Here is a 54,773-nt window from a genome sequence, read left to right as displayed (position 1 = left end):
ATGTTCTTCTCAAGAATTTCGTGTTTCATCAGTGCGCTACTCCGGCAGGAATCTGTGCAGCGGCGTCGTATTCCGAAGCTTTAGCTGCACGCACGGTGCGGTAGGTGTTGTAAGCCATCAGCAGCATGCCGGTGACGAAGAACGCACCGCCGAGTGCACGGACCATAAAGCCCGGGTGGCTTGCTTCAAGGGCTTCCACGAAGGAGTAGGTGAGGGTGCCGTCTTCGTTGACTGCGCGCCACATCAAACCTTGGGTGATGCCGTTGACCCACATCGAAGCGATGTACAGAACGGTACCGATGGTAGCCAGCCAGAAGTGCGCGTTGATCAGGCCAATGCTGTGCATCTGTGGGCGACCGAAGACTTTCGGGATCAGGTGATACAGCGCACCGATGGAGATCATGGCTACCCAGCCAAGCGCACCAGCGTGTACGTGACCAATGGTCCAGTCGGTGTAGTGGGACAGGGCGTTAACGGTTTTGATCGCCATCATCGGACCTTCGAAGGTCGACATGCCGTAGAACGCCAGAGATACCACCAGGAAGCGCAGGATCGGGTCGGTGCGCAGTTTGTGCCAGGCACCCGACAGGCTCATCATACCGTTGATCATGCCGCCCCAGCTGGGTGCCAGGAGGATGATCGACATCGCCATGCCCAGGGACTGCGCCCAGTCAGGCAGTGCAGTGTAGTGCAGGTGGTGCGGACCGGCCCAGATGTACAGGGTGATCAGTGCCCAGAAGTGGACGATGGACAGGCGGTAGGAGTAGATCGGACGCTCAGCTTGCTTCGGCACGAAGTAGTACATCATGCCCAGGAAGCCGGTGGTCAGGAAGAAACCTACGGCGTTGTGACCGTACCACCACTGGATCATGGCGTCGGTAGCACCGGCGTACATGGAGTACGACTTGAACAGGCTAACAGGCATTTCGGCGCTGTTAACGATGTGCAGCATGGCGGTTACCAGAATGAACGCGCCATAGAACCAGTTACCCACATAAATGTGCTTGGTTTTACGCTTCAGTACAGTGCCGAAGAACACCACCGCGTAGGTTACCCAGACGATGCCCAGCAGGATGTCGATTGGCCATTCGAGCTCGGCATATTCTTTCGAGCTGGTGTAGCCCATCGGCAGAGTGATGACTGCCAGGATGATGACGACTTGCCAACCCCAGAAGGTGAAGGCAGCGAGGCCATCGGAAATCAGGCGAGTTTGGCACGTGCGCTGAACCACGTAGTACGACGTGGCGAACAGGGCGCAACCACCAAACGCGAAGATTACCGCGTTAGTGTGCAGAGGGCGGAGACGACCGAAAGTCGTCCATTCAAGGCCAAGGTTGAGTTCAGGCCACACAAGTTGTGCAGCGATGAACACGCCTAGACCCATGCCAATGACTCCCCAAATCACCGTCATTACGGCGAATTGGCGAACCACCTTGTAGTTATAAGCAGTCTGACTGATTGCTGTGCTCATTTATGGGGTTCCACGGTTATATGGATTTTTCAGGGGCAAAAATCGGCGGCAAGTATGTAGAAGACCAGTGCCCAATGCAACGTCGAAAGCAAGCAGCATAAGGCTTTCAGGGCGTTTTACAGGCGCAAAAATTGCCTTCCAAGGAGCTGCTCATGCCGCAGCCGGCGGGAAAAAGTTCCCACGCAAAGAGGGGAATCGCCTTGAAGTTGTTACAAATGGCGACTGCCAGCAAGATTAGCGCAAGTTGCCGGGCGCGTCAGTAGATAGCTGAACGAGGTGCGACATTGGGCCGCATCGCTGTCTGGCATGAGTGACGGAAGGTCGTGGGGAGGGCAGCGGTTGGTGCTTGGTGATCACCAACCGCTGCGGTGCGAGGGTTACTGCGGGGTGGCTGGGGTTGCCGGTTTGCTCAGGCTCAGCACGTAGGCGGCCAAAAGGTGCACTTTATCGTTACCCAAGTACTGCGCTTGCGCTGGCATCTGGCCGTTGCGGCCATGGCGTACGGTTTGCTGAATCTGGGTGAAACTGCTGCCGTACAGCCAAGCGCTGGGCTTGGTCAGATCTGGCGCACCAAGCGCGGCCATACCGGTACCCGCAGGGGTGTGGCAGGCCGAACAGATGGTGGCGAAGGTCTGCTGCCCGGCTGCAACATCGGCGCCGCTGTTCTCGGGCAAGGTACGGCCGGCCAGTTTGGTCAGTACATAGGCGGCAACGTTGCGCACACCTGCTTCGCCAATGATCGGCTCGTGCGCTGGCATCACGCCATGGCGGCCATTCAGGATGCTGGTCTTGATCTCGTCCGGCGAACCGCCCCAACGCCAGGCGTCGTCGGTCAGGTTAGGGAAGCCGAAGCTGCCCTTGGCATCGGAGCCGTGGCACACCGAGCAATAGGTGGCGAACATGCGCCCACCCATCTTCAGGGCGCGTTCATCTTTAGCCACTTCTTCCAAGGGCATGGCGGCGTATTTGGCGAAGATCGGCCCGTACAGCTGATTCGCCTGATCCATTTCGCGTTGCCATTGTTTGGTCTGTGTCCAGCCGTCGGAGTAGCCCGGCAACACGCCTTTCCAGCTACCCAGGCCGGGGTAGAGCACTAAGTAGCCGATGGAAAAAAACAGGGTGCCGATAAACAGCATGAACCACCACTTGGGCAGGGGGTTGTCGTACTCCTCGATGCCATCGAAGGCATGGCCCATGGTTTGCTCGGTGGGGCTCTTATGCACCTCACTTTTGCGGGTGGCAAAAATCAGCCAGAACAGCGCAATCAGGGTGCCGACAGTCAGCGCCGTGATGTACCAGCTCCAGAACGTGGTCATGGGGTCTTGCTCCTTGCTACAGCAGGCTTAGGTTCATCGGCAAAGGGCAGTAGGGCGGCCTGGTCAAAGGCGCTGCGGCGTTTGCCGCTGTATGCCCAGAGGGTGACGCAGACAAAGGACAGCAATACCAGGGCTGTGCCGATGCCGCGCAGGGTGCCGATATCAAGAAGATCAATGCTCATGGGCCTTACCTCTTGTTTTTCAGGGCAGTGCCGAGCACTTGCAGGTAGGCGACCAGCGCGTCCATCTCGCTTTTGCCGGCTACCGCGTCTTTCGCCGCGCTGATGTCGTCATCGCTGTACGGCACGCCGACACTGCGCAGGGCTTTCATCTTGGCGCCGGTGTGCTGGCCATCGAGGTTGCTTTCAACCAGCCAGGGGTAGGCCGGCATCTTCGACTCAGGCACGACGTTGCGTGGGTTGTACAGGTGCGCACGGTGCCACTCATCCGAGTAACGACCGCCAACGCGGGCCAGGTCCGGGCCGGTACGTTTGGAACCCCACAGGAAGGGGTGGTCGTACACGCTTTCACCCGCGACCGAGTAGTGACCGTAACGCTCGGTCTCGGCGCGGAATGGGCGGATCATCTGCGAATGGCAGCCGACGCAGCCTTCGCGGATGTAAATGTCACGCCCTTCGAGTTGCAGTGCGGTGTAGGGCTTGAGGCCGTCCACCGGCTCGTTGGTGACATCCTGGAAGAACAGCGGAACGATCTGGGTGAGGCCGCCGATGCTGACGGCCAGCACCATCATCAGCGCCATCAGGCCAATGTTCTTTTCTAGTCTTTCGTGTTTCATCAGTGGGCTCCCTCAAGCGAAAACTCGGCTGCTGCCTGGCGATCGGCGGCCTTGCTCTGGCGCACGGTGAGCCAGACGTTCCAGGCCATCACCAGCATGCCGGTGAAGAAAATGCCGCCGCCGATAACCCGCACGATAAAGCCGGGGTGGCTGGCTTCCAGGGCTTCCACGAAGGAGTAGGTGAGCGTGCCGTCTTCGTTGACTGCGCGCCACATCAGGCCTTGGGCGATGCCGTTGACCCACATCGAGGCGATGTACAGCACGGTGCCGATGGTGGCGAGCCAGAAGTGCGTGTTGATCAGGCCGATGCTGTGCATCTCTTGACGGCCGAAAACTTTCGGCAGCAGGTGATACAGCGAGCCAATCGACACCATGGCGACCCAGCCGAGAGCGCCGGCGTGTACGTGGCCGATGGTCCAGTCGGTGTAATGGGAGAGGGCGTTGACGGTTTTGATCGCCATCATTGGCCCTTCGAAGGTGGACATGCCGTAGAAGGCCAGGGACACCACGAGGAAGCGCAGGATGGGATCGGTGCGCAGCTTATGCCAGGCGCCGGAGAGGGTCATCATGCCGTTGATCATGCCGCCCCAGCTCGGTGCCAGCAGAATCAGCGACATCACCATGCCCAGCGACTGAGCCCAGTCAGGCAGCGCGGTGTAGTGCAGGTGGTGCGGGCCGGCCCAGATGTACACGGCAATCAGTGCCCAGAAGTGCACGATCGACAGGCGATAGGAATACACCGGACGCTGCGCTTGCTTAGGCACGAAGTAATACATCATGCCGAGGAAGCCGGCCGTGAGGAAAAAGCCCACGGCGTTGTGCCCGTACCACCACTGAATCATGGCGTCGGTGGCGCCGGCATACAGCGAGTAAGATTTGGTCAGGGTGACCGGTACTTCCAGGTTGTTGACCACATGCAGCAGGGCCACGGTGATGATAAAACCACCGAAGAACCAGTTGCCGACATAGATGTGGCTGACGTTACGCTTGATCACGGTGCCGAAGAACACCACCGCATAACTGACCCAGACCACGGTGATCAGCAGGTCAATTGGCCATTCCAGCTCGGCGTATTCCTTGGAGCTGGTCCAGCCCAGCGGCAGGCTGATCGCCGCCAGCACAATCACCAGTTGCCAGCCCCAAAAGGTGAAGGCTGCCAGCTTGGGGGCGAACAGGGTGGCTTGGGAGGTGCGTTGCACCGCGTAGTAGCTGGTGGCAAACAGCGCGCAGCCGCCAAAGGCGAAAATCACCGCGTTGGTGTGCAACGGGCGCAAGCGGCCAAAGCTGGTCCACGGCAGGTTAAAGTTAAGCTCGGGCCAGGCCAGTTGCGCGGCGATAAATACGCCGAGCCCCATGCCGACAATGCCCCATACCACCGTCATGATGGCGAATTGACGCACCACCTTATAGTTGTAGGCGCAAGTGCTGGTTGTGTTCATGTCTGGGCTTCCATCCACGGTTATAGGCAGTACAGCGAAGTCAGCGGGTATAGAGCCTGTAACATTGGCCATATAGCCGACTGATCTAATTAAGCGAGGTAAGCATGGGCAAAGCGCAGGACAGGGGTATTGACTCGGATCAATACAGCCAAGGGCAGAGTGCTATCGACTTGCTTTGGGACAAACCAATCAGTGGCGCGCGGGCTACCTTGATCTTGGCCCATGGCGCGGGTGCGCCAATGGACAGTGAGTTCATCCAGCAGATGACGCAAAACCTTGTGCAGCAAGGCGTGGCAGTGGTGCGCTTTGAGTTCGCCTATATGGCTGCGCGGCGGGTTGACGGCAAGAAGCGCCCGCCCAATCCCCAGGCGCAACTGCTCCAGCACTGGCGTGCGGTGTATGCCCAAGTGCGCCAACAAGTCGCAGGGCCGCTGGCCATTGGCGGTAAGTCCATGGGCGGGCGTATGGCCAGCCTGCTGGCTGATGAATTAGGCGCGGCGCAGCTGGTGTGTTTGGGTTACCCGTTTTATGCCGTGGGCAAGCCGGAGAAGCCCCGGGTCGCCCATTTGGCGCAGCTGCAAACCCCAACATTGATTATTCAGGGGGAGCGTGATGCCTTAGGTAATCGCGCGGCGGTGGCGCACTATCAGTTGTCCAAGGCGATTCAACTGCACTGGCTGGCGGCGGCTGATCATGATCTAAAGCCGCTGAAAAGCTCAGGCTTCAGCCATGCGCAGCATCTGCACAGCGCCGCCGAGGCAATTGCCCGCTTTGTGGCGCCGCAGTGAATTTAGAGCAATCGTTCTTATTCCTACTAAAATACTAGGACTTTGCCGACGCAGGTGAGTGGCGTACACTGCACCCCATGTTTGCGAGGAGTTGCCATGAGCACTATTACCATCACTGACGCTGCCCACGATTATCTGGCTGACTTGCTCAGCAAGCAGAACACCCCGGGCATCGGTATTCGCGTATTTATCACCCAACCCGGCACCCAGTACGCCGAAACCTGCATCGCCTACTGCAAGCCGGGCGAAGAAAAACCCGACGATAAAGCCCTAGGCCTGGCCAGCTTCACTGCTTGGATCGATGCCGTCAGCGAGCCGTTTCTGGAAGACGCGCTGGTCGACTACGCCACCGACCGGATGGGCGGCCAACTGACCATCAAGGCGCCTAACGCCAAAGTACCGATGGTCAATGAAGACAGCCCGATCAACGAGCGCATCAGCTACTACCTGCAAACCGAGATCAACCCCGGTTTGGCCAGCCACGGTGGCGAAGTCAGCCTGATTGATGTGGTCGACGACGGCATCGCCGTACTCAAGTTCGGCGGCGGTTGCCAAGGTTGCGGCCAGGTCGATCTGACCCTCAAAGAGGGCATCGAGAAGACCCTGCTGGAGCGTATTCCTGAGCTTAAAGGCGTACGTGACGTGACCGACCACACCAACAAGGAAAACGCGTACTACTAAGTAGCCGCGTTGACCCTGTGATGGTGAAAAGTGCCCGCTAATGCGGGCATTTTTATGGGCGCGATTGCGCGCTGAGTGCTTTACGGAGCCGCCACTGTCTGTGTTAGGCGGGTTTGCTCATAGGGCAGCATGCGAGTCTGTGCAGAAGGTGCGACGGTTCACGCCAGGGGATTGGCTGGGCAGGCTATTGTCCGATTGCTTTATAAGTCGCGTGACTAGACTCAAGTTTTGGCGGGGCTGCTATCGCTGACTGGCAGCGCTGGGTCAGAACATAGCGTTTTATCCGCGCCCCATTGGGCGTCACTTAAGGACTCGTGCACATGAGCAAGTTGTTCCAAGCGTTGACGCTGCCTAATGGGGCGGTACTGGCGAACCGTTTGGCCAAGGCGGCCATGGAGGAAAACCTCGCCGATGCCGACCACGCCCCCGGGCAGGCTCTGCTGCGCCTGTATCAGGCATGGGCGCAGGGTGGTGCGGGATTGATCATCACCGGCAATGTCATGGTCGATCGGCATGCGCTGACCGGGCCCGGTGGCGTGGTGCTGGAAGACGAACAGCATCTGCAGCGCTTCACTCAGTGGGCCAAAGTGTGCCGCAGCCACGGCGCCCATGCCTGGATGCAGATTAATCATCCAGGCCGGCAAGCACTGGCCAGCCTAGGTCAGGTGGCGCTCGCGCCTTCCGCGCTGGCCGTGGATATTCCGGGCTTGGCTGGCATGTTTGCCCAGCCTAAGGCATTGACCGAGGACGAAATCGAGCAACTGATTCAGCGTTATGTGCGCACCGCCGTATTGGCTGAACGCGCAGGCTTTAGTGGGGTGCAGATCCACGCCGCGCACGGTTACCTGCTGAGCCAATTCCTTTCGCCCTTAACCAATAAGCGCAGCGATCAATGGGGCGGCAGCTTAGACAACCGTGCGCGCTTTTTGCTGCGTACGGTGGATGCGGTGCGTGCCGAAGTCGCGCCGCAGTTTTGTGTCGCGGTCAAACTCAACTCGGCGGACTTCCAACGGGGCGGCTTCGACAGCCATGAGGCCAGTGCCGTGGTGACGATGCTTAATGGCCGTGACGTGGACATGGTTGAGCTGTCCGGCGGCAGTTATGAAAGCCCGGCCATGCAAGGACAGACCCGCGATGGCCGGACGCTAGCCCGCGAGGCGTATTTTTTAGAGTTTGCCGAGCAAATCAGCGCCGTGGCGCAGATGCCGATTATGGTCACCGGCGGCGTGCGTCGTCAGGCCGTGGCCGAGCGAGTCGTTGAGGGCGCCGTAGCCATGGTCGGCATGGCCACGGCGTTGGCCGCTGAACCGCAGTTGCCGGCGCGTTGGCAGGCCGGAGAAGACATCGCCGTACACCCCCTGCAGGTGAGCTGGAAGAACAAAGGCCTGGCCGCCGCGGCGACCATGGCGGTGGTGAAAAAACAACTGGCGTTATTAGGCCAGGGCCGCAGCGGCAGCTTGCAGATGTCGCCGCTGTTGGCCCTATTGGGCGGCCAAGTTAAACAACACCTGCAGGCTCGCCGTTATCGCCGCTGGGTGGCGGGCGAGTAGAGCCGCGACTGAGTCAACGTCTTCTGTGCAGCCTGCGTTTGGAGCAGTCGCTGTCGCAACGCTGCGATTGCTCGGGCAGAGGGCTGTACTCGGGGTTGCGCAGTGAGCGCAGGCCCTGGGCGAAGTTGCCGAGGTTTTGACTTAAGGCATGCCAGGCACCGTGCTTTTCCGCTTTGTGCCCCCACAGGCTGATGCCTTGGTAGTGAGCAGGCCGCCAATTGCGCTCATCAACCTCCAGCGCGTTCCAGCCCACTTCCAGTTCAAAGCCGGATGGGCTCAGCACATAAAACGACTGCTCGCGGTCGTTGGGGTGCTCGCCTATTTCGTGAGCAATCGCGAAACCTAACTGCCGGCAGCGTAAGAAGCAGGCAGTCAGATCGGCCACTGAAGTGGTGAGTAAATTAAGGTGCTGCACCTGAGTGCGAATCGGGTCGATGGCCAGTCCGCGAACTTGCGCGATGGCGATCGAGTGGTGGCGTGGATTAACTCGGAAAAACTCGATGTCGAGGGTTACACCGGCCATTTTTTCGACAATGCTATCGCTGTGTCGGGCGTCGAAAATCTCCTCCCAAAAGCGCCGCATCGTTTTGCCGCGGCGGCTGGTGATGGCCACGTGGCCCATGCCGCAGGCGCCGGTGACAAAACCTGCGCAGAGCATGTTGAGGGGCTCGCGGCTGAGTAGCGGTTGGATAAATAACTCAATGGCCAGAGCCTTAGGGCCGAGCAGGCGCCAGAAGGCTTGCACCCCGCGCTCGGCAGCCTGCTCGGGTGTGCTGGTGGTGACCTTGATGCCACGGGCTGCTAAGCGCTGCAACACTGTATCCAGCGTGGCTTGATCACGCAGTTGCCAGCCTATGGCCGTGACATTTTCCGCCGGTCCGCGGCAAATGATGATGCGCCGCTGATGTTGATCCATACGAAAGGCCAAGCAGTCGGCATCGGCCTGTTGCTGATGCAGGCCAATACCTTGGGTTAGTAAGGCCTGCCAGCGCGACAACTGGGCTGATTCAATCACCACATATCCCATGCTGCTGGCGCCGAAGATATCCATTGGCATAGGCGCAATCTCCTTGCCTTAAGCAGGGGTGTACTGGAGCAAGAAGGCGGCGCTCAGCGCATTAAACTGCGCTGCACGTTCCCACTGCACCCAGTGCCCGGTTTTGCTGAACAGGTACAGGTCGCAGTTGGCTAGGGCTTTACGCAGGGTTTCGCCGCCGCTGGGGCGGTTGACCTTATCTTCGGCGCCCCACAGCACCAAGGTTGGCACCTGACATTGAGCCAGGCGCGGATCACGGCTGAAATCCATGCGCAGGGCTGCCTTCAAGCTATTGGGGCGGCGCAGCGGTGGTGCGGCGATCACTTGCGGATCAAGGCTGGCGCGGTAGCGCTCCTCAATCATGGCATCGCTGACTTGGCTGGCGTCATACACCAGATACTCGCGAATAAACTGGCTGAGCTTGCCCAGCGTCGGGCCGGCGCCGTTGTAGTAGTTGAGCAACAGCTTGAGTCCGGGGGTGGGTAGGCTGCGGGTGGTGTTAATACCGCCGGGGCCCATCAGCACCATGGCCGAAATGCGCTGTGGCGCCTCCAAGGCCATGCGCAGCGCGCAGGCTCCCCCCAAGGAGTTACCAATAACGTGGGTGGTTGGGATCGCGAGTGCATCGAGCAGCTCCAGCATGCTTTGCGCCAGATCACCAAACGGATCGCTGCGTTCGAGCCCTTTGCTCGACTGGCCGTAGCCGGGCATATCGACGATCAGCACACGAAAGTGCTGGGCCAAGGCTGTAACGTTGCGTGAATAGTTGCTCATGCCAGAAGCACCGGGGCCGCCGCCATGCAACATCAACAAGGGATGGCCCTGACCAGTTTCACTGACAAAGATGTGCCGGCTACCGGCCTGGACGGTGTATGAGTTGAGACCGGGAATAGCAGCGCTGCTGGGCATAGCGGCTCCAAAGGGCGTATTTATTATTGTGCGCCGTACGCTATCAATGTACATAAATGAACACAAGTGTTCACTTGTTAGACTGGAAGCTTTACTAGAGGCTGTACAACGTTGGCTCGCTGCTCAGGCTGGAAGGCTTCACTGGAGCGGCTTCGGCTGGCTTAACGGGGAGGCACTGCTCAATCTGCGTTAACAGATTGCAGAGGCGCAGAGATACAGTGGGTGCAGCCGCTTTAAATAAGCTCGGGCAGGGCTGGCAGCTCTAAGTTGGCCAGCACTTGGGCGTCGGCCTGAGGCACGCCGAGGGCGCGCAGGATGAGTTCAGCGGTGTCGGCGCCGGCATCGCGCCAGGTGCGCTGACCTTGCACAACTAGCGTAATCGCACCTAACACGGCGGCGCCGATCAAGCCGATTACCGCGAGCAGCTGCTCTTGCTTGAACTGGTAACGCTGGCTGAACAAACCAGCCGTCACATCCGCCACTAGAGGTCCGTCCCATAGCGCTTGCAAGGAGGCGAGGGACATCCCGTAGCGCTGCAGAAAGCGTCCCCAGTGGGGCTCTTCATGGGCACGGCGGACATAAAAACGGATGCCATTGGCCAGGCGCACGGCAGGGTCTGTAGCGGTCGCCGTGCTTTGGCTGACGCGCTGATTCATCTCGCTGGCCAAGTCAGTGGCCAGAGTGGCGAGCAGCTTGTCAATCGAGTCAAGGTGTTTGTAGACGGTATTACGCGCCAGGCCAGCGCTTTGCGCCAGTTCGCTGATATTGATCTCAGCCATCGGCTTCTGCGCGAACAGGCGCAGGGCGGCTTCATGGATGCGTTTTTGGATAGCGCTCACAGCTCAGACCTTCGGCTCAATACAGCGGTGGATTGAACAGTGGTGCGGCGCAGAGATCAAGAGACCGCCTGCGTCAGGCCGCAGCGCCTCAAGCTATCGGGCAGGGCGCAACTGGTGCTTTTTGCTCAGCTCAGCCGCCCGTGCGCGCAATTGGCCGCAGCCGCCGTCGATGTCTTGCCCGGCCGAGTTGCGCACCTTGGTCAGTACGCCACGGCTGTGCAGGTAGCGCACGATCTGGATGATGCGATCGCCATCGGGGCGGTCGAATTCGTCTTCTTCCAGGCTGTTATAGGGGATCAGGTTCATGATCGCGTACTTGCCCTTAAGCAGGCGCAAGATGCCGTCCATTTCTTCCTGGCTGTCGTTGATGCCCTTAAGCAGCGTCCATTGATACTGGATCGGGTAGTCGATCAGGCGTGCGTAGGCTTCGCCCATCTCCACCAGATCCTCAGGATCAATGCGTGGTGCGCGCGGCAGCAGTTGCTGGCGCAGTTCGGCGTTGGTGGTGTGCAGCGACAGGGCCAGGGCCGGCTTGATCTGCTGCTTGGGCAAACGCTCGAACACCCGCGGATCACCGACCGTGGAGAACACCAGGTTGCGTTGGCCAATGCCGCCTTCGGTGGCCAGCAGGTCGATGGCCGCCAACACGTTGTCGAGGTTATGGGCCGGCTCGCCCATGCCCATAAATACTACTTTTTTCACCGGCCGATAGCGTCGCGCCAGGGCCACTTGGGCGACGATTTCTGCCGTGCTGAGTTGGCGCAGCAGGCCGCTTTTACCGGTCATGCAGAACACGCAGCCGACCGCGCAGCCCACCTGGCTCGACACGCACAGGCCATCGCGCGGCAGCAGCACGCTTTCGACCATCTGCTTATCGGCCAGCTCCACCAACAAACGCGCCGAGCCGTCGGCGCCGGGGTGCTCGGAGGTGAGGCGGGCCAGGCCGTCGAGTTCGGCGCTCAGTTGGGGGATGGCTTCGCGCACCGGTAACGGCAGGAAGTTCTCGGTTTTTTGGTTGCGCGTACCCGTATCCAGCGGCACGCCGCGCAGCCAGCAACGGGTGATCCGCCCGATGTGCATGGGCTTGGCACCGAGGTCGCGCAGGCGTTGGTAAAAGTCGTCGATATGCATGGGGCGCGCATGCTACCACCAGCCTCGGTGAAACGCAGCCCAGCCTGCGCGGCAGTTGCGCCGCTGCTCGGTTTGGGCTGCTTGGCGGGGCACACAGCGTGCTATAGTGGCGGCCTTATCGCGTAAGCAGATGTTGAAGACTCCCCCATGAAATTTATCCACCAGCGTGAGCACCTCAACGAAGACGATATCGTCGTGATTGAGTGCTCGCAGACCTGCAATATCCGCCTGATGAACGATGCCAACTTCCGCAGCTTCAAGAACGGCGGGCGGCATACCTATCACGGCGGCGCGTTCGATAAGTTCCCGGCCAAGATCACCGTACCCAGCAGCGGTTTCTGGAATATCACCATCGACACGGTGTCGCGTAAGGCGATCAGCGTGACGCGCAAGCCCACGCTCAAGCACTCGATCAAAATCATCCGCCGCTCGCCCAGCTCACTGAGCTAAGGCCACACCTGAGCGAATGTAAAAGCCCACCTGTGCCGCGGGCTTTGTCGTTTTAGCGGGGTACTTTGGCCGCGCTGGGGCGCACCACCAACCACAGGGCGATAGCAATCAGGCCGCCGCCATAGAGATACGACCAGCCCAGTGCTTCATCCAGCAGCAAGGCGCCCCAGAGCACGCCAAAGATCGGGATAAGAAAGGTGGTGGTGGACGCTTTGATCGGGCCGATGTCGCTGATCAGGCGGAAGTACAGGACATAGGCATAGGCATTACAGAGCAAGCCCAGCCCGGCCAGTGGCAGCCACAGATCCCAGCCTGTCCAGCGTGGCGGCGTTGCCACCGCCGTGCTGACAGCCATGAGCGGCAGCAGCAACAAGCTGGCGGCGACCATGCTGGCGAACGCGGCGAGACGATTGTCGACGCCGGACTGATAGCCCAGCCAGCGCCGCGTGAGAAAGCCGGCCAGGCCGTAACAGGTGGTGGCCACCAGGCAGGCGGCCGCGCCGAGTAACAGCTGTAGATCAAAAGCCACCGGCCCGGTGCGGGTTAACACGGCCACGCCAAACAAACCTACGGCTACGCCAGCGGCTTTGCTGGGGGTGATTGGCTCGGCAAAAAACAGCATGCCAATCAGCACGCCCATCATCGGCGTGGTGGCGTTGAATATCGCCGAATAGCCCGCAGGCAGCACCAGCGCGGCCAGGCAGTACATGGCCGAGGGGATGCCGGCATTGAGCAGGCCCAAGACCAAACAATGTTTAAGTTTGCCGTGATAGTTCCAGTGCACGCGCATAAGCAGCAGCACGGCAAGCAAGCCAAGCATGCCCAGCAGTGCGCGGAAAAACGCTGTGGGCATGCTGCCCAGCACTGGCGCGACCATGCGCATAAACAAGAAACTCGCGCCCCAAATGGCCGCCAGAAGCAGCAGGCGTAACAGATCAGCAAGGCGCACAGGGTTCTCCAAGGTAAAAAAGCCCGGCAGTGTTGCTGGCTGGGGCGGACAAAGCAAATCCGTGGCTAGACGGCGCTGGCGCTGCCTCAGCACCCAGCATTCTGCGAGGCGGCCTATGTGAAGCGCCGCACCCGTTGCTGCGCTCAGGATGGGCAGGGCCCGGCGCAGCGGATAAGCTCAGCTCTGGCTTAATCTGATGCAGGGGTTGTGTATGTCGCCGTTATGGCCAAGCAAAACCATCGCCGCGCTGATTTTAGAAGGCTTCGACGATTACCGCGAACGCTTCCGGCAGATCACCAATGGCGCCCGGCTGCGCTTTGAACAGGCGCAGTGGCAAGAGATTCAGCAGGCAGCCGCAGCGCGGATCGCCTTGTACGAACAGTGCGTGGGCGAGGTGAATCAGCGTCTGACCCAGCAGATCGTCACTGAGCAGTTGTTGGCGGTTGAGCAGTGGCCCTTGGTCAAATCCGCCTATATCAGCTTGATCGACCTGCGCTACGACGACGAGCTGGCCGAGACTTGGTACAACTCGATCTTTTGCAGCCTGTTTAGCCACGATCAGATTAACGATGGCTGCATGTTTATCCATACCACCCGGCCCGCACTGCGCCCTAATGAGCGGGTGCCGCAAACCCGGCAATACGCACCACAAGGCGACATTGAACAAGCGCTGCGCCAGGTGTTTGAGGATTACCGCTTTGAGGTTGGCTACGAGGATGTGGAGCGCGACCTTACGCGCTTGCTTGCGCAGTTCAACCAAAGCCTGCCGGACTGGGTGTGCAAAGACCCTGAGCTGCACATTGAGCTGTATGAGTCGCGCCTGTACCGCAATAAGGGCGCGTACCTGGTGGGGCGCATCTACACCCGCGATGAGCAGTGGCCTTTGGTGATTCCCTTGCTGCACCGTGAGGGGCGGGGCATTCAGGTGGACACCCTGATCACCGATGAAGCCGAGGTGTCGATTATTTTCTCCTTCACCCGCTCGTACTTTATGGTGCGGGTGAGCTATCCGGCGGAGTTTGTCAGCTTCCTGAAGCGCATCCTGCCGGGTAAGCACATCGCCGAGCTGTACACCTCGATTGGTTTTTATAAACACGGTAAGTCCGAGTTCTACCGCGCGCTGATCAATCATCTGGCCAACACTGATGACAAGTTCACCATGGCCCCCGGCGTACGCGGGATGGTCATGAGTGTGTTTACTTTGGCTGGATTCAACACCGTGTTTAAGGTGATCAAGGATCGCTTCTCGCCGTCGAAAATGGTTGACCGCAATACGGTGATCGAGAAGTACCGCCTGGTGAAGTCAGTCGATCGGGTCGGGCGCATGGCCGATACCCAGGAGTTCGCCGACTTCCGTTTCCCGCTGAATAAATTCGACCCTGAATGCCTGGCCGAACTGCTCGAAGTGGCGCCGTCCACCGTGGTGGTTGAGGGCGATACGGTGCTGGTGCGGCACTGCTGGACCGAACGGCGCATGACCCCGCTTAACCTGTATGTCGAGAGTGGCAGCGCCGCTCAGGTGCGCGAGGCGCTGGATGACTACGGTTTGGCGATTAAACAGCTGGCTGCCGCCAATATTTTCCCCGGCGACATGCTGCTGAAAAACTTCGGTGTCACTCGCCATGGCCGCGTGGTGTTCTATGACTACGACGAGATTTGTTTTCTCACCGAGGTCAACTTCCGCCGGATTCCACCGCCGCGCTATCCCGAGGACGAAATGGCCTCTGAGCCCTGGTATTCGGTAGCGCCTCTGGATGTGTTTCCCGAGGAGTTCCCGCCGTTTCTGTTCGCCGACAGCCAGCAGCGCCGCTTGTTTAGCGAGTTGCATGGCGAGCTGTACGACGCCGATTACTGGAAGAGCCTGCAGCAGGCGATTCTCGACGGCAAAGTGATCGATGTGTTCCCGTACCGCCGCCGTGATCAAGCCGATCAGGAGTACTGACCGATTTGCCGGCAAGCGCCGCAGCCCGTAAGGTGTGCCGAGCTTTTAAGGGCAGGAACCGCGGTGAAGTGGGATATTTTTTGCAGCGTCGTCGATAACTACGGCGATATCGGCGTGACCTGGCGCTTGGCCAAGCAATTGGTGGCCGAGCACAACGCCCAGGTGCGCTTGTGGGTGGATGATCTGGCAGCCTTTGTGCGCCTGTGTCCGCCCGCCCAGAGCGCGGCTTTGACGCAGCTGCAGCAGGGCGTCGAGGTGTGTCAGTGGCTGGCTGAATGGCAGCCGACAGAGCCTGCGGATGTGGTGATCGAGGCCTTTGCCTGCAGTTTGCCGGCGCCTTATATCGCGGCTATGGCTGCGCGCGCGCAGCCGGTGCTGTGGCTGAATCTGGAATACCTAAGCGCTGAGGATTGGGTCGAGGGCTGTCACGGCTTGCCATCGATGCAGCCCGGTGGTCTGGCCAAGTATTTCTTCTTCCCTGGCTTTAGCGCCGGCACTGGCGGCTTGCTGCGTGAGCGGGAGTTGCTGGCTCAGCGCGACGCGCTGCAGGCTGATCCGCTGGCGCAAAGCGAGTTCTTGCGCAGCATTGGGGTTGCGCGTGTGCCTGGCGCGCGGCTGATGTCGTTATTCGCCTATGAGCAGCCGGCCATCGCCAGTTGGCTGCAAGCCCTGGCCTCAGCGCCTGAGGCGACCCAGTTGCTGATACCTGAGGGCAGGGTGCTGAGTAGCGTGCAAGAGGCGCTGCAGGTCGACCCGCTAAAGGCTGGTGAGCAGCTGCAACGCGGCCAGTTGCATATCCACGTGCTAGCCTTTTTACAGCAGGAGCAATACGACCGGCTGTTGTGGTGCTGTGATTTTAATGCCGTGCGCGGTGAGGACTCGTTTGTCCGCGCGCAGTGGGCTGGCAGGCCGCTGCTGTGGCATATCTACCAGCAGGAAGAAGACGCCCATCTGGACAAATTAACGGCCTTTACCCAGCTCTATGGTCAGGCTCTGGAGCCGTCCGCTCAGTCAGCTTTTGACCAATTGTGGTTGAGTTGGAACACGGGTGCAGACCTGGCCGGGGCCTGGCAGGACTACCTGAAAACCTGGCCGCAGCAGCAAAGCCGGGCTGTGCAATGGTGTCTAGAACGCAGTTCACAGGCCGATCTTGCCGCAGCGCTGGTGCAGTTTTACCTAAATTGGCTATCATACGCGGCCAAGAATTTTGTCACTCCATCCAACCCCGGATATTAGTATGAAAACCGCACAAGAAATGAAGCCCAACAGTGTGGCCCTGATTGACGGCCAACCTTGGCTGATCCAGAAAGCCGAATTCACCAAATCCGGTCGTAACAGCGCCATCGTTAAAATGAAGTTGAAGAACCTGCTCAACGGTTCGAAAACTGAAACTGTTTACAAAGCCGACGACAAAATGGAGCCGGTGATCCTTGAGCGTAAGGAAGTAACCCTTTCCTACATCAGCGGTGAGGACTATGTCTTCATGGATCCGGAGTACAACTCCTACGAACTGCGTGCTGAAGACCTAGAAAGCGTTCTGCCCTTCATCGAAGAAGGCATGAGCGACGTCTGCGAAGCCGTATTCTTCGAAGGCAAAGTGATCTCCGTTGACCTGCCGACCACCATCGTGCGTCAAGTGGTTTACACCGAGAACGCTGCCCGTGGCGACACTTCCGGCAAAGTCATGAAGCCAGGCAAGCTGCGCAACGGCACCGAAATCAAAGTGGCTGAATTCGTTGATATCGACGATTGGATCGAAATCGACACCCGTGACGGCTCCTACAAAGGCCGTACCCAAGCTCCGGCCTAATTCCGGCGTTTGCATAACAAGCCCAGCGTTGTGCTGGGCTTTTTTGTGCCTGCAATTTGTCACCACTGCCCAATTTGCTCGCCGCGCCTGTAGCATGCCAAGCCTAACGGCAGGGTTTGGGTGAGGCGTGTGACGGATTTTTTGCTGAATTTGCTGCTGGGGGTAATCCTCGGCAGCCTGGGTGGCCTGTTTGGCATTGGTGGTGGGCTGGTGGCGATTCCGGCGTTGGGGGTGCTGTTTGGTCTCGACCAGCAGCTGGCCCAGGGTACGGCGCTACTGATGGTGGTGCCCAATGTGCTGTTGGCGTTGTGGCGCTATAACCAGCGTAATCGGATCAACCGCCAGCACGCCTTGGCGCTGGGGCTGAGCAGCTTGTTAAGCGCCACCTTAGGCGCCAACTGGGCGGTGACGGTGGATGCCAGCCAGATGCGCTGGGGCTTTATCGGCTTTTTGCTCCTGCTGGCGCTGTACAACCTGCTTCAGCTCTATCGCAAGCCTAAGCCCGCCGCGACGAGCCTGAGCTACAGCTGGCCTTGGCTGGTTGCTTTAGGCGCGGTGGCCGGCCTGCTGGGGGGCGTGTTTGGTGTGGGTGGGGCCGTGGTGGCTACGCCAATTCTGACTCTGGCCTTTGGCGCCTCGCAGGTGGTGGCGCAGGGATTGTCCTTGGCTTTGGCGCTGCCGAGTACGAGCGTAACCTTGGCCACCTATGCGGTGCACAGCCATGTCGACTGGCTGCTGGGCATCCCCTTGGCCTTGGGCGGCTTGCTGAGCATCAGTTGGGGCGTGAAGCTGGCCCATGCTTTGCCCGAGCGCACCTTACGGGCGCTGTTTGGTGTGTTTCTGCTGCTCTGCGCCTTGCTGTTGGGCTGGCAGACCTAAAGCTTAAAACCTTCAACAATTTGCTCGGCCAGCGTGGTGCTGACCGGCGACTGGCTGCGTTCATTGCGCAGCAGGACGATGCTGGCCGAGGGCAGCGGCGGCAAGCCGTGTTCTTCGCCGAGGATTTGCAAGTCCGGGGTGATCAAGCTGCGTAACTGCGCGGTGAGCGCGAGGCCTGCGCTGACCGCCGCCATAATCGCCGACAAGCTGGGGCTGGTGTAGGCGATACGAAAATCGCGGCCCATGCTATTCAGGCCGTTACAGGCCCAGGCGCTGCAAAAGCATTGGTTGTTGAACAGGGCTAAGGGCAGGGTGGCCAACTCATGCAGGTTACTGTCGCGGGCTTGGGTCCAGGTCAGTTGTTCTTGGCGCAATAACTGGCCGATTTCACTGCCCGGCTCGCGGGTGACGATGGTCAAGTCCAGGTCTTTGCGCTGCAATAGTTGGAATGATGGCTCGCAGTGCAACTCCACCTGCACCAAGGGATAGGCTTGGGCAAAGCGCACCAGAATGCCCTGCATAAAGCGCATCACATAATCATCCGGCGTACCGATGCGCACCGTACCGACCATATGCGGTTCGCGCATGCTGTTAAGCAGTTCGGCATGCAGTTTGAGGATACGCCGCGCGTAACCCAGCAGCAGCCGGCCTTCGGCGCTTAGGCGCACCTGGCGGCCGTCACGCAGAAACAGCACGCGCTTAAGCACGTCCTCTTCGAGGCGCTTCATCTGCATGCTCACCGCTGATTGAGTGCGGTTGATCACCTCGGCCGCGCGGGTAAAGCCACCGTGTTCAGCAATGGCGACAAAGGTGCGCAGCAGGTCGCTGTCGATGCTCGGGTAGTTGCTCATTGATCAAATCCAAGAATGCTATGCATAAGAAACATTCGTTGGATTGATCTTATCTGCTCTCTGACACTGACGCCAGCCTAACTAGGAGGGCGTACCATGACTTGGCAAATTCGTAAAATCAGTCACCTTGTAAGCTCTGTGGGTGCTTCTTTAACGGCGCCACTGTTGCGTGGCTTGCGCCTACTCCAGCGTTGGCACTGCTTGGGCCGCGAGCGCCGGCAACTGGCAAGCCTGAGTGATGCGGCGCTAAAAGATTTAGGCCTCAGCCGCGCCGATATAGTGCAAGAAACCCAGCGGCCTTTCTGGGATGACCCGCTGGCTCGCTGAACGACAGCGCTAAGGTCACAGGGAGTGTGGTCGAGATGGGCGCGGCACGTAAGAACGCGGATGCCTTGGTTTTACTGTTGATGCTGATGCTGTGTGCCCTCTGGGGCTCGCAGCAGGTCTTGCTTAAGTTCACCGCGGTGGATATGGCGACAGTGCTGCAACTGCTGCTGCGTTCTGCTATTGCGCTGCCTTTGGCGCTAACGCTGATGATGTGGCAGGGCGGTTGGCAGTCTTGGCTGCGTGCCACTTGGCGCTCCGGTTGCCTAACCGGTGCCTTGTTTGCCGTGGAAATTTTGCTGATAGGCGTTGGCCTTAACTACACCACGGCGGCGCATATGACCGTGCTGCTGTACACCGCGCCGATATTCTCCGCTCTGGGCTTACATCTACTGCTGCCCAGCGAGCGTCTGAATCGGCTGCAGTGCTTAGGTATTGCACTTTGTTTTAGCGGCATAGTCACCGCCTTTGCCCTCGGGCGGGCTGGTGCGCAGTGGGATTGGCGCATGCTGCTGGGGGATGGTTTGGGCTTGCTGGCGGGAGTGGCCTGGGGCGCGACCACCATGGTCGTGCGCGGCTCAAGCTTGGCCGAGGCGCCGCCGAGCTTGACCTTGTTTTATCAGATGCTCATGGCTGTGGTGCTGTTGCTGCCTTATGGCCTGCTCAGCCACTCATTCGCGCCGTTTGAATGGACGCTGTTGAGCGTTGGCAGCTTGCTGTGGCAGAGCCTGGTGGTGTCATTTTTCAGCTTCCTCGTCTGGTTTTGGCTGCTGAGTCGTTATCTGGCCAACAGCTTGGCGGCTTTTACCTTTATGACGCCGTTGTTTGGGGTGAGCTTTGCCGTGTGGCTTCTTGATGAGCCGATTACCCTGAATTTCGTGCTCGGCGCGTTGCTGGTACTGCTCGGCATTTTGTTAGTCAGTCAGCATCACTGGCTGCGGCGTGGCTGGCAGCGTGTGCGCAGGCTTGCTTGATTAGCCGGCTAAGCGCCGCAGAGGGCGGCACACGGCGTTAGCCTGCGGTACAATGCGCGGCGAATTTGCCCACCGAGAGTCCGTTCATGTCCGCCTGCCAGACCCCGATCATTGTTGCCCTGGATTTCCCCACCCGTGCCGCCGCGCTGGCCTTGGCTGATCAGCTTGACCCTAAGCTGTGCCGCCTGAAGGTGGGTAAAGAGCTGTTTACCAGCAGTGGTGCGGATGTGGTGGCCAGCTTGGCCGAACGCGGCTTTGAGGTGTTTTTGGATTTGAAATTCCATGACATCCCCAACACCACCGCGATGGCCGTTAAGTCAGCGGCGCAAATGGGCGTGTGGATGGTCAATGTGCATTGCTCCGGTGGCCTGCGCATGATGGCGGCCTGCCGTGAAACCTTGGAGCAGTTCAACGGCCCTAAGCCACTGCTGATCGGGGTGACCGTGTTGACCAGCATGGAGCGCGAAGACCTGGCCGGTATTGGTTTGGACGTCGAGCCGCAGGCGCAAGTGCTGCGCCTGGCCGCGCTGGCGCAACAGGCCGGCATGGACGGTTTGGTCTGCTCGGCGCAAGAAGCCCCGGTGCTGAAGGCCGCGCACCCGAGCCTGCAACTGGTGACCCCGGGCATTCGTCCGGCCGGCAGCGCGCAAGACGATCAGCGCCGTATCCTCACGCCACGCCAGGCCATCGATGCCGGTTCCGACTATTTAGTTATTGGCCGCCCGATCAGCAAGGCGGCAGATCCCGCGCAAGCCTTGGCTGCCATTGCCGCTGAGCTGGCTTAAGCCAGCCTTTTATTGCCACTGATTAATCAGGTTTAACTTATGCATCCGGCTGCCGAAGATTCGCCTCTGGGCAAATCCAGCGAATACATCGCCACTTACACGCCCTCGCTGTTATTCCCCATTCCCCGCGCTGCCAAGTGGGCAGAGCTGGGGCTGAGCGCCGAGACGTTGCCCTATCAAGGTGTGGACTTCTGGAACTGCTTTGAGCTGTCCTGGTTGCTGCCCTCCGGTAAGCCGGTGGTGGCCATGGGCGAGTTCGCTATTCCCGCCGACTCGCCGAATATCATTGAGTCCAAGTCGTTCAAGCTCTATCTCAACTCGCTGAACCAAACGCCTTTCGCCAGTTGGGATGAACTGCAAGCCGTGTTGGTCAAAGACCTCTCCGCAGCAGCGGGCAAGCCGGTGGGCGTGCGCCTGCGCAGCTTGGCTGAGGTCTGTGCTGACGGTGTGGCGACTCCGCCAGGGCAGTGCATTGATGAGCTGGAGGTCAGCATCAGCGACTATTCCCAGCCGCAGCCTGCCTTGCTGCGCTGCGATGAGTCGCGGCAGGTGAGTGAAAGTCTGTACAGCCATCTGCTCAAGTCCAACTGCCCGGTCACCGGCCAGCCGGATTGGGGCACGCTGGTCGTGGAGTATCAGGGGCATGCCTTAGAACACGCCAGTTTGCTGGCCTATCTGGTGAGCTTCCGCCAGCATGCGGATTTCCACGAGCAGTGCGTGGAGCGGATCTTTCTCGACTTGCAGCGACTGCTTAAACCGCAGCACTTAACGGTGTATGCGCGGTATGTGCGCCGTGGCGGCTTGGACATCAACCCCTATCGCAGTACGGGGCCGATCAGCCCAAGCAATCAGCGCTTGGTGCGTCAATAAAACTAACCCCAGCCTTGCGCTGGGGTTTTTCCTTCGGGGCTAGATGCCCATATTGGCTAAGCCTTGCACGATGCTGCGCAGGGTCACGCTGAGGGTCGGGTGATCGACTTCAAAGCGCTCCACGGCCAGGTTAACCCCATCCACCAGATTACCGTCGGCCACGCCGCCCATGTCCTGGGCTAGTTGCTGTTCGATTTGAAGGGAAAGGCTGAGCAACTCGTCGCGCTCACTGTCGCTGAGGGTCGATTGCTCGGCCAATTGCGCACGCAGTTGCTGAAGTTGTTGCTGCAGAAGGCTGGCAGGCATGGAGAGTCTCCTTAAATGGGGCTATGTAGTAAGCGACAGCGGGATGCGCTTAATGGTTCGCGTCTTTAGGGTAAACCTCTGACAAGTTTATGCGCTGCTGCAGATCAGGTTTTTCGCTTCTGGCTTAAGGTTTCTCGCCGTTATGTCGACGGCGGTTAAGGTCGGCCAAGCAACTGGGGGCGTCACTCAGTTGATCAATCACCGAATGCACGCCCAGGCGATACAGGTTGAGGGTCGCTTGGCTGCGTAACTGTTCGCGCAGGCGCACCGGCAGATTTTGCCACTGCGCCAATGAGTGACCGCACAAGGGCCCGCATAAGGCTAAGCCGATGGTCCAGAGGCCGGCGTTAAGGCCCGCTTGTAACAGTTTGGGCTCACCACTGATCAGCACACAGCCTTGCACCTGATTAACGCCCAAGGCGCTTAAGGCGGCCCACACTCGGTCTGGCGCAGGCAGGGGACGTAGATTCTGTTCAGGCTCAGCAAATCCGTTCAACCAACTTGGCAATTGCTGGCTGAGTTCCGTGCAAATATTTAGCGGCGCTTGTTCTAACCAGGCGCAGGGCAACTTTTGCTGCTGGAGCTGGTTGAGCAGGCTAAGGGCACCCGGACTTGGGGCATGCAGCGGCTCATCGGATGGCGTGGCAGTGGTTTGCGTCAGGGTTAAGCGACGGGCGCCAAAATCGACTAAGCCGCCGCTTAAGCTAAAGAGCAAGGCGGTTAAGGGCAGGGGGGTAGCAGATTGGCGCATGGTAATTACCTGATAATAACCGGCGTCAACTTAATGTCTTTGTATTACAACTGTTCGGGGTATTCGAAAAACAATTGCTTAACTCGTTCAGGTTCTGTCTAGCGGCGTTAAATACTTGTTGTGATAAGATTTTTCAGCTTGTGAAATCGGCTATGCTGCCAACTTTTATGGCGCCTAATATACTGAGCAACTTCCAATCGCGGTGATGCGGGCTGTCTAAGCACTATCAAGGAGAATATGCGATGCGTTTGAGCGGCGTTAACTGGATTCAACAGCTGAGCTGGGCGGCCGCTTGTGTCGGGGCCTTGGCGCTACCGGCAATCGCCCAGGCCGACGACGAAGACCCATGGCAGGGTTACAACCGCTTTATGTTTCAAGTCAACGACACCGTCGATACATACACCCTCAAGCCATTGGCCAAGGGTTATCAGGCCGTGACCCCGCAGTTCTTTGAAGACGGTGTGCGCAACGTCTTTCGCAACATCGGCGATGTGGGCAACCTGGCCAATAACTTGCTGCAAGGCAAGCTGCATGACGCAGGGGTCGATACCAGTCGCTTGATCTTTAACACCACCTTTGGCTTGCTCGGCTTCTTCGATGTCGGCACCACCATGGGTTTGCAGCGTAGTGATGAAGACTTCGGCCAAACCCTGGGTTATTGGGGCGTTAGCAGTGGCCCTTATGTGGTGCTGCCGCTGTTTGGCCCAAGTACCGTACGTGATGCCATCGGCAAGGTGCCAGACGCTATGCTCACGGCGCCGCCCTATATCGATCACGTGCCGACGCGTAACACGGTAATCGGGGTTTCGGTGATTAATACCCGGGCCAGCTTGTTGTCGGCTGAGCGTTTGATTTCCGGTGATAAATACATCTTTGTCCGTAACGCCTATCTGCAAAATCGCGAATTCAAAGTTAAAGACGGTCAAGTCGAAGACGACTTTTAATCGCGCGTTTTATCCTTAGTAAACACACAAAAGGCGGCTCTTATAGCCGCCTTTTCTTTTGCATAGGCGCCAATCGCTTTGCGCGCTTAGCCCATCGAGATGATCGCCAGGCCTATGGCTTGCCGGCCGTCGTCCAAGCTGCTTACGCGAACCACTTCGGCTTGGGTTTCAAGGCCGCGTAGTTCGGCGTGATCGGAAGGAATGTCGACGCGTACTTTATCGCCAACATTCACTGCGCTGCTGGCTTCGAGTTGCATGCCTGTGCTCGAGAGGTCGATGCACAGGGCGGGAATTACTTGGCCTTCATGATGCAAGGTGACGGCAGCTTCTAAGCGCATGCGGATGTAGTCGCGTTTTTCACTGTAGGCTCGATCATTTTGGCTCATGGCAGTTTCCTCTTATTTTTCGGGATTTATGGGGGCGCTTAAAACCTTGGGCTTTGCTCCAGTAAAGTCGGCGACAGAGCAGCGCTGCATGCTTGAATCGTGCTGCGGATGGGAGTACCGTCTGCGCCTGAAGACCAGCCGAGTTCACGCCTTCAGGTTAGTTCGACCTGAAGCATTAGCCAACCCGACCCGGCGCAGTTTGCCTGGAAACCTCATGCACAAAACCAGTGCCACGCTGCTGATAATTGATGACGACGATGTCGTGCGCGCCAGCCTTGCCGCCTATCTGGAAGATAGCGGTTTTCACGTTTTACAGGCGGCGAATGGTTCGCAAGGCTTAGAAGTTTTTAAGGCGCAAGCCCCGGATTTGGTCATCTGCGACCTGCGCATGCCGCAGGTGGATGGTTTGGAGCTGATCCGCCGGATCAATGCCTTAGAAGTCCAGACGCCAGTGATTGTGGTGTCTGGTGCGGGCGTGATGAGCGATGCCGTTGAGGCTCTGCGCTTAGGCGCCGCCGATTACCTGATTAAGCCCTTGGCCGATCTGGCCGTGCTCGAGCACTCGGTGCGTCGCGCCCTGGATCGGGCCTTTCTGCGCCTAGAAAATCAGCGTTATCGCGAGGAGCTGGAGACCGCCAACCGTGAGTTGCAGGCCAGCTTAAGCTTGCTTCAGGAAGACCAGAACGCTGGCCGCCAAGTGCAGATGAATATGCTGCCGGTGACGCCGTGGCAGGATACGGACTTCAACTTTGCGCACCAGATCATCCCGTCGCTGTACCTGTCAGGGGATTTCGTTGATTACTTCCGTATCGACGATAACCGCATTGCCTTTTACCTAGCGGACGTCAGTGGCCATGGTGCATCGTCGGCCTTCGTTACCGTATTGCTGAAATTTATGACCACGCGTCTGCTCTATGAGTCGCGGCGCGCTGGGACCTTGCCGAGCTTCAAGCCCTCGCGCGTGCTGGCGCATATCAACCGTGGCTTGCTCAACTGCAAATTGGGCAAGCACGTGACCATGGTCGGCGGGGTGATTGAGCAGTCCACTAACCGCCTGACCTATAGCATCGGCGGTCATTTACCTTTGCCGGTGCTGTACAGCCCTGAACATACCCAGTATCTGGAAGGCCGCGGTTTACCCGTTGGTTTGTTCGAGGAAGCGGAATACCACGACCAAGAAATCGACTTGCCCAAGCAGTTCAGCTTGACGCTGATGTCCGACGGGATTCTCGATTTACTGCCAGGTGACACCCTTAAAGATAAAGAAAACCTCTTGCCGCGACTGGTCAGTGATGCCGGTGGGCGACTAGATGGCCTGCAAACGGCTTTTGGGCTGGCCAATCTTGGGGATATGCCGGATGATATTGCCTTGCTGGTGTTAAGCAGGAACCTTGCATGAGTCTTGGGATAAACCCTGGTCGTATTCAGTTTGCTGAACAAGACGGTACTTTCGTCTTAAAGTTTGTCGGTGAAGTACGCCTAACCCTGTGTTCGGCGCTGGATGCAACCATTGAGAAGATCTTCACGGCGCTGAATTTCTCAGCCATCGTGTTGGATCTGACCGAAACCCGCAGTATCGACAGCACGACCCTCGGGTTGATGGCCAAACTGTCTATTCTTTCGCGGCAAAAAATCGGTCTCCTTCCAACCGTAGTGACCATCCACGAAGACATCACTCGTTTGCTTGAGTCGATGGGCTTTGATCAGGTGTTCAATATCGTCAATAAGCCGCTGCCTTGTCCGGAGTGCTTGGATGACCTGCCCACGCAGGATCAATCTGAAGAGCTGGTACGTTCCAAGGTGTTGGAGGCGCATCGAATTCTGATGGGTTTAAACGAATCCAACCGCGAAGCCTTCCATGATCTGGTTAGTGCTCTGGAACATCACTGAGCCGAGTCATTGTGAATCGAGTTAACTAAACAGGGGCGCCTAATCAGCGCCCCTTTTTTATTGGGTTGGAATTGGCGTGGGCCTAGTTGAGCCTTGTACATAACCACCTACCTCTGGTGATTAAAGCCATGGAGATTAAACGCTCAGCCTTGCGCGGGAAGTTGTCAGGTTCTTTGCAATAGCATTTTCGATCTGACCGCCAATCGTGTTTCAGCAACTTTTCACTCGGCGTTTGGGTCTGTGTTCTAGTGTTATTAGATCTGCTGATCGGCAGATTCTGTGGGGCGTGTACGACTCCTAAAAGCTGAATCAAGACTGAATATAAAGATCGCCTGGCTGCTGGTCGCAGGGTCAGGACTACCGTGCGTTATTCTGAAAAGGATTCTTCCATGTTTCATGACGATACCTCGTCCGCGCGGCGCGCTTTTTTGCGCCAATCCTTAACTCTAATTCCCGTTGTGACCCTGGCCAGTACTGGCCTTGCCGGTCAAGCCTTGGCGCAGACCGCGCCGGCTGTAGCACCTGCAGAGGACGCAGCCACACATTATCAACCCAAGTTTTTCAGCGAGGCCCAGTGGCACTTTATCCAGGCTGCCTGCGCCCGTTTGATTCCGGCTGATGATGTGGGCCCGGGTGCAGTGGAGGCAGGGGTGCCGGAGTTTCTCGACCGGCATATGCAAACGCCTTACGCCCATGGCGCGATTTGGTACATGCAGGGGCCATTTGTCGAGGCTCCCGCGGAGTTCGGCTACCAAGGCCGCTTGAACCTGCGCGATATCTTGCGGGTGGGGATCCAGGCCGTCGACAGCCATTGTCGGCAGCAGTTTGCCGGTAAGGTATTTGCTCAGTTATCCGCCGAGCAGCAAGACGCAGTTCTGAAGGCCGCTGAGAGTGGCGCGCTGGAGCTGGAGGAAATCTCCAGCAAGCTGTTCTTCAGTAACTTGCTGGCTGAAGTGCGCAATGGCTTCTTCGCCGATCCGTCCTATGGCGGCAACAAGGATATGCAGGGTTGGAAAATGATCGGCTATCCGGGTATGCGCGCCGATTATCTGGATTGGGTCACTGTGCGTGATCGGCCGTATCCCTTACCGCCAGTGGATCTGGCCGGGAAGAGGGGCTAAGCATGAGTAGTGCAAAAGCTAAAGTGGATGCCGTGATTGTCGGCATGGGCTGGACCGGCGCGATTCTGGCCAAGGAACTCACCGATGCCGGCCTGAACGTGGTGGCCCTAGAACGCGGTGCTGACCGCGACACCCAGCCTGATTTCGCCTACCCCAAGGTGGTCGATGAGTTGGAAGGCTCAGTGCATCGCCGCTATTTACAGAGTCTGGCCCAGGAAACCCTTACCGTGCGGCATAACCCCAGCGCCACGGCGGTGCCGTACCGGCAGATGGGTTCGTTCAAACCCGGTACGGGTGTGGGGGGTGCAGGCAGTCATTGGTCGGGCTGTCACTTCCGCGCCTTGCCGGAAGATTTCCAGTTGCGCAGCAATGTAGAGCAGCGCTACGGCAAAAATTTCATCCCCAGCGATATGAGCATTCAGGATTTCCCCGTGACTTACGAGGACCTGGAGCCGCATTTCGATCACTTTGAGTACGTGTGCGGTACCTCGGGTAAGGCCGGGGTGATTCAGGGCGTCAGCCAGGCCGGCGGTAATCCTTTTGAAGGCTCGCGCTCGCGGGAATATCCCCTGGGGCCTAATCCTAACTATCTGGGGGCTGAGCTGTTTTATAAAGCCGCCCGGGAGATGGGCTGGAACCCTTATCCGATCCCTGCTGCCAACGCTTCAGCGCCCTATGTAAACCCTTACGGCTGTCAGATGGGACGCTGCAACGCCTGCGGTTTTTGCAGTGATTACGGCTGTCTGAACTACTCCAAGGCCAGCCCCAATGTGAGCATCTTGCCGGTGCTGCGCCTGCGCAAGAACTTCGAGCTGCGCACTCACGCTCAGGTGCTTAAGGTCAATCTGGACAGCGACGGCAAAAAGGCTACCGGCGTGACCTATCTGGATGCCCAGGGCCGCGAGGTGGTGCAGGAGGCCGATTTGGTCGTGCTGTGTGCCTTCCAGCTGTACAACGTGCACCTGATGCTGCTCTCCGGCATTGGTAAGCCCTACGACCCGCACACCGGCGAAGGTACGGTGGGCCGCAACTACTCCTATCAAAACCTCAACCGCGTGGTGTTGTTCTTCGACAAGGATGTGCAGGCTAACCAGTTTATTGGCATTGGTGGCGGTGGCACGACCATGGACAACCTCAATGGCAAGCAGCTGGATAACGGCGCTGCCGGTTTTGTCGGCGGTGGGATTATCTGGGCGCGTCAGCCCGGCGGCGGGCCGGTACGCGGTATCAACGTACCGCCGGGTACGCCAGCCTGGGGTTCGGACTGGAAACGCGCAGCGCGGGATGCCTTCCGGCATTCGTTTTACTTTGAGGTGCAGGGCGCTTGTATGTCCTATAAGCAGCATTACCTGAGCCTCGATCCCACCTATAAGGACGCCTATGGCCGGCCGCTGTTGCGCATGACCTTCGACTGGCATGACAACGAGGTCAAGGCCTCGCAGTTTTTGGTGGGCAAGGCCCTGGAAATGTCCAAGGTGCTTAACCCAACGGCAATGGCCGGCGATGCGAAAAAGCCCGGCGAGCACTACAACATCACCAAATATCAAAGCACCCACACCTGTGGCGGCGCGGTGATGGGCAGTGACCCGAAAACCTCAGCGCTGAATCGCTATTTGCAGTCGTGGGACGTGCACAACGTATTCGTCATCGGCGCCAACGCCTTCCCGCAAAACAATGGCTACAACCCTACCGGCATGGTCGGTGCGCTGGCTTACTGGTCGGCCAAGGCGATTCGTGAGCAGTACCTGAAGAACCCCGGCCCACTGGTGCAGGCATAAGGAGAAGCGCTATGAAAAAGTTTCTCTTAAGTCTGCTCGGCCTCGGGGTGGTGGCGTTCGTCGCGTTGTTAGCTTTTGCGTTATGGCCAACCCCGATACGCGCGTTGCAAAGTGAAAGTAACGCGCAAACGGAGTTGCTCGAGCAGGGCCGTTATCTGGCTGCTGCCGGGGATTGCACGGCTTGTCACACCCGTGAAGGCGGCGTGGCCTTTGCCGGTGGCCGGCCAATGGAGTCGCCGATTGGCACGCTTTACAGCACCAATATCACTCCGGATAAGGCCACTGGCATTGGCAATTATTCCTTGAGCGATTTTGACCGGGCGCTGCGTCACGGCATTGCCGCCAATGGCGACAGTCTCTACCCGGCTATGCCTTATCCGGCGTACGCGGCATTGCGTGATGAGGATGTGCGCGCCTTGTATGCCTATTTTATGCAAGGAGTAGAGCCGGTTAGCGCATCCAATCGCGCCAGTGACGTACCTTGGCCGTTGTCGATGCGTTGGCCGTTGGCGATTTGGCGCAAGCTGTTTGCCCCGGCGCCAGATAAGCTGTCGACCCGTGAAAATGCTTATGCCTCCAGCGAGATCGCCCGGGGGGGCTATTTGGTGCAGGGTCTTGGCCACTGTGGCAGTTGCCATACGCCGCGGGCAATCACCTTGCAGGAGAAGGCTTTGGATGAGTCCGGCGCAGAGTTCTTAGCCGGTGGGGCTGAGATCGACGGTTGGCTGGCGGTCAATCTGCGGGGTGATCAGGCTGATGGCTTGGGCAGATGGAGTGCCACGGACATCGTCGACACCCTGCGTGGCGCCCGCAATGCCAGCCATGCGGTGCTCGGCTCGGCCATGGGCGATGTGGTGCAGCACAGCACGCAGCACTTAAGCGAGGAGGATTTGCACGCCGTAGCCGCCTACTTGAAAACCTTGCCTGCCAGCGGCCAGTCCAGCTCAAGCTTTAAGGATGATCCGGCTACGGCTTTAGCGCTGGCAGCGGGGCAGGAGCAGGATCGTGGGGCTGAGCTGTATTTGGACAACTGCGCAGCCTGTCACCGCACCGATGGTTTGGGCGATGTGCGGGTGTTCCCGAAAATCGCCGGTAACTCTTCGGTGTTGGCGGATAATCCGGTGTCGTTGATTCGCCTGCTGCTTGCCGGCAGCAGCTTGCCATCTACCGAAAGTGCGCCATCGCCGCTGGGTATGCCCGGTTTTGCCTGGCGACTGTCGGATAAAGAAGTAGCGCAATTGCTGACCTTTATTCGCAGCAGTTGGGGGAATCAGGCTAAGGCCGTTAAGGCTGAGCAAGTTAAGGCCGTTCGGGCCAGCTTGCCGACGCAGGCGGCATCTGCCGCACCTTAATCGGCAGCAATAAAAACGGGCGCTAATACAGCGCCCGTTTTTATTGGTACTGCCACCAATGTTTACTGCGCTTGGCTAAGCAGCAACTCCAGCTTTTCTTGGTCACGGGCAAACTGGCGTAGGCCTTCAGCGAGTTTTTCGGTGGCCATGGCGTCTTCATTCATGGCCCAGCGGAATTCACTTTGATTGAGGCTGCGTTTTTCTTCGCCGGCTTGCCCAGGGCTGAGCTGACGGCTTAGGGGCTGCTGATCATCGGCCAGTTGCTGGAGTAGCTCCGGGCTGATGGTCAGGCGGTCGCAGCCGGCCAGTTGTTCGATCTGGCTGAGATTGCGGAAGCTCGCGCCCATCACCACGGTCGAGTAGCCATTGGCTTTGTAGTAGTTGTAGATGCGCGACACCGACTGCACGCCTGGATCATCGGCGCCCAAGAAATCACGGCCTTCGGCCTTCTTGTACCAGTCGTAGATGCGGCCCACGAACGGCGAGATCAAAAATACCCCGGCATCGGCGCAGGCTTGCGCTTGGGCGAAGGCAAACAACAAGGTCAGGTTGCACTGGATGCCGGCACGCTCCAACTGCTCGGCAGCGCGGATGCCTTCCCAAGTCGCGGCGATTTTGATCAGCACACGTTCGCGGCCGATGCCGGCGTCTTCATACAGGCCAATCAAGCGCTCAGCGCGCTGCAGGGTGGCTTGGCTATCAAAGCTTAAGCGCGCGTCCACTTCCGTGGAGATGCGTCCGGGGATGACCTTGAGAATCTCGCTGCCCACGGCCACGGCAAAGTGGTCACAGGCCAGCCCTAAGTCACCTTGGCTGGCGCTCAGGGCATTCTTCAGCAGCGGGCTGTATGCCGGAATTGCCGCGGCTTTGAGCAGCAGGGAAGGGTTGGTGGTGGCATCAACCGGTTTAAGGCGGGAGATGGCGTCAAAATCGCCGGTATCGGCGACTACTGTGGTGAATTGTTTGAGTTGTTCCAGCTTGGAAGTCATGACACAGCCTTGTCGTTGCAGATGCAGCGACATTACCCGAGTCAGTGGCCTTGCAGCAATTCAGCCGCTTGCTCAAACAAGGCCAACGGTTGTGAGGTTTTGTGAATGTCGACCGAGAGCAGCTGGCGAAACTTGCGCGCGCCTTTAAAGCCTTGAGCCAGGCCGAGCATATGGCGAGTGACATGATGCATGCTGCCACCCTCAACCAAGTGCTCGGCAATGTAATCACGCATGCTGAGCATGGCCTCATAGCGACTCAGCACAGGCTGCTGGCTGGCGTACAGTTGCTGATCCACCTCAGCCAATAAATAGGGGTTGTGATACGCCTCGCGGCCGAGCATTACGCCGTCGAAGGTTTGCAGGTGCGCGCGGCATTCTTCAAGGGTTTTGATGCCGCCATTGAGGATGATTTCCAGCTCCGGGAAGTCTTGCTTCAACTGCGCGGCGACATCGTAACGCAGTGGTGGGATCTCGCGGTTTTCCTTGGGCGATAAGCCTTCGAGAATGGCGATGCGCGCATGCACGGTGAAGCTCTGGCAGCCGGCGTCCTGCACGGTGCCGACGAAGTCGCGTAGCTGCGCGTAGGAGTCGCGGCCATTGATGCCGATACGATGCTTGACCGTCACCTCAATGCCGACGGCGTCCTGCATGGCTTTGACGCAATCGGCGACCAGCTGCGGATGGCCCATCAGGCACGCGCCAATCATATTGTTCTGCACCCGATCGCTGGGGCAGCCGACGTTCAGGTTTACCTCGTTATAGTCCGCCTGCTCAGCCAACTTGGCACAGGCCGCTAAGTCCGCCGGCACGCTGCCGCCTAGCTGCAACGCCAGCGGATATTCCGCCGCGCTGTGGCGCAAAAAACGCGGCGCATCGCCATGCAGAATCGCCCCGGTAGTGACCATCTCGGTATACAGCAGCGCCTCTTTAGACAGTTGCCGCAAGAAGTACCGGCAATGCCGATCCGTCCAATCCATCATCGGCGCCACGCTAAAGCGACGGGATGGGCGCAGGGCGCGGGAGATGGGCTGGTTGGTGGGGGTTAGGGGCATTTTTTAGGCTGGCTTTGGAGTGTAGAGTCGGGCTGTTTTTGCAGGTTTTTGCGGGTTTTGGTTGCTGAGGTGCTAAATTTTAGCACTGCTGAAATGGTTTTTAGCACTGAGGGCATCATGGGAACGATCACGCAGCGTAAGAACAAATCCGGCCAGACCAAATACACCGCGCAGATCCGCCTGCGCCGTGGTGGGGTGGTAGTTTATCAGGAAAGCCAAACCTTCGAGCGCAAGGCCAGTGCTCAGGCGTGGGTCAAGCGTCGGGAGACTGAGTTGGCGGTGCCCGGGGCTTTGGCGCGGGCCACGCGTCAGGCGGTGAGTTTGCGCGAGATTATCGAGCAGTATCTGGCCGAGTACGAGGTGATCCGCCCGCTGGGCAAGACCAAGCGCGCCACTTTGCAGGCCTTGGCGCAGTCCTGGTTGGGCGATCTGGCGGACGTCGACATCAGCAGTCAGCGTCTGGTCGAGTACGCCCAGTGGCGCATGAGCCCGCAAGGCGGCGCGGTGCAGGCGCAGACGGTGGGTAACGACCTGTCGCACCTGGGCGCGGTGCTGTCGGTGGCGCGCCCGGCCTGGGGCTATAGCATCGACCCGCATGCCATGAGCGATGCGCGCCATGTGTTGCGCAAACTGGGTATGGTCAGCCGCAGCCGCGAGCGCAACCGGCGGCCGACGCGCGAGGAGCTGGAGCTGCTGCTCGGCCACTTCAGCGAGATGCAGCAGCGCCGGCCCAGCTCGATCAATATGCTTAAGGTCGTGGGTTTTGCGCTGTTCTCGACGCGCCGGCAGGACGAAATTTGCCGCATTCGCTGGAGCGATCTGGACCCCAATCGCCAGGCCGTGTTGGTGCGCGATATGAAGAACCCCGGGCAGAAGATCGGCAACGATGTGTGGTGCCATCTGCCGCCCGAGGCCTGGGCGATTGTGCAGAGCATGCCGCGCGCCACTGAGGCGATTTTCCCCTACCACGGCGACTCGGTGTCGGCGGCCTGGACCCGCGCCTGCAAGTTTTTAGGCATAGACGATCTGCACTTCCACGACCTGCGCCATGAGGGCGTCAGCCGCCTGTTTGAGCTGGAATGGGATATCCCGCGGGTGGCCAGCGTGTCCGGCCACCGCGACTGGAATTCCCTGCGCCGCTACACCCACCTGCGCGGCGCCGGCGATGCGTATCAGGACTGGCCCTGGCTGACGCGCATCATCGAGTCCCCGGTGGACCTCGGCGCGCGCCTGCCGACGCCGGGCGAGCTGTTGCACCGGCAACGGCGGGCGGAGCGCTTGCAGCGGCTGAAGCGTAAGTAGTTGGGCTGGATGGCGGGTGGCGCGTAGGGATGAGCTTCGGTGGGGGGCTGAGAGGGGCTGTGTGGTGCAATACGCCGCTGCGCGGCTATTGGTACCTTACGGTTCGGTGGCGTATGGGGTGCAGGGTGGATCGAGGTGCGTAGCTGGGGATTTATATGTCCGCCGTGGGCTGGGAGCTGTGGGGCGGTGGACAAACTGGGTGTTGTCCACCTTACGACGGGCAGCGCATGAGGTACGCAAAGCCGAGCTTAGCTCGGCTTTTTTGTGGGCGTTGATGGTGTAAGAGGGGGAGTTTTTGGGGGGGGGGGCTGATGGTGCAATAAGCCGCTGCGCGGCTATTGGCACCTTAGGGTTCGGTGCGTATGGGGTGCAGGGTGGATTGGGGGGCGTAGCTGGGGGGTATCTGTCTGGCGTGGGGTGAGGCTGGGAGTCGTGGGGCGGTGGACAAGCTGCGCGTTGTCCACCCTACGGGTGTTTAACCTACGGCTTGGATGTAGCGGGTTATCGCGGGGTGCGGGTGATGGGGGTAGGGTGGATGGCGTTTTATCCATCCACCCTGGGGGGAGGCTGCAGCCGTGGGCGGTGGGCTCAGCGGTGCAGTTTTTGGTGTTCGCGCAGGGCCAGTTCGCGTTGTTTGTCGATGTAGGGTGGATTGGGGGGCGTAGCTGGGGGGATCTGTCTGCCGTGGGGTGAGGCTGGGAGGCGTGGGGGCGGTGGACAAGCTGCGCGTTGTCCACCCTACGGGTGTCTAACCTACGGCTTGGATGTAGCGGGTTATCGCGGGGTGCGGGTGATGGGGGGAGGGTGGATGGCGTTTTATCCATCCACCCTGGGGTGAGGCCGCAGCCGTGGGCGGGGGCTCAGCGGTGCAGTTTTTGGTGTTCGCGCAGGGCCAGTTCGCGTTGTTTGTCGATGTAGTGCACGAGGTCGTTGAGGTGGACGCCGCGGTGGCCTTTTTGGCTGTTTTCCAGGGCGGTGACGACCAGGTCGATGGAGCCGTTGGTGACTTTGCGGCGGAAGCTTTCGATGGTCAGGTGGCTGAAGAAGTCGCGGCGCACTTCTTCCAGCGGGATCACCGCTTTGCCGCCGTATTGGGCCATTAACAGGAATGTGGTGTTGGCGGATGTCATACGTCACCTCGGGTATTGTTCTGAGCTAGGGCGATGGAGTGAGCAGGGGCGGCGGCGCTGGCGTGGCGGCTGCCTGCGGGTTGTGTTTGGGCGGGCCATGCGGGCGCTGGGGCTGTGTTTGGGCGCGGCGGTGCGGCGGGCAATGGCGCCAGGGCTCGTTCGACACGCTGCGCCGGCGCGCTGGTGGGCGGCGGTAAGTGGCGCTGCGCGTGCGCGCGCTGCGTTGGCTCGGTGGCTGGCGCAGCGGTTGCGCCCGGCGTGTGTACGGGGCGATGGCTTACAGGCATTGGCGTTCCTGGCATGGCACAACTCCTTGAATGGATGGGCTCGTTGGCATTGAGCAAGTCATAGGTGAGGTCATCATTGTTGTGGTTATGGGTGCGGCGTTGCGGGATTCTGGGCGGCTTCGGGCAGGCCGTATGGGCGCGGCGTCGGCGGTCAAGGCTAAAGGCGCGCGGCGCCGGCGCTACGGCGCTTTGCAGCGCGTTGCCAGCCTCTGTTTTTAGCGGTTGGTGATGGGTATTCGGCGCGGCGTTTTGGCGGCTGTGTGCCGGCGCTACGGTGCTTTGCACTGTGTTGCCAGCCTCTGGGTTTAGCGGTTGGTGATGAGCACTCTGCGTGGCGTTTTGACGGTTATGTGCCGGTGTCACGGCGCTTTGCAAATCGCTGCCAGCCTCTGGGTTTAGCGGTTGGCGATGGGTATTCGGCGCGGCGCTTTGACGGCTGTTTGCTGGTGCCACGACGTCTTGCATCGCGTTGTCAGCATCTTCGTTTAGCGGTTGGCGATGGGCACTCGGCGCGGCGTGTCGGGGCCTTCTCGGTGTGGCTTTAGGTGTCGTTGCCGGTGGCATGGCGGGGTGGTCCGAGGCGGCGTTGTGTGGCGGTAAGGCGATTTTTAACGCGTTGCAAACACGGCTTTCCATAGCCTATCTCCTTGCGCGCTTAGGCGCGAAATATCCAGCATTTGACGGTGACACAGCGTGGCGACAGGGGGTTGTGTGCGTTGTAGTGGCTGCGTACGGCACTGTCGGTGGCGCGGTTGACGTCCAGGCAGGGGCGTGAGCGGCTGTTGCGCAGCAGGCTGCGCAGGGTGGCGACGTCGGCCAGTTTTTGCCGGTGTTCGGCGGCGCGTTCGGCAAATTCGTTGAGGTTGATGGCGATGATGTCGGGCTTTTTGCTGTGGTTGACCACGGCTTCATCGCGCAGCGATTCGAGGTAGTCGTAGACTTCCCAGAAGGTCCGCACTTCTTCTGGGTCGGCGTTGATCGCGCCTTGGCGGGCCACGGCCATGCTCAGCAGTTCGGCTTGGGTGGCGAGCAGTTGGCTGGCGCTGATGGGCACCAATTCGCTCAGCGCATCGAGCAGGGCGAGCAGCTGCGCGTGGTTTTTGATGATGCGCTCTACGCGGATCTCGCGGATGGCGCGCAGGCTGGTTTCGTGGACCTTGACCTGGCGGGCGAAGGTGGCCAGCACCTGTTGTTCGCCGCGCACGGCGCGCAGCAAAAAGTGGCTGACGTCGCGGGCGCTTAGGTGGTTGAGGTTGTCCACCGCGGCGCGGCTGGCGCTGGTGACGGTGGGGCGCACGAAGTGCAGTTTGACGATGCGCGTGAGGATCGCTTCGGAGCCGGTCACGGTGGCGTTTTGGCTCATGACCAGGGTGCCGCGAAACGGCGGTTCGTGGGTTTCGTTGCCGCCGGTTTTGACCCCGGTCACGCCCAGGCTGCCGCCGTTGAACAGCGGTTTGAATTCATCGAAGTCGAAGGCTTTGTTGGGGTTGCCGCTGTTGGGGTCGCTGCGGTCGGCTTCGAGCAACACCAGGGGCATGCCGGAGACTTGACCGAGCCAGCGGCGCAGGCCGGCGCGGCTCATTTTCGAGGGGTCTTTGCCTTCTTCATCGGGGCGCCCGAGCAGTTTCCAGAGGAACATCAGCAGCGTCGATTTGCCGGCGCCGGCTTCACCGGTCACTTCTAAAAAGGGGAAGGACTGGTACTGGGCGCGGATCTGCTCGGCAAACAGTGAGCCAAACCAGTAGGTCAGGGCGATCACGCCTTGGGCGCCGAAGCATTCCCACAGCCAGTCGAACCAGGGCTGGGTGTCGCTGTTGGCGTCGGCGTTGATTTCCAGCTTAAGGGACTTTTGCAGGGTCTTGAGGCGCAGTTTTTTAAACTCGAAATAGTCCTCGGCGTTGGCCCGCTCGACCACGCCGCCCCGCACGGCTAAGTCGCCAAACACGTAGCAGCCGTGCTCTTTGCTGTAGCCGATGTAGTCGATGGTTTGCACGGTTTTGAGGGCGAACAGTTGCTCGCGCATGATCTTGTCCAGCTGCGCGCCGCTGCCGGTGAAGACGGCGCCGGCGGCCATGCCGAGCAGGCGTTTTTTAAACTCGCTGGCGGCCGCCACCTGGCCGCCGGTGAAGGTGTTGCGCACGCTGGGTTCGTCGTGGGGGAAGTCGACGCGAAAGTAGTACCAGCTCTCGTCGGTCACTTCGTTGCGCTGAAAGTACAGGGCCTGCGGGTAGCAGTTGGCGATCTCGGTCACCGCGCCGCACTGGCGCAGGGCTTTGTCGCGGCGCTGGCGGTCGTTGAGCAGGGCGTCTTCGTGGCGCTCGGAGTTTTCCAGTTGCTGCAGGGCTTTGTTGAATTTCTCCAGGTCCATCTTGAACCAGTACAGGCGGTTCTCGTAGGCGAAGTGAAACTCATAGCGCTCGCGCCATTGGTACATCAGCGCGCCTTTTTCGGCGGCGCTTTCGGCCAGCAGCAGGTCGCCGTGGTAGCGCGCTTCTTTGAGGTCGCGCTGGATGCGTTCGCGGCGCGCCTCAAGGTTGTCGATAAACAGCCAGCGCTGGTGCAGGTCGTTCCAGTCGAGCTTGCGCCCGGGCTGGGGGATTTGCGCGGCGCTGGATTGATAGCCCAGTTCGCGGGCCAGTGACGCGTGTTTGCGGATAAAACGCCGGGCGCCGGGCTCGTTGTCCAGGGCCCAGACCAGGTGCGGCAGTTTGCCGCCGCGCTGGCGGCTGAGCTCTTTTAGATCCTGCTCGGGGAAGGCGCCGCTGCTCATGGCGGACACGGCGATGAGGCCGTGATGGCTGAGGGCAATGGCGTCGAAAATGCCTTCGACTATCCAGATTTCTTTGGCGTTGATCAGGTCCTGTTCAGGCAGCGTCCACCAATATCCCTTGGGCGATTGGCCGGGGGCGAAGCGCGCTTTTTTCTGGCCGAAGCGCTGTGGGCGGTCGATCAGGCGCTCCCAATAGCCGCCGTGCCCGAGGGCAAAGCGCACGGTGGCGCTGCCGATATTGCGTTCGCGGTCGTAGTAATGCTCCTGGCTGTAGCTGCCCTTGATGAGGTTTAAGTCGAAGCCGCGGGCGAAGCTTAAGTAGTCGTCGGCGCTGCGCTGGGGCTGTTCATCGCTGACCGGCGAGCGCTTGCTCCAGTCGTCGAACAGGTCGTCGTAGAGCTCCTTGATGTGCCACTGCTCGGCGCATTTGCTCTCGCGGCCGCATTTGATAAACCAAGGCTGATCGTGCCGCGCATACAGCTCCTTTTTGCCACAGGCCGGGCAGCTGCCGTGGCGCAGGTAGTGGGTGCCGCTGATGGGCTTGAGGCCGAAGTCGCGCTGCAGGCGCTGCAACACCTCGTGGCGCGTGGCGTTGTCCATATCACGCATGGGCCAGGGCTCCGCGGGTGGGCAACGGCTTACGCGGGCCGGGGGCAGGCGGCTGGGGCCTGAGCAAAATAAGCGGGTGCATGGGTCTCTCCAAACAACAGGCAATAGGGCGCCACAACCCACGAACGTGGGCTGGCAGCAACAGGCAAGCGTGGGGCGGCTTTAGCCGACGCCGGGCGGGGCGGTATGGGGGGGCGTCGATGCTTGCGTCATGGCCAGATGGACCAGACGCTGGGCCAGATACAGCGGCACCTGCAGGCTTTGCAGATGGGCGCAGGCGCGGCGAAAGAGTTGCTCGTCATGCAGGTGTTCATGGGCGTGGCGCGCCAGATAACGGCTGGCCACGCTTTGCAAAGTACTGCGGTAATCGCTGTTAAAACGGGACGCTAACGCGGGATAAGCAGTCATGACGGCCTCAATCCATTTAGGCGCTGGGGGTGCGTTGATCACGCAGGGCTTTTTGCCGCTCCAAGCTCGGCGCTAGGGGTAACTTCAACAACGGCTGCTCCATGCCGGAGGGGCTCAGCTCGTAATCAATGGTCATGCAGCCACTGAAGGTGGCGCCGCACGGCAAGCTGTTGCACTGGAAATAAATGGAGCGAAAACACGGGGTTTGCCCCTCGCTGCTGCGGATGCGCATGCTGCTGCCGCAGGCCGGGCAGACTAATTTGTAGACGCTCATAGTGGGCCACCGCTGTGCAGCTGCTGCCCTGTGTGGGTGATGGTGTACTGGGTTTGCATCGAACAATCCCTCCCTGGAGTGTGTTTAGTAGTGGATGACGCCGTCTTTAATCCCTAACAACACGGCAGCGCGGTGCGCTTCGCCGCGCAGGCATTTTTTGTGGCCATTGAGAACCGCGTACACCGTGCTCGGCGAGAGTTGGTGTTGAATAGCCCATGCTTTAGCACTGATACCCTGTGTCAGCAGCATCTGCCGGGCTGTCGCACAGACTTGCTCGCTTGGATAACCCTTAGGCATAGTCATTTTCGTGTGATTTCGTGTGATGATGTGGGGATTATTTCCCTCGTTATTGGGACTGTCAATCCTTGAATGGAGACATATGTGGGAATTGGCCAGCGCCTTAAATCCGAGCGCGAACGCTTGGGCTACAACCAAACCGACTTCGCCGCCCTAGCTGGAGCGGCCAAAAACAGTCAGTACAACTATGAGAAAGGTACCCGTAGCCCGGACTGCCACTACCTCTTAGCCGTGGCCGGCGTGGGCGTGGACATCCACTACATCCTCACCGGCGAGCCGCACCAGCCGGGTGACAGCAGCCTCAGCCCGGAGGAGAGCGAATTGCTCAAATTCTTTCGTCAGATCAGCGCGGCTGACCAGCAAAGCGTGTGCAAAGTGGTGTCCGCCCTGGCCATGGTCGCCGGCCAGCAGAGTGCCCACGACGACAAAACGTCCTAACGGGGGTTGGCGCTGGATTCCTACGTTTGTGGGTATTGAAGCGCCGGCCTTCGTCACTACGCCGCTCACGGAGCGTTAACTGGTATGCCCCGGCCGGCTGGATAAAACGGCTTTTATCCGCCCCCGGGCTGACCTTCGCCTCGCTGTTTCTGCCTGAACGCCGACGTTCACTCAACTGACCGCCCCCCGCGCTCGGCCTGCGCTTTATGCCTGGCTGTGGAGCGCTCATGGTGGAGGGGGACGCTCAGCTACACGCCCTGATCCACCCTACGACTGCGGCTGAGTGGTATGGCCCGTAGGGTGGATGACGCTGTTGTCATCCACCGGGGGCTTTATGTGCACTGATCTATGGTCGTTTAGCGATGGGCTTTTATTGCCGCTGCCTGGGCTCGCGCTGGGCGGCGATTTGTGCGTCGGCGTGGATCGCTCATGGTGGATCAGCTACACGCCCCGATCCACCCCTCGGCTGCGGCTGAGTGGTATGGCCCGTAGGGTGGATGACGCTGTTGTCATCCACCGGGGGCTTTATGTGCGCCGATCTGATGATGCATAACCCTAGGCTTGTTTTATGCCCCTTGGGCAGTCATTTATCTGTGCGCGTTCGGCTACTTTGCCTCGGATGTGGCATTTCAGTGCAATCTTCCTACAGGTTTATTTTGGGTCTTGGTTATTCAGTGATATTTACTTTTTTGACTCGCGATGTTTATTTGCCACTCGTAAATCAGTTTATTCACTGCTGTTATCCTGATTCGCGGATCATTTGTGGATTGCTCGACAATGCTGGGCGCTGAAGGTTTTATTGGGTCTGATTGGAGAGCTAAGTTGAGTCTTAAATACTATTTTCAGCGATTTTTTTGGGGGGCATTGGGGTTCGTTTTGGCGGCCTGGAATGGCTCAATATTTTCTCATGTCTTACCAGTTCCTCCGTTGATAATTGATGGGTTCAGCGCATTGCTGTTTCCATGTGCGATAAAGTTTGTTGAGAACTTAGCGCTTAGATTTACAAGTAGAGAGTTTTGGAATAAGGGAGTGCTTATAGATACACCTGGGAAATCAGGCGGATATGCGATTTTTTATGTATTTTGCTATGTTTTTTCGATACCGCTGGGTATGGCTTATGTGCTCTGTGATGTGCTAAAGCCTCATAAAAACATGAGGCTTTAGTATGTCTATTAAGGAAGAATTAGTTTATTAGCTTTTTCAACTAATGCTTCGTCAATCATTGCCCCAGCCCGTAGGTTGGATGGCGCTGTTTTCATCCACCGGGTGCTTTATGTGCGCCGATCTATTGTCGTTTAGCGATGGGCTTTGATTGCTGCCTGGGCCCTGATTTATCGGGTCGCGTTATGGCTACTTTGCTTTGGACGTGGCATTTCCAGCATGATTTACCTACAGGCTTAGCTTAGGTCTTGGACCTGGCGGGACGCTTGGTTTAATTGGCGCGTAATGCGTGTGTACCACTCGTAAACTGCGCTTGCATATCGATCCCCGCACTATTGATTCTTCACTCGAAAGCTGTCCAATAAAACATGGAAGTAAATGGCAAGAAAATGAATGGAGATTTAAATTGAGTCGTACATACTATTTTAAGCGAATTATATGGGGCGTATTTTTTTTTGTGGTTGCCGTTTGGATCGGTTCGATGTTTAGCCATATAGCACCGATCCCTCCATTGATTGTAGATGGGCTCAGTGCCTTGCTATTTCCGTTCGCGACTAAGTGTCTTGAAGACTTCGCGCTAAGGCTTACGCGTAAAGAGTTATGGGGTAAGGGGATTTTTGCTGATACCCCGGGCAACTCGGGGGTTTATGCACTGTACTATTGTTTTTGCTATTTGTTTGCGATCCCGTTGAGCCTGATTTATCTGTTGGTTGCTTGGGTGAAGTCTCGCAATATATAGCCCCGCAGGGTGGATGATGCTGTTTTAATCTGCCGAAGTGTTCTGTGTGCGTCGATCTTATGATGCATAACTCTTGGCTTTTTTTATGCCGCTTGGGCCGTGATTTATCTGCTCGTGTTATGGTGATTTTGCCTTGGTCGTGGCATTTAGGGGAATTCTGCCAATAGGCTTATTTTAGGTATTGGCTATTCAATGATGTTGGGGTTGTTTAACTTTCAATAGTTACTCATCACTCGTAAATCAATTTTCTCACTGGCGTTAGCCCGAATCTATGGCCATTTTTAGACTGCTGAGCAATGAAGGTCGAAGAGGGTTTTAGTTGTTCTAACTGGAGAGAAAAATTGAATTTTAAGTCCGTAGGGTGGATGGCGCTTTAACCATCCACCGGGTGCCTTGTGCGCGCCGATCTATTGCCGTTTAACCATTGGCTTTTATTGCCGCAGCTTGGGTTCGTGCTCGGGCGGCGGTTTATGCGTGGGCGTGGTTTGCTCATGGTGGATCAGCTACACGCCCTGATCCACCCCATGGCTGTGGCTGAGTGGTATGGCCCGTAGGGTGGATGACGCTTTAACCATCCACCGGGTGCTTTATGTGCGCCGATCTATTGTCGTTTAGCCATGGGTTTTTGCTGGTGGCGAGGTGCAAGGTTTTGCACGTATTGGCCGCGGTTAGGTTGACTCGCTGCGGATAACTGCTGCGGCCCTTCGATTTGCAATCAAAGCCCTCTAGAGCGGGTGTTTCGCCTGCGCTGTTTGTAGGCTGATTCTTTGTGCTCAAGAGGGATGGATCGATGTTTAAGGAACTTGCAAATGCTGCGCGCGAACAGGTGAAGGCTGACACGCGCGGGTCGGAACCTTCGCCTGAGGAGTGGCGGCTGATTCGTTGCTATCGCCAGCTTAAGGCTCAGGAGCGGGAGTTTATCCGCCGTGCACTGGAGGCGTTGGTGCCGCCGGGGTAGGGGGGGCGCGCGCGGGGTGGATGGGGTTGTGGGCCTATTGGGTGGATGGTGGATCGGTGAAGCGTGATCCACCCTACGGGGCAATAATCGTTGGTTGGTGGATGGCTTGGGCGTTTGTGGTCGACTATTGCGTCGTTCCTGCACCCATGGTGTAAGCGCCTGTGCGGCGATTGCACCTTACGCCTTGGTGTGGGGCGTTCGGGCTTAATGGTGGATGGATGAAGCGCCATCCACCCTACGTGGCTGGTTGGCTGCGGTTGGTGTGGGGGTTTGCGGGGCTAGTTGGTGGTTGGCGGGGTGGATCGGTAGAGCGTGATCCCCCTGCGTTACTCTGCTTCGTCGAAGGCGCTGCGTACGGCGTGTAGCACTTGTGCGGCGCGGGTTTGGTCGGTGAGGGCGGGGTATTGTTTTTGCAGTTTGGCGGAGATCTGCCAGGCGTTTTCTTTGAGCGAGCGGATGATGCGGTTGGCGTCGGCGTCGGGCATTTCCAGCACTTCCTTGAGCTGCTCCTGGGCGCGTTGGAACACCAGCAGCACGCGGGCCTCGCTGGCCATTTCGCTGTGCACGGTGTGGGCGATGAGCTGGGCGGTGTAGAGCACATGCTCGGTTAAATCCGGGTAGCGCCAGGCAGCTTGGGCGTCTTCGTAGGCGTCAAATTCCAGGTTGCTTTGCGTGCCATCTTCGTAGGTGCGCAGTTGGGCAAAGCGGTAGGCGCTGGCGTAGCGCTGCATAAAGGGCCGCGAGAACACTTCCAGGGTGCGTTCGTAGCGGGCGCGCCAGTCCAGCGAGCTGGTGATGCTGGCCGATACGGGGAGGATCACGCCGGCCGGCACGGCGTGGTCGCGCAGCAGGCTGTCGTTGATCAAAAAACGGTGCAGGCGGCCGTTGCCGTCGCGCATCGGATGGATGTAGACGAAGCCGAACGCCAGCGTCGCCGCCCGGGCCAGCGGTTCGGCGCCGCGGGTGGCGTGCTCGAAGTGGCTGAGGCCGGCCAGCAGCTCGGCGAGGATGGCGAAGGGCGGGGCGATGTAGTGGACGATGTCTTCGCGCAGGGTCGCCTGGCCGACGAACACCGGCGAGCGGCGCAGGCCCAAGCCCAGGGCGTCGTGGCCGAGGATGCCGGCCTGCAGTTTGTGCAGGCTGGCGGCGCTGAGCGGGGCGTCGATGCGCCCGCAATACTGTGCGATCACGTGGGCGAAACGTTGGATGCGCTCGGCCTGGTCGGCCTCTTTTTCGATCAAAAAGCTCGCCCGCGATTCCTTAAACGTCAGCCAGCTGGCGGTGCGCAGCAGGATGTCGGCGCCGAAGGTTTGATTCAGCTCGGCCAGCGCCGCCTGCAGATCAAATTGCAGCGCCTGCTGCACCGCCGCGCTGCGCCGCACCAGGGGGCAGAAGGCCGCGCTGCCGGGCAGGTTGTCGTTGATCCGCCAGCGTTTGTTGCGCAGCGGCGCGACGCGGCTTAGGTAGCGCTGGGCGTTGATGGCCGCGACATAGCCACCGTTGCTCACATCCGGCACGTCGAGGCTCTGGCCGGTCAGCCATTCGTAGAAGAACCCGGCGCGCCGCGCGTATTGACCAAACGGCGCCTGCCGGCACCACGCTTCCAGCGGCGCAGGGCCGGTGGCGGCGAACAGGCGGGCGAAAAACTCCAGGTGCAGCTCTTCGTACTTGAGGCCGAACTCGAAGTGCCCGGCAAAATCGTCCGCCGGCTGGTAACTGGCCGGGTACTTATTCTCGACAAACCCCTCGCTCTCACGGCTGACCCGCGTGCTGCCAATGCGCGAAGTCACGCGCAGCGGCTGGGCAAGGTCGATGGCATAGCGTTGGGCGAGCGCCTGAAAGCCGACTGTCATGGTTGAATCCCTTAACCAAACTAAAAATATGCTAACCAGATGATGATAGTACGCGAAAACGATAATTTGGCCAGGGTGAAAGGGCTAATTTGTCCTTTAATTGGGTAATAAATAGGATGGTTTTGTTGAAAATAGTATTTGGGCGGGGGATGGTTACGGCTCTTGGCTGCGGATACGCGCCTGGTGCATTGCATGCGGCCTACGGTGGAGAGGCGTAGGGTGGATCGGGGCGCTTAGTTGGCGCTTTATCCATTCACCATGGCCGTTCACCGAGGTGCGGCGTAAATGGTGGCCAAGCTGCGCGTTGACCACCCTACGGGCGGGGTTGGTGCATTTTATGCGCCCTACGGTGGAGAGTAGGGTGCAATCGCCGCACAGGCGCTTGCACCGATGGTGTGGGGCCGACGCAATAATCGGCGTAAGGCGTAAGGCGTAAGGCGTAAGGCGTAAGGCGTAAGGCGTAAGGCGTAAGGCGTAAGGCGTAAGGCGTAAGGCGCAGGGTGGATCGGGGCGCTTAGTTGGCGCTTTATCCATTCACCATGGCCGTTCACCGAGGTGCGGCGTAAATGGTGGCCAAGCTTCGCGTTGACCACCCTACGGGCGGGGGTGGTGCATTTTATGCGTCCTACGGTGGAGAGTAGGGGGCAATCGCCGCACAGGCGCTTGCACCGGGGGTGCTGATCCACCGAACCACCGAGCTATCGCGGCAACGGTGGCCAAGCTGCGCGTTGGCCACCCTACGGGTGGGATTGGTGCATTGCATGCAGCCTACGGCTGCGGGTGGGGGTGGTGCATTGCATGCGCCCTACGTGGGGGCTCCTGTGGGGGCGAGCATCCAGAGGTGTTGTGGGGTGGCGCGGCGCAGGGCTTCGGGGCGTAGCCAGCGGGCGCCGCCTTGGTGGGCGGCCCAGGCGACCAGTTCGGAGCAGAACCAGGCGTCATCGTCCTGCCAGTCGCGGTGCAGGCCGAGGCCGGCGATGGCGCTCCAGTCGTAGGGTTTGCCCAGTTGGCTGCGCGCGGCGGCGATTACCGCAGGGGCATCAGCCGCAGGCAGGTCGACCAGGCAATAATCAGAGGCGCGGGCAATGGCATGCGCCAGGGTGGTTTCCCGTACCCCGGCCAGGGCGGTGGCCTCTATCACGCGGTCGGCATCGACCAGGGCCACATGGCTCCAGCGTGACCACGTGCTGGCGCGAATCAGCAGGCTAAACGGATAGCGGCTGGTGCTGAACAGCAAGCGCACGCTCATGGTCAGTTGCCGATGTTATTGCCGATGCCGGCAGCTGCGGTGTTGATGGCTTGGGCGCAGGTGTCGGCCACAAGGCGCGCTTGTTCGCTGTCGTCTGCTGCCATCAGCGCGCGAACTTGGGCTTTACCGGCCAGCCGCACTTCACGCAGGCGATACAGCACCTCGGTGATGCTGCTTGCCTGCGCGAGGATATCCTCCGCGGCTTGTTGGGCGGTGCGTCCGTCCACGGCCCAGGCGGCCACCGTACGCGGCACGTCGTCGGCTGGGTAGCCCGCCTCCTGGAAGGTCTGCGCCTCGCTGGCGGCGAGCTTGTATTCTTCGCTGCGCAGGGCATCGCCGACGATGCTGATACGCGCGTAGTCAGCCGTGGTGTCGATGTGTTGGCACAGTTGGGCGCTCAGCGCGCTGTGATTACGCGCCTTCAGCTCGGCACTAAATACCCAGCCATTTTGCTGCCAGATATGTGCCGGTGATGGTCTTGGCGTGGCGCTCAGCTCTGCCGGCAGCGGGCCCAGCTCCGTGTGCTCAACGGGATTGCCGGTGCTGGTGTGATACAGCGTGCCGCGAAAGTCCTCCAGCAGTTGCCAGCCTTGTTCGGTGCGCACCGCGACCTGGTTGTGCGCCGCCGTGGGGGGCGCATCCAGGTAAGCGTGGGCGGGCACTAGGTAATGCTCTGCATCGAGGGGGTCCGGATCGGCGAAGGCACTGCCGAGGTATTCGCCAGTGATGGGGTGGGCAAGGTAGATAGCGGGAGCGCTCATAACGGACCTCAGTATTTGATGCAAATGAGTAGGGCGACGTTGCGTGGGCGGGTTTCGGTGCCGCCCCCGCCGTTGTTAAAAATCGCATTGGATTGCACGTTGTTACCGGGGGCTAGGCCGTAGTTGCCCGTGGTGCCGACGTCGGCGAAATACTGGAAGTTACCCATGCTGGGATAGATCGCCGAAGCGTGGTTATGGCCCTTAAAGGTATCGCCTTGGATTGTGCCAAAGGCGCGGCTGGCATCGACGCTGCGGCCATCATCCCAGCCGCGGATAAACTCGCCGCGCAGATCCGGCAGGTTAAAGGTGGTGCTGCCGTTGCCCGCACCAAAGGTGGTGCCGATGGCGTTAAACAAATACGTGTAGCTACTGCGCGAAACGGCTGCGCCATTGGCTTTCAGCCAGCCTGGGGGCGGGGTGTTTCTGGCAAAAGCGCAAATGGCCCCCGCGCCGACGGCGGCTTGGGCAAATTCGGTGGTAGCTACTTGGTTGTTAGTGGTGCCGGCGGCAGCGGTGGCGGCGGTGGGCACGCCGCTTAAGGCTAAGTTGGTCGGGATATCCGCGGCGCTGAGCGCGGCACCGGCGATGACGGTGCCTTTGGCGTTGACCGTAACTTTCGGGTAGGTGCCGGCGGCCACGCCGCTGTCGGCCAGGACGATGCCGTAACCGGCCAGGGTAGTCGGTTTGCCGCTGGTGATTTTGCTCCAGTCCAGTGCCGGAATGTCTGCAGCTGCCAGGGCCGCGCCGGCGGTGACGGTGCCTTTGGCGTTCACCGCGACTTTCGGGTAGGTGCCGGCGACCACGCCGCTGTCGGCCAAAACGATGCCGTAACCGGCCAGGGTGGTCGGCTTGCCGCTGGTGATTTTGCTCCAGTCCAGTGCCGGAATGTCCGCAGGCGCCAGGGCCGCGCCGGCGGTGACGTCGCCTTTGGCGTTCACTGTAACTTTCGGGTAAGTGCCGGCGACCACGCCGCTGTCGGCCAGAACGATGCCGTAGCCGGCCAGGGTAGTCGGCTTGCCGCTGGTGATTTTGCTCCAGTCCAGTGCCGGAATGTCTGCAGCTGCCAGGGCCGCGCCGGCGGTGACGTCGCCTTTGGCGTTCACTGTGACTTTCGGGTAGGTGCCGGCGGTGACGCCGCTGTCGGCCAAAACGATGCCGTAGCCGTCGAGGCTGGTCGGCTTGCCGGTGGTGATTTTGCTCCAGTCCAGCGCGGGAATATCCGTCGCTGCCAGGGCCGCGCCGGCGGTGACGTCGCCTTTGGCGTTCACCGTGACTTTCGGGTAGGTGCCGGCGGTGACGCCGCTGTCGGCCAGGACGATGCCGTAGCCGGCCAGGGTGGTCGGCTTGCCGCTGGTGATCTTGCTCCAGTCCAGCGCCGGAATGTCCGCCGGCGCCAAGGCCGCGCCGGCGGTGACCAGGCCCTTGGCGTTGACGGTGACTTTGGGGTAGGTGCCGGCGCTGACGCTGCTGTCGGCCAGGGTCAGGGCGATGCTGGCGTTGGCGCTGCCGTCGAAGGTGGTGCTGCCGCTGCCGGCGCCGGTGACGGAGAGGGTGCGCGCGGTGCTCAGGCGGTTGGCCTTAAACACGGCCAGGCTGCCGCTGAGCAGGTCGTCGATTTTGTTTTTCAGCCACGCGGTGCGTCCGCCCAGCTGGCTGGCCTGGCGGTTGGCGATGCCGGCGGGGCCGCCGAGCACCGGGTCGGTGGTTTCAATCTGGTAAATGCCGTCTGCGTAATCGGGCGTTTCTGGCAGGTTAGCCATTAGCTGCTCCCATAGTTGTATTGGCCGTCATAGGCGGCGACTTGGTTGTATCGAATCGGTACCGCCGTGTACTCCAGCGAGGCCAGGCGACAGCGGGCCGGGGCGATGCTGCGCAACACGCGGCGCAGCAGCTCGGCTTGATCGTTGGTGATGGCTTGGTTGAGGAACACCCGGTACACCGGCCAACTGCCGCTGGCGCCGTAAACGCGCAGGCCGTCGAAGTTGGCCTGGCCGTCGTAGGGCAGGCCGCCCAGGCCTTCGAGGATGCTGATTTCACCGAAGCCGAGCCGGCGCACCACCTCGCGGATCGACCACGGCGTGCCTTTGTAGCGGTGCAGGGTGATGGCGTTGTTGAGCAGCTTGCGCCGCGCCTCGTCGGACTCGGCCAGCTGCCACGCGGCTTCATCGAGCAGGGAAAACTGCTCGGCCAGCACCGGCAGCAGCGGCGCCTTGACCTGATCGACCAGGTACACCGCCAGCGCTGCCACATCCAGCGCGGCGTAGTTTTCCGTCAGCAGCTCGCACAGCTGGGCAAACCGCTGATCACCGGCCAGGGCGGGCGGCAGTTGATGCTCAGCCATCGACCACTCCGGCGTCGCGCAGTTGGATGCTGTGGCAGTTGGCCCAGGCGTGGGCCGGCACCTCGGTCAGCAGTGGCTGGCTGAGGGCGGCGCGGTAGACGCCGGGCACTTGCAAGGTGGCGATCAGTTGTTCGGGGACGATATCGCGGCCTAAGCCGGCGCGCCGTTCGGCGGCCCAGGCCTCGGCGGCGGCTTGGGCCTGGGCCAGGGCTTGATCGCGATCGGCATTGGCGTAAAAGCTCAGGTTGGCCTCGATGTTAAAGGCCACTTCGGGCGGCGCTTGGGTGTGCACGGTGTCGCACAGCGGGCGGCGTTTTTCCGCGCTCAAATAGGCTTGCACCTGGTTGAGCAAATCGGCGCTGGGCAGCCCCGTGCGGGTCAGTGGCAACAAGGCGACGTGGCCATCCTGCTGGCCGTCGTCGGGGCCCAGCACGGCCACATCAATAATCGACGGATGCACCGACAGCGCGTGATAGCGATAAGCGCCGCGGCTGCCGGCGTTGCTGTACGCCTCGGGGGCGAGAATGATGCGCTCGCGGTAGCGCTCATCGGTTTCATCATCGGCGCCATCGGCACTGACGGTGATGTTACTGGCCTGCAGCCCCGACACTGGCGCCGCGCTCAGCACACTGATCTGCCCCACGGCCCAGCCGTTGCCCTGGACGCCGGCGGTTAGGCAGGTGGCCCAACTTTGCCCCTGCACTTGGCCGGGGGCGAGGACCACGTCGGCATCGCTGATAAAGCTCAGGCGGCCATCCTGGCTGCTGACTTGGGTACCGGCGGGGATGCGCTGACTCTGGCTGCTGGGCGCGCTTAAGCTGAACTGCAGCAAGCAACGCGCCGGCTGCGCGGGCAGGCGCGCGGTGCCGACCAGCTCGCCTAAATAATCGAGAATCGGCGCGCTGCTGTAGCGCACCAACAACTGCTCGCCGGCGTGCTGAATGGCCAGCAACGCCAGGCTCTGGGCATAGGCCAGTTGATCAATAAATAAGCGCTCGATCTGCGCCGGGTAGAGGGTCTTGCCGGACTTGGCCTCATAGCGGGCCACCAGATCAGCCTCGATGGCGGCCGGGTCGACCTTAACGAACTCAGGCGCTGGAAGAACGCGCATAGGGCACCTCGGTTTGCTGAAGAACGCCGTCGGCCACCTTCCACTGCACGCGCAGCACAATGTGGCTCGACTCAATCGTGGTGAGCACCTGCACCAGCGTCACACGCGGCTCCCACCGCCGAATCGCCTCCACCGCCTCGCGCACCAGATGCGGCACCACGCGGTGGGTGGGCCAGTCGAGATAACGCTGCAACTCGCTGCCAAACTCCGGCCGATGCGGGTCGCTGCCACGCGGCGTGGTGAGGATGATGCGAATGGCCTGGTCGATGTCGCGCAGACCTTCCACCACCTCACCCGCCGCACCTAAGGCCGGCTGCCAGTGGGTGGCGCTGATGCTGGAGTAATCAATAGGCGTGCTCATGCCGCCATGCTGCGGCGCAGGCCGCCAGGGGGCTTTTAATCGGCATTAAAGAGGGCCCGCGCGGGATAAACGTGGGTGCAAGCGCCAACGCAAGAATCGGCGGGGCGCGTAGGGTGCAATCGCCGCACAGGCGCTTGCACCGATGGTGCGAGGTCAGCGCAAAAATGGGTGTGACGCGTAGGGTGGATCGGGGCGCGTAGCTGGCGCTTTATCCACCCACCATGGCGATCCACCGTGCGCACGCGTGAATGGTGGCCAAGCTTCGCGTTGTCCACCCTACGGGCGGTGCGCAGCCCACGCAAGAATGGGCGCGAGGCGCAGGGTTTGGGTGGGTTAGTGTTTGTGGTGGTTGGAGTTGCCGCCGGCGTCCATCACGGTGCCGCTGGCGTTGAGGTTGCCGTTGATTTGCAGGTTGCCGTTGAGGGTGGTTTGGCTGGCGTCGAGGGTGACGCTGGGGGCTTTGACCAGCACCGGGGCGCCGGCTTCGATGCGCAGGCTTTGCGCACACTTGAGGGTCACCGCGCCGACGCAGTCGAGCGTCAGCAGGTGGGCGGCGCGGTCGTAGGTGAGCAGGGTGCCGTCGCTAAAGCGCACGTAGTCGGTGTCTGGGTCCACCACGGGCGGCGGCTCGGCGCTGGAGTAAACCCCGCCCAGCCACACGCCGCCCACGCCATCGGCGCTGAGCAGCACGGCGCCTTGTTCCCCCAGCTCGGGCAGCAGTGGCCGGCTTTGGTTGGCCTGGCTGTGCCGTTGCGGCACGTTAAGCCAGTAACTTTCGACGCCGTCGCGCTCATCCAAACGCACCCGTACGCGGCAGGTGCGGTAGTCGATGGCGCTGATTTCGCCGTATTCCAAGGTGCTGCTCATGGGCCGGTCTCGCTGGCTAAGGAAAGTGAAAGCACGGCTGCGTGGGTCAGCCGGTGCGCCGCCCAGACTGCGTCACGAAGATTGGCTGAGGACGGGCAGGGCATAGGGGCCGCCACTGCGGCGTCAGTCGCTGCCGCCGATGCACCGCGCTGCAGGCCGAAGTGGCCGCCGCTGGGTGGCCGGCGCGTGGGCGGCAGAGCCAACCCTAGGTGGCGCGCCACGGCTTGGCTGAGGGCGCTGCTGTGAGCACGCGCTGTAGCTGGACTGCGGGCTGGCGACTGGACAGAGGCGCGGCGCGGCGCTGCGGGGTTGGCGACGATGGCGCGGCTTTGAGTGAAGCCCTGCGCGGCACTGCGCTTCCACCCATGTCGGTGCTGCGCGCCAGTGCTCAGCCCCATGGGCGCCGGTTGGCCCCAGTCGGCACGGCGCTGCAACCGCGCCAGAGCCCTGCCAAGGCTCCTAAGTGCTGCGCGGCACCACGCTGCTGCCCCCGCCGTATCGCGCTTGCCCAGCAACGCGCCGGGCGCTGCGAGAGCGCAGCATGCAGTCATCATGTTTATGCCGTCCGCTCTGGGCTATCGAGGCCAAAGGATTGCAGCGCCGGCGGCGCGTCTGTGCTGTTGTTGGCGGCATCGTCCGGCAGGCGCAGCCGGCACAGTTGTTGTTCGCTGCTGTAGCCGCTGCTGCGGCACCGCGCTGCTACCCCCGCCGTATCGCGCTTGCCCAGCAACGCCCCGGGCGCTGCGAGAGCGCAGCATGCAGTCATCATGTTCATGCCGTCCGCTCTGGGCTATCGAGGCCAAAGGATTGCAGCGCCGGCGGCGCGTCTGTGGCGTTGTTGGCGGCATCGTCCGGCAGGCGCACGCGGCACAGTTGTTGTTCGCTGCTGTAGCCGCTGCTGCGGCTGAAGCTGTGGCGCGAGGCGGTGATCAGGTAGTGGCCGGCCAGCACGTCGGCGCTGGTCAGGTTGAGCACGTTGCCGCTGATCAGGTGCGGGCGGCCCATCATCGACCAGCTGCTGGTGGTGCGTTCGCGGTTGGCTTTGGCCAGCTCGGCCTGGGCTTTGGCGGTGGCCACGCTCAAGGTGGTGCTGCGGCTGCGCACTTTACGGGTGTCGGCGCTGCTGCTGGTCTGGCTGGCGCTGCTGGGCAGGGCGTGGCTCTGGCTGTTGGCCACGCGCACGCTGACCAATTGCTTGCTGGCCGGGTCTTTGTGTTTCACCTCGGCGGCCTTGGGCACCTGTTTGATCTGGTCGCGAAAACTCGCACTGCGCAGTTCGTTGATCGCCACCTCGGCCACCGGCACGGCGCTGGCCAGGTCGCTGATGGCGTGGAACACCAATTGCTGGCCGCGCACTTTAAAGGCGTAGTCGTACTCATCGGCCAGCTGCCGTAAAAAGGCCAGGTCGCCTTCTTGCTGGGTGAGGCGGTCGAACTGGATCGGCTCGATCTTGCCGACCAGCGTCAGGCCCTGGCGCGCGGCGATTTGCTGGACCACCGCGGGCAGGCTGAGCTGCTCGTAGGCGCGGTGTTCAGGGGTGCGCACGGCGCTGGTGATGCTGGCGGCGAGGGCGCGGATGTTGACGGTGGCGGGGCTGAGGCTGACTTCAATTTCATCGATCACAAACTCGCCCAGCAGGCGCGGCGCCTGGCCTTGCCAGCCGAGGGCTAAGCTGAGCCGATCGCCATGGCCGGGGTACCACGGCCCGGTCCATTTGCCCTCGGTGTTCTCCAGGCTGACGCTGAGCTCATCGGACTGGCCGCTTAAGTAGTCGCTGTAATCCAGGCTCAGCAGGTGCGCGCTGATGTCGTAGGTGATGTCGCGCTGCTGGTAGCTGAGGGCGAAGTAGGCGGCGGGCACTTCGTTGTTGCGATCTAAAGCGTCCATGGCATATCCAGGCTGATGAGGAAAACCGCGCGCGCTGTGCTTAAGGGCTGAGCCCCCGGCGCCCGGCTGCGCTTAACGCACCGGGGGCGATTGGCGCGCACGCGCACCGGCCAGCCGGCAGTGCCGCGCGTCAGCCGGCAGCGCGGCGGGTTAATCGCGAAGGCGGCGCCAGGCTCTGCGCCACAGCGCCTTAGCGCAGCCATGGCGGCAAGTCGGCGCTGATCGGCTGCACCTCCAGCAGCGGGATCAACAGCTTCAGCCCCGCCGGCAGCGCGCGGCTGATCGGCACGTGGGGGTTGGCCTTGACGATGGCCGCATAGCGCACGGCCGAGCCGTAATAGCGGCTGCTGAGTTGGTCCCAGCGCTCACCGGCACTGGTGATATGGGTCAGGTAGTTGTCGCTCATTAGGGACTCCGGGTCAGCACCTTGGCGGCCAGTTGACTTAAGCGCGGCGCGGCCGTGTTCAAGCGCGTGGCGGCGGAATCTATCGAGTCGCTGGCGCTTTGCACCTGCTTGGCGACGTTGTTCAGGTTGACGGCTTGAAGCGCCTGCACGGCGTGATCGACATCGTTGTAAGCATCGCTGGCCAACTGCACCAGCTCGGCGCCCTCGGCCAGTTGTTGGGCCACGCCTTGCAGGGCCTGCAGCGGCGGTAAAATCTGTGCGCTCTGGCTGAGCAAGCGCGGGGTCTGGGCCAGCAGTTGCACGGGGTTGCTGCTTAACGTCTGCACGGTGCTGTAGAGCTGGCCGGCGCTGCCAAGCAGGTTGCCGGCTTTTTTGCTCAGGCTCAGCGCCTGCTGGCGGGCGTTTTGCGGCAGCACCGCCAGCGCCGACAGGGCCAGGGCGTTAAACAGCCCGGCGCTGCGCAGGGCTTGCGGCGCGGCCAGGGGCTTGCTGTAGGCGCCGCTGTACTCGCGCAAGGTGAGGCTGACGCGGGCGACAATCAGGCGCCCGGCCTCGTCGGTTTTGCTGGTGGTGACATCCAGCGCGGTGAGCACAAACACCCCACGGTAATCGCCACTGCCCAACACCAAAGGCAGCGGCTGATGGGCACTCTTGGCTTTTTTCAGGTTGGCGATTTGCGCTTCCGGGTTGACCAGCGCGGCGTGCAGGGCGATCTCCAGGCTGAGTTCTTGCAGCCCCTCACCGACCCATTGCAGCAGCGGCTTGCCTTGCATGCGCGCATGTTCGGCGTAATCGCTGGTGCCGCGTTCGGCCAGGCTGCTGGGGTGGTTGAGCAGCTCAAATTCGATCTCACCTAACAGGGCCCAAATCATCCGATATCTCCATAACCACGGCGCGCTTGGCCGTTTTGATAGCGCTGCATCAGGCGCTCGAAATCGGCATAGCTCAGCTGCAGCGCTTGCTTGACCTGGGCCCCGGCCTCGGCGTCGCCTTTGAGCTGAATCACCGGGTTAAAGTGGATGGCCGGTGCCGCCGGCGCCGCTGCCGCGCTGGCCACCCGGCTGAACGCCACGCTGTTGGGCGGCGGCAACGTGGCCGTGGGCGCGGCCTGTCTCTTATAAACATATGACGCTGCCGACGAAACATACCTAGTGTAGATCTCGGTGGTCGCCGTATCATTAAAAAAGGGGGGGGGGGGGGGGGGG

Annotated in this window: 57 protein-coding genes (1 of these 57 running past the window's edge); 22 read left to right on the top strand and 35 right to left on the bottom strand. The window is 60.3% G+C overall.

The genetic code is table 11. The annotated features are described in order from the left end of the window. The 6 genes from ccoO (NTD81_RS16495) to ccoN (NTD81_RS16470) all read right to left on the bottom strand — a co-directional run. On the bottom strand, positions 1–29 hold the 5' end (the start) of the coding sequence (gene ccoO, locus NTD81_RS16495) for a cytochrome-c oxidase, cbb3-type subunit II (RefSeq protein ID WP_262183754.1). It extends 580 nt beyond the left edge of the window; 29 of the gene's 609 nt are visible here — the first part of the coding sequence; the start codon lies at positions 27–29; its stop codon lies beyond the left edge, outside the window. Beyond that, the gene (gene ccoN, locus NTD81_RS16490; RefSeq protein WP_262183753.1) at positions 29–1,471 is read right to left on the bottom strand and encodes a cytochrome-c oxidase, cbb3-type subunit I; all 1,443 of its coding nucleotides are present in this window, start codon (positions 1,469–1,471) and stop codon (positions 29–31) included. Before ccoN (NTD81_RS16490) ends, ccoO (NTD81_RS16495) begins: the two co-directional genes overlap by 1 nt. Positions 1,472–1,848: 377 nt before the next feature. Beyond that, positions 1,849–2,787, bottom strand: a complete 939-nt coding sequence (gene ccoP / locus NTD81_RS16485) for a cytochrome-c oxidase, cbb3-type subunit III (protein ID WP_262183752.1) — start codon at positions 2,785–2,787, stop codon at positions 1,849–1,851. Then, complete coding sequence (locus NTD81_RS16480; protein WP_262183751.1) at positions 2,784–2,969, bottom strand: cbb3-type cytochrome oxidase subunit 3; 186 nt, start codon at positions 2,967–2,969, stop codon at positions 2,784–2,786. Before NTD81_RS16480 ends, ccoP begins: the two co-directional genes overlap by 4 nt. 5 nt (positions 2,970–2,974) lie before the next feature. Next, positions 2,975–3,583 carry a cytochrome-c oxidase, cbb3-type subunit II gene (ccoO, locus tag NTD81_RS16475; RefSeq protein ID WP_262183750.1) on the bottom strand — a complete coding sequence of 203 codons (609 nt, stop codon included), beginning with the start codon at positions 3,581–3,583 and terminating at the stop codon, positions 2,975–2,977. Then, on the bottom strand, positions 3,583–5,022 hold the full coding sequence (ccoN, locus tag NTD81_RS16470; protein ID WP_262183749.1) for a cytochrome-c oxidase, cbb3-type subunit I: 1,440 nt from the start codon (positions 5,020–5,022) through the stop codon (positions 3,583–3,585). The genes ccoO (NTD81_RS16475) and ccoN (NTD81_RS16470) overlap by 1 nt, the downstream gene beginning before the upstream one ends. Positions 5,023–5,126: 104 nt before the next feature. Here ccoN (NTD81_RS16470) and NTD81_RS16465 point away from each other — a divergent pair, with 104 nt between their 5' ends. From NTD81_RS16465 to NTD81_RS16455, 3 genes are all read left to right on the top strand, one after another. After that, positions 5,127–5,810, top strand: coding sequence for an alpha/beta family hydrolase (locus tag NTD81_RS16465; protein WP_262183748.1), 684 nt, complete (start codon positions 5,127–5,129; stop codon positions 5,808–5,810). A gap of 96 nt (positions 5,811–5,906) precedes the next feature. Beyond that, entirely contained in the window at positions 5,907–6,491 is a 585-nt protein-coding gene (nfuA, locus tag NTD81_RS16460) for a Fe-S biogenesis protein NfuA (RefSeq protein ID WP_262183747.1), read from the top strand. Between the two features lie 320 nt (positions 6,492–6,811). Beyond that, the gene (locus tag NTD81_RS16455; protein ID WP_262183746.1) at positions 6,812–8,041 is read left to right on the top strand and encodes an NADH:flavin oxidoreductase/NADH oxidase family protein; all 1,230 of its coding nucleotides are present in this window, start codon (positions 6,812–6,814) and stop codon (positions 8,039–8,041) included. A gap of 13 nt (positions 8,042–8,054) precedes the next feature. Here NTD81_RS16455 and NTD81_RS16450 read toward each other — a convergent pair whose 3' ends face one another. The 4 genes from NTD81_RS16450 to NTD81_RS16435 form a co-directional block, all read right to left on the bottom strand. Further along, the gene (locus NTD81_RS16450; RefSeq protein ID WP_262183745.1) at positions 8,055–9,098 is read right to left on the bottom strand and encodes a VOC family protein; all 1,044 of its coding nucleotides are present in this window, start codon (positions 9,096–9,098) and stop codon (positions 8,055–8,057) included. Between the two features lie 18 nt (positions 9,099–9,116). Further along, entirely contained in the window at positions 9,117–9,986 is an 870-nt protein-coding gene (locus tag NTD81_RS16445; RefSeq protein ID WP_262183744.1) for an alpha/beta fold hydrolase, read from the bottom strand. Between the two features lie 233 nt (positions 9,987–10,219). Beyond that, positions 10,220–10,825 carry a TetR/AcrR family transcriptional regulator gene (locus NTD81_RS16440; RefSeq protein ID WP_262183743.1) on the bottom strand — a complete coding sequence of 202 codons (606 nt, stop codon included), beginning with the start codon at positions 10,823–10,825 and terminating at the stop codon, positions 10,220–10,222. Between the two features lie 93 nt (positions 10,826–10,918). Next, positions 10,919–11,956 carry an RNA methyltransferase gene (locus tag NTD81_RS16435; RefSeq protein ID WP_262183742.1) on the bottom strand — a complete coding sequence of 346 codons (1,038 nt, stop codon included), beginning with the start codon at positions 11,954–11,956 and terminating at the stop codon, positions 10,919–10,921. Positions 11,957–12,103: 147 nt separating this feature from the next. On the opposite strand from NTD81_RS16435, the gene NTD81_RS16430 reads away from it, so the two are divergent. After that, a complete protein-coding gene (locus NTD81_RS16430) occupies positions 12,104–12,406 on the top strand; it encodes a DUF1883 domain-containing protein (protein ID WP_262183741.1) in 303 nt (100 codons plus the stop codon). 52 nt (positions 12,407–12,458) lie between these two features. Here NTD81_RS16430 and NTD81_RS16425 read toward each other — a convergent pair whose 3' ends face one another. Beyond that, on the bottom strand, positions 12,459–13,355 hold the full coding sequence (locus NTD81_RS16425; RefSeq protein ID WP_262183740.1) for a DMT family transporter: 897 nt from the start codon (positions 13,353–13,355) through the stop codon (positions 12,459–12,461). 211 nt (positions 13,356–13,566) lie between these two features. Here NTD81_RS16425 and aceK point away from each other — a divergent pair, with 211 nt between their 5' ends. The 4 genes from aceK (at position 13,567) to NTD81_RS16405 (ending at position 17,986) form a co-directional block, all read left to right on the top strand. Next, positions 13,567–15,297, top strand: a complete 1,731-nt coding sequence (gene aceK, locus NTD81_RS16420) for a bifunctional isocitrate dehydrogenase kinase/phosphatase (RefSeq protein WP_262183739.1) — start codon at positions 13,567–13,569, stop codon at positions 15,295–15,297. Positions 15,298–15,360: 63 nt separating this feature from the next. Further along, a complete protein-coding gene (gene earP / locus NTD81_RS16415) occupies positions 15,361–16,533 on the top strand; it encodes an elongation factor P maturation arginine rhamnosyltransferase EarP (protein WP_262183737.1) in 1,173 nt (390 codons plus the stop codon). 1 nt (position 16,534) lies between these two features. Beyond that, positions 16,535–17,107 carry an elongation factor P gene (locus tag NTD81_RS16410; RefSeq protein WP_262183736.1) on the top strand — a complete coding sequence of 191 codons (573 nt, stop codon included), beginning with the start codon at positions 16,535–16,537 and terminating at the stop codon, positions 17,105–17,107. Positions 17,108–17,236: 129 nt separating this feature from the next. Next, positions 17,237–17,986 carry a sulfite exporter TauE/SafE family protein gene (locus tag NTD81_RS16405; protein ID WP_262183735.1) on the top strand — a complete coding sequence of 250 codons (750 nt, stop codon included), beginning with the start codon at positions 17,237–17,239 and terminating at the stop codon, positions 17,984–17,986. Here NTD81_RS16405 and NTD81_RS16400 read toward each other — a convergent pair. After that, the gene (locus NTD81_RS16400) at positions 17,983–18,837 is read right to left on the bottom strand and encodes a LysR substrate-binding domain-containing protein (protein ID WP_262183734.1); all 855 of its coding nucleotides are present in this window, start codon (positions 18,835–18,837) and stop codon (positions 17,983–17,985) included. The genes NTD81_RS16405 and NTD81_RS16400 overlap by 4 nt on opposite strands. A 96-nt stretch (positions 18,838–18,933) precedes the next feature. Here NTD81_RS16400 and NTD81_RS16395 point away from each other — a divergent pair, with 96 nt between their 5' ends. The 4 genes from NTD81_RS16395 (at position 18,934) to queF (ending at position 21,790) form a co-directional block, all read left to right on the top strand. Then, on the top strand, positions 18,934–19,164 hold the full coding sequence (locus NTD81_RS16395; RefSeq protein WP_262183733.1) for a DUF1127 domain-containing protein: 231 nt from the start codon (positions 18,934–18,936) through the stop codon (positions 19,162–19,164). Positions 19,165–19,199: 35 nt separating this feature from the next. Continuing rightward, positions 19,200–20,135: a DMT family transporter gene (locus NTD81_RS16390; protein WP_262183732.1), complete on the top strand. Its 936-nt coding sequence runs from the start codon at positions 19,200–19,202 to the stop codon at positions 20,133–20,135. A gap of 86 nt (positions 20,136–20,221) precedes the next feature. Continuing rightward, a complete protein-coding gene (pyrF, locus tag NTD81_RS16385) occupies positions 20,222–20,920 on the top strand; it encodes an orotidine-5'-phosphate decarboxylase (protein ID WP_262183731.1) in 699 nt (232 codons plus the stop codon). A gap of 39 nt (positions 20,921–20,959) precedes the next feature. Beyond that, positions 20,960–21,790 carry an NADPH-dependent 7-cyano-7-deazaguanine reductase QueF gene (gene queF, locus NTD81_RS16380; RefSeq protein ID WP_262183730.1) on the top strand — a complete coding sequence of 277 codons (831 nt, stop codon included), beginning with the start codon at positions 20,960–20,962 and terminating at the stop codon, positions 21,788–21,790. A gap of 39 nt (positions 21,791–21,829) precedes the next feature. On the opposite strand, the gene NTD81_RS16375 is transcribed toward queF, so the two are convergent. After that, positions 21,830–22,096 (bottom strand): DUF4404 family protein, encoded by a 267-nt coding sequence (locus NTD81_RS16375; protein WP_262183729.1) that lies wholly within the window; start codon positions 22,094–22,096, stop codon positions 21,830–21,832. Positions 22,097–22,220: 124 nt separating this feature from the next. Beyond that, complete coding sequence (locus NTD81_RS16370) at positions 22,221–22,847, bottom strand: HAD family phosphatase (protein WP_262183728.1); 627 nt, start codon at positions 22,845–22,847, stop codon at positions 22,221–22,223. Between the two features lie 242 nt (positions 22,848–23,089). Here NTD81_RS16370 and NTD81_RS16365 point away from each other — a divergent pair, with 242 nt between their 5' ends. After that, positions 23,090–23,791: a VacJ family lipoprotein gene (locus tag NTD81_RS16365; RefSeq protein ID WP_262183727.1), complete on the top strand. Its 702-nt coding sequence runs from the start codon at positions 23,090–23,092 to the stop codon at positions 23,789–23,791. A gap of 86 nt (positions 23,792–23,877) precedes the next feature. Here the strand turns inward: NTD81_RS16365 and NTD81_RS16360 are convergent, their stop codons facing one another. Then, entirely contained in the window at positions 23,878–24,177 is a 300-nt protein-coding gene (locus NTD81_RS16360; RefSeq protein ID WP_262183726.1) for a PilZ domain-containing protein, read from the bottom strand. 214 nt (positions 24,178–24,391) lie between these two features. Here NTD81_RS16360 and rssB point away from each other — a divergent pair, with 214 nt between their 5' ends. From rssB to NTD81_RS16335, 5 genes are all read left to right on the top strand, one after another. Further along, positions 24,392–25,576: a two-component system response regulator RssB gene (gene rssB / locus NTD81_RS16355; RefSeq protein WP_262183725.1), complete on the top strand. Its 1,185-nt coding sequence runs from the start codon at positions 24,392–24,394 to the stop codon at positions 25,574–25,576. Positions 25,577–25,584: 8 nt separating this feature from the next. Then, the gene (rssC, locus tag NTD81_RS16350; RefSeq protein ID WP_262183772.1) at positions 25,585–26,067 is read left to right on the top strand and encodes an anti-sigma factor antagonist RssC; all 483 of its coding nucleotides are present in this window, start codon (positions 25,585–25,587) and stop codon (positions 26,065–26,067) included. 389 nt (positions 26,068–26,456) lie between these two features. Next, positions 26,457–27,188 carry a gluconate 2-dehydrogenase subunit 3 family protein gene (locus NTD81_RS16345; RefSeq protein WP_262183724.1) on the top strand — a complete coding sequence of 244 codons (732 nt, stop codon included), beginning with the start codon at positions 26,457–26,459 and terminating at the stop codon, positions 27,186–27,188. Between the two features lie 2 nt (positions 27,189–27,190). Next, on the top strand, positions 27,191–28,966 hold the full coding sequence (locus tag NTD81_RS16340; RefSeq protein ID WP_262183723.1) for a GMC family oxidoreductase: 1,776 nt from the start codon (positions 27,191–27,193) through the stop codon (positions 28,964–28,966). Between the two features lie 11 nt (positions 28,967–28,977). Beyond that, positions 28,978–30,318, top strand: coding sequence for a cytochrome c (locus NTD81_RS16335; RefSeq protein ID WP_262183722.1), 1,341 nt, complete (start codon positions 28,978–28,980; stop codon positions 30,316–30,318). A gap of 62 nt (positions 30,319–30,380) precedes the next feature. Here NTD81_RS16335 and tal read toward each other — a convergent pair whose 3' ends face one another. Further along, positions 30,381–31,307: a transaldolase gene (gene tal, locus NTD81_RS16330; protein WP_262183721.1), complete on the bottom strand. Its 927-nt coding sequence runs from the start codon at positions 31,305–31,307 to the stop codon at positions 30,381–30,383. Between the two features lie 41 nt (positions 31,308–31,348). Further along, positions 31,349–32,359 carry a tRNA dihydrouridine(20/20a) synthase DusA gene (dusA, locus tag NTD81_RS16325; protein WP_262183720.1) on the bottom strand — a complete coding sequence of 337 codons (1,011 nt, stop codon included), beginning with the start codon at positions 32,357–32,359 and terminating at the stop codon, positions 31,349–31,351. 117 nt (positions 32,360–32,476) lie between these two features. Between dusA and NTD81_RS16320 the strand changes: the two genes are divergently transcribed. Continuing rightward, positions 32,477–33,661 (top strand): site-specific integrase, encoded by a 1,185-nt coding sequence (locus NTD81_RS16320; protein WP_262183718.1) that lies wholly within the window; start codon positions 32,477–32,479, stop codon positions 33,659–33,661. A gap of 860 nt (positions 33,662–34,521) precedes the next feature. On the opposite strand, the gene NTD81_RS16315 is transcribed toward NTD81_RS16320, so the two are convergent. The 5 genes from NTD81_RS16315 to NTD81_RS16295 all read right to left on the bottom strand — a co-directional run bounded on the left by NTD81_RS16315 (position 34,522) and on the right by NTD81_RS16295 (position 39,436). Further along, positions 34,522–34,791 (bottom strand): pyocin activator PrtN family protein, encoded by a 270-nt coding sequence (locus NTD81_RS16315; RefSeq protein ID WP_262183717.1) that lies wholly within the window; start codon positions 34,789–34,791, stop codon positions 34,522–34,524. Between the two features lie 942 nt (positions 34,792–35,733). After that, complete coding sequence (locus tag NTD81_RS16310) at positions 35,734–38,457, bottom strand: toprim domain-containing protein (protein ID WP_262183716.1); 2,724 nt, start codon at positions 38,455–38,457, stop codon at positions 35,734–35,736. A 162-nt stretch (positions 38,458–38,619) separates the two neighbouring features. Then, positions 38,620–38,865, bottom strand: a complete 246-nt coding sequence (locus NTD81_RS16305; RefSeq protein ID WP_262183715.1) for a hypothetical protein — start codon at positions 38,863–38,865, stop codon at positions 38,620–38,622. Positions 38,866–38,881: 16 nt separating this feature from the next. Further along, positions 38,882–39,139, bottom strand: a complete 258-nt coding sequence (locus NTD81_RS16300) for an ogr/Delta-like zinc finger family protein (protein WP_262183714.1) — start codon at positions 39,137–39,139, stop codon at positions 38,882–38,884. 84 nt (positions 39,140–39,223) lie between these two features. Next, positions 39,224–39,436: a DNA-binding protein gene (locus NTD81_RS16295; RefSeq protein ID WP_262183771.1), complete on the bottom strand. Its 213-nt coding sequence runs from the start codon at positions 39,434–39,436 to the stop codon at positions 39,224–39,226. An 84-nt stretch (positions 39,437–39,520) separates the two neighbouring features. On the opposite strand from NTD81_RS16295, the gene NTD81_RS16290 reads away from it, so the two are divergent. The 3 genes from NTD81_RS16290 (at position 39,521) to NTD81_RS21470 (ending at position 41,774) form a co-directional block, all read left to right on the top strand. Beyond that, the gene (locus NTD81_RS16290; protein ID WP_262183713.1) at positions 39,521–39,874 is read left to right on the top strand and encodes a helix-turn-helix domain-containing protein; all 354 of its coding nucleotides are present in this window, start codon (positions 39,521–39,523) and stop codon (positions 39,872–39,874) included. Positions 39,875–40,651: 777 nt separating this feature from the next. Further along, a complete protein-coding gene (locus NTD81_RS21475; protein WP_410017171.1) occupies positions 40,652–41,038 on the top strand; it encodes a colicin E1 family microcin immunity protein in 387 nt (128 codons plus the stop codon). A gap of 478 nt (positions 41,039–41,516) precedes the next feature. Continuing rightward, positions 41,517–41,774, top strand: a complete 258-nt coding sequence (locus NTD81_RS21470) for a colicin E1 family microcin immunity protein (RefSeq protein WP_410017172.1) — start codon at positions 41,517–41,519, stop codon at positions 41,772–41,774. A gap of 1,284 nt (positions 41,775–43,058) precedes the next feature. On the opposite strand, the gene NTD81_RS16285 is transcribed toward NTD81_RS21470, so the two are convergent. The 13 genes from NTD81_RS16285 to NTD81_RS16225 all read right to left on the bottom strand — a co-directional run bounded on the left by NTD81_RS16285 (position 43,059) and on the right by NTD81_RS16225 (position 54,640). Continuing rightward, on the bottom strand, positions 43,059–44,585 hold the full coding sequence (locus NTD81_RS16285; protein ID WP_262183712.1) for a Fic family protein: 1,527 nt from the start codon (positions 44,583–44,585) through the stop codon (positions 43,059–43,061). 805 nt (positions 44,586–45,390) lie between these two features. After that, positions 45,391–45,834 carry a YiiX/YebB-like N1pC/P60 family cysteine hydrolase gene (locus NTD81_RS16280; protein ID WP_262183711.1) on the bottom strand — a complete coding sequence of 148 codons (444 nt, stop codon included), beginning with the start codon at positions 45,832–45,834 and terminating at the stop codon, positions 45,391–45,393. Between the two features lie 2 nt (positions 45,835–45,836). After that, positions 45,837–46,595: a hypothetical protein gene (locus NTD81_RS16275; protein ID WP_262183710.1), complete on the bottom strand. Its 759-nt coding sequence runs from the start codon at positions 46,593–46,595 to the stop codon at positions 45,837–45,839. Between the two features lie 8 nt (positions 46,596–46,603). Continuing rightward, the gene (locus tag NTD81_RS16270) at positions 46,604–48,355 is read right to left on the bottom strand and encodes a phage tail protein (protein ID WP_262183709.1); all 1,752 of its coding nucleotides are present in this window, start codon (positions 48,353–48,355) and stop codon (positions 46,604–46,606) included. Continuing rightward, positions 48,355–48,936, bottom strand: a complete 582-nt coding sequence (locus tag NTD81_RS16265; RefSeq protein ID WP_262183708.1) for a phage tail protein I — start codon at positions 48,934–48,936, stop codon at positions 48,355–48,357. The genes NTD81_RS16270 and NTD81_RS16265 overlap by 1 nt, the downstream gene beginning before the upstream one ends. Further along, positions 48,929–50,047, bottom strand: a complete 1,119-nt coding sequence (locus NTD81_RS16260) for a baseplate J/gp47 family protein (protein WP_262183707.1) — start codon at positions 50,045–50,047, stop codon at positions 48,929–48,931. Before NTD81_RS16260 ends, NTD81_RS16265 begins: the two co-directional genes overlap by 8 nt. Continuing rightward, complete coding sequence (locus tag NTD81_RS16255) at positions 50,025–50,408, bottom strand: GPW/gp25 family protein (protein ID WP_262183706.1); 384 nt, start codon at positions 50,406–50,408, stop codon at positions 50,025–50,027. The genes NTD81_RS16260 and NTD81_RS16255 overlap by 23 nt, the downstream gene beginning before the upstream one ends. A 333-nt stretch (positions 50,409–50,741) precedes the next feature. Next, the gene (locus NTD81_RS16250; RefSeq protein WP_262183705.1) at positions 50,742–51,275 is read right to left on the bottom strand and encodes a phage baseplate assembly protein V; all 534 of its coding nucleotides are present in this window, start codon (positions 51,273–51,275) and stop codon (positions 50,742–50,744) included. Positions 51,276–51,831: 556 nt separating this feature from the next. Next, positions 51,832–52,050, bottom strand: coding sequence for a hypothetical protein (locus tag NTD81_RS16245; protein ID WP_262183703.1), 219 nt, complete (start codon positions 52,048–52,050; stop codon positions 51,832–51,834). Then, positions 52,047–53,162 (bottom strand): phage late control D family protein, encoded by a 1,116-nt coding sequence (locus NTD81_RS16240; protein WP_262183702.1) that lies wholly within the window; start codon positions 53,160–53,162, stop codon positions 52,047–52,049. Before NTD81_RS16240 ends, NTD81_RS16245 begins: the two co-directional genes overlap by 4 nt. Before the next feature lie 190 nt (positions 53,163–53,352). Continuing rightward, positions 53,353–53,568, bottom strand: coding sequence for a tail protein X (locus tag NTD81_RS16235; protein ID WP_262183701.1), 216 nt, complete (start codon positions 53,566–53,568; stop codon positions 53,353–53,355). Next, on the bottom strand, positions 53,568–54,440 hold the full coding sequence (locus NTD81_RS16230) for a phage tail protein (RefSeq protein WP_262183700.1): 873 nt from the start codon (positions 54,438–54,440) through the stop codon (positions 53,568–53,570). Before NTD81_RS16230 ends, NTD81_RS16235 begins: the two co-directional genes overlap by 1 nt. Beyond that, a complete protein-coding gene (locus tag NTD81_RS16225; RefSeq protein ID WP_262183699.1) occupies positions 54,437–54,640 on the bottom strand; it encodes a hypothetical protein in 204 nt (67 codons plus the stop codon). Before NTD81_RS16225 ends, NTD81_RS16230 begins: the two co-directional genes overlap by 4 nt. Between the last annotated feature and the right edge of the window lie 133 nt (positions 54,641–54,773).

Origin of the sequence: Pseudomonas sp. 5P_3.1_Bac2, assembly GCF_025465995.1 — a bacterium.
Lineage (GTDB): Bacteria > Pseudomonadota > Gammaproteobacteria > Pseudomonadales > Pseudomonadaceae > Aquipseudomonas.
This window is presented reverse-complemented; position numbering and strand designations above follow the sequence as displayed.

What these genes read in the sequence shown, in the direction of transcription:
- NTD81_RS16235 (WP_262183701.1), bottom strand. Translation starts at nt 53,568, where the DNA reads ATGAGCGACAACTACCTGACCCATATCACCAGTGCCGGTGAGCGCTGG.
- NTD81_RS16245 (WP_262183703.1), bottom strand. Translation starts at nt 52,050, where the DNA reads ATGAACATGATGACTGCATGCTGCGCTCTCGCAGCGCCCGGGGCGTTG.
- NTD81_RS16435 (WP_262183742.1), bottom strand. Translation starts at nt 11,956, where the DNA reads ATGCATATCGACGACTTTTACCAACGCCTGCGCGACCTCGGTGCCAAG.
- NTD81_RS16295 (WP_262183771.1), bottom strand. Translation starts at nt 39,436, where the DNA reads ATGCCTAAGGGTTATCCAAGCGAGCAAGTCTGTGCGACAGCCCGGCAG.
- NTD81_RS16255 (WP_262183706.1), bottom strand. Translation starts at nt 50,408, where the DNA reads ATGAGCACGCCTATTGATTACTCCAGCATCAGCGCCACCCACTGGCAG.
- NTD81_RS16345 (WP_262183724.1), top strand. Translation starts at nt 26,457, where the DNA reads ATGTTTCATGACGATACCTCGTCCGCGCGGCGCGCTTTTTTGCGCCAA.
- aceK (WP_262183739.1), top strand. Translation starts at nt 13,567, where the DNA reads ATGTCGCCGTTATGGCCAAGCAAAACCATCGCCGCGCTGATTTTAGAA.
- NTD81_RS21475 (WP_410017171.1), top strand. Translation starts at nt 40,652, where the DNA reads ATGCTGGGCGCTGAAGGTTTTATTGGGTCTGATTGGAGAGCTAAGTTG.
- NTD81_RS16280 (WP_262183711.1), bottom strand. Translation starts at nt 45,834, where the DNA reads ATGAGCGTGCGCTTGCTGTTCAGCACCAGCCGCTATCCGTTTAGCCTG.
- ccoP (WP_262183752.1), bottom strand. Translation starts at nt 2,787, where the DNA reads ATGACCACGTTCTGGAGCTGGTACATCACGGCGCTGACTGTCGGCACC.
- NTD81_RS16445 (WP_262183744.1), bottom strand. Translation starts at nt 9,986, where the DNA reads ATGCCCAGCAGCGCTGCTATTCCCGGTCTCAACTCATACACCGTCCAG.
- NTD81_RS16375 (WP_262183729.1), bottom strand. Translation starts at nt 22,096, where the DNA reads ATGCCTGCCAGCCTTCTGCAGCAACAACTTCAGCAACTGCGTGCGCAA.
- ccoN (WP_262183749.1), bottom strand. Translation starts at nt 5,022, where the DNA reads ATGAACACAACCAGCACTTGCGCCTACAACTATAAGGTGGTGCGTCAA.
- ccoN (WP_262183753.1), bottom strand. Translation starts at nt 1,471, where the DNA reads ATGAGCACAGCAATCAGTCAGACTGCTTATAACTACAAGGTGGTTCGC.
- NTD81_RS16365 (WP_262183727.1), top strand. Translation starts at nt 23,090, where the DNA reads ATGCGTTTGAGCGGCGTTAACTGGATTCAACAGCTGAGCTGGGCGGCC.
- NTD81_RS16300 (WP_262183714.1), bottom strand. Translation starts at nt 39,139, where the DNA reads ATGAGCGTCTACAAATTAGTCTGCCCGGCCTGCGGCAGCAGCATGCGC.
- nfuA (WP_262183747.1), top strand. Translation starts at nt 5,907, where the DNA reads ATGAGCACTATTACCATCACTGACGCTGCCCACGATTATCTGGCTGAC.
- NTD81_RS16455 (WP_262183746.1), top strand. Translation starts at nt 6,812, where the DNA reads ATGAGCAAGTTGTTCCAAGCGTTGACGCTGCCTAATGGGGCGGTACTG.
- pyrF (WP_262183731.1), top strand. Translation starts at nt 20,222, where the DNA reads ATGTCCGCCTGCCAGACCCCGATCATTGTTGCCCTGGATTTCCCCACC.
- NTD81_RS16265 (WP_262183708.1), bottom strand. Translation starts at nt 48,936, where the DNA reads ATGGCTGAGCATCAACTGCCGCCCGCCCTGGCCGGTGATCAGCGGTTT.
- NTD81_RS16465 (WP_262183748.1), top strand. Translation starts at nt 5,127, where the DNA reads ATGGGCAAAGCGCAGGACAGGGGTATTGACTCGGATCAATACAGCCAA.
- NTD81_RS16430 (WP_262183741.1), top strand. Translation starts at nt 12,104, where the DNA reads ATGAAATTTATCCACCAGCGTGAGCACCTCAACGAAGACGATATCGTC.
- NTD81_RS16310 (WP_262183716.1), bottom strand. Translation starts at nt 38,457, where the DNA reads ATGCGTGATATGGACAACGCCACGCGCCACGAGGTGTTGCAGCGCCTG.
- NTD81_RS16270 (WP_262183709.1), bottom strand. Translation starts at nt 48,355, where the DNA reads ATGGCTAACCTGCCAGAAACGCCCGATTACGCAGACGGCATTTACCAG.
- NTD81_RS16360 (WP_262183726.1), bottom strand. Translation starts at nt 24,177, where the DNA reads ATGAGCCAAAATGATCGAGCCTACAGTGAAAAACGCGACTACATCCGC.
- NTD81_RS16395 (WP_262183733.1), top strand. Translation starts at nt 18,934, where the DNA reads ATGACTTGGCAAATTCGTAAAATCAGTCACCTTGTAAGCTCTGTGGGT.
- NTD81_RS16370 (WP_262183728.1), bottom strand. Translation starts at nt 22,847, where the DNA reads ATGCGCCAATCTGCTACCCCCCTGCCCTTAACCGCCTTGCTCTTTAGC.
- NTD81_RS16275 (WP_262183710.1), bottom strand. Translation starts at nt 46,595, where the DNA reads ATGAGCGCTCCCGCTATCTACCTTGCCCACCCCATCACTGGCGAATAC.
- NTD81_RS16250 (WP_262183705.1), bottom strand. Translation starts at nt 51,275, where the DNA reads ATGAGCAGCACCTTGGAATACGGCGAAATCAGCGCCATCGACTACCGC.
- ccoO (WP_262183750.1), bottom strand. Translation starts at nt 3,583, where the DNA reads ATGAAACACGAAAGACTAGAAAAGAACATTGGCCTGATGGCGCTGATG.
- NTD81_RS16450 (WP_262183745.1), bottom strand. Translation starts at nt 9,098, where the DNA reads ATGCCAATGGATATCTTCGGCGCCAGCAGCATGGGATATGTGGTGATT.
- NTD81_RS16305 (WP_262183715.1), bottom strand. Translation starts at nt 38,865, where the DNA reads ATGACTGCTTATCCCGCGTTAGCGTCCCGTTTTAACAGCGATTACCGC.
- NTD81_RS16230 (WP_262183700.1), bottom strand. Translation starts at nt 54,440, where the DNA reads ATGATTTGGGCCCTGTTAGGTGAGATCGAATTTGAGCTGCTCAACCAC.
- dusA (WP_262183720.1), bottom strand. Translation starts at nt 32,359, where the DNA reads ATGCCCCTAACCCCCACCAACCAGCCCATCTCCCGCGCCCTGCGCCCA.
- NTD81_RS21470 (WP_410017172.1), top strand. Translation starts at nt 41,517, where the DNA reads ATGTTTAGCCATATAGCACCGATCCCTCCATTGATTGTAGATGGGCTC.
- NTD81_RS16335 (WP_262183722.1), top strand. Translation starts at nt 28,978, where the DNA reads ATGAAAAAGTTTCTCTTAAGTCTGCTCGGCCTCGGGGTGGTGGCGTTC.
- NTD81_RS16410 (WP_262183736.1), top strand. Translation starts at nt 16,535, where the DNA reads ATGAAAACCGCACAAGAAATGAAGCCCAACAGTGTGGCCCTGATTGAC.
- rssB (WP_262183725.1), top strand. Translation starts at nt 24,392, where the DNA reads ATGCACAAAACCAGTGCCACGCTGCTGATAATTGATGACGACGATGTC.
- NTD81_RS16315 (WP_262183717.1), bottom strand. Translation starts at nt 34,791, where the DNA reads ATGACATCCGCCAACACCACATTCCTGTTAATGGCCCAATACGGCGGC.
- NTD81_RS16400 (WP_262183734.1), bottom strand. Translation starts at nt 18,837, where the DNA reads ATGAGCAACTACCCGAGCATCGACAGCGACCTGCTGCGCACCTTTGTC.
- NTD81_RS16340 (WP_262183723.1), top strand. Translation starts at nt 27,191, where the DNA reads ATGAGTAGTGCAAAAGCTAAAGTGGATGCCGTGATTGTCGGCATGGGC.
- NTD81_RS16480 (WP_262183751.1), bottom strand. Translation starts at nt 2,969, where the DNA reads ATGAGCATTGATCTTCTTGATATCGGCACCCTGCGCGGCATCGGCACA.
- NTD81_RS16320 (WP_262183718.1), top strand. Translation starts at nt 32,477, where the DNA reads ATGGGAACGATCACGCAGCGTAAGAACAAATCCGGCCAGACCAAATAC.
- NTD81_RS16390 (WP_262183732.1), top strand. Translation starts at nt 19,200, where the DNA reads ATGGGCGCGGCACGTAAGAACGCGGATGCCTTGGTTTTACTGTTGATG.
- tal (WP_262183721.1), bottom strand. Translation starts at nt 31,307, where the DNA reads ATGACTTCCAAGCTGGAACAACTCAAACAATTCACCACAGTAGTCGCC.
- NTD81_RS16260 (WP_262183707.1), bottom strand. Translation starts at nt 50,047, where the DNA reads ATGCGCGTTCTTCCAGCGCCTGAGTTCGTTAAGGTCGACCCGGCCGCC.
- NTD81_RS16285 (WP_262183712.1), bottom strand. Translation starts at nt 44,585, where the DNA reads ATGACAGTCGGCTTTCAGGCGCTCGCCCAACGCTATGCCATCGACCTT.
- queF (WP_262183730.1), top strand. Translation starts at nt 20,960, where the DNA reads ATGCATCCGGCTGCCGAAGATTCGCCTCTGGGCAAATCCAGCGAATAC.
- NTD81_RS16240 (WP_262183702.1), bottom strand. Translation starts at nt 53,162, where the DNA reads ATGGACGCTTTAGATCGCAACAACGAAGTGCCCGCCGCCTACTTCGCC.